General features: G+C 55.4%; 59 protein-coding genes and 2 tRNA genes (2 of these 61 running past the window's edge). 22 read left to right on the top strand and 39 right to left on the bottom strand.

Annotated features, from left to right (window positions below; genetic code table 11):
* Nucleotides 1-2,268, top strand: the 3' portion of a protein-coding gene (ygjK, locus tag EBA31_RS09860; protein WP_122078650.1) for an alpha-glucosidase. Its footprint begins 111 nt before the window's first position; only the last 2,268 of its 2,379 coding nucleotides appear in the window; its start codon lies off the left edge, out of view; its stop codon occupies nt 2,266-2,268.
* Between the two features lie 49 nt (nt 2,269-2,317).
* On the opposite strand, the gene EBA31_RS09855 is transcribed toward ygjK, so the two are convergent.
* Together EBA31_RS09855 and EBA31_RS09850 are read right to left on the bottom strand one after the other, a co-directional pair.
* Entirely contained in the window at nt 2,318-2,743 is a 426-nt protein-coding gene (locus EBA31_RS09855) for a universal stress protein (protein WP_046373839.1), read from the bottom strand.
* 171 nt (nt 2,744-2,914) lie between these two features.
* Nucleotides 2,915-4,312: a cytochrome-c peroxidase gene (locus EBA31_RS09850; protein WP_122078648.1), complete on the bottom strand. Its 1,398-nt coding sequence runs from the start codon at nt 4,310-4,312 to the stop codon at nt 2,915-2,917.
* 480 nt (nt 4,313-4,792) lie between these two features.
* Between EBA31_RS09850 and EBA31_RS09845 the strand changes: the two genes are divergently transcribed.
* A complete protein-coding gene (locus tag EBA31_RS09845; RefSeq protein WP_122078646.1) occupies nt 4,793-5,059 on the top strand; it encodes a DUF2024 family protein in 267 nt (88 codons plus the stop codon).
* Nucleotides 5,056-5,310: a Rho-binding antiterminator gene (locus tag EBA31_RS09840; RefSeq protein ID WP_020826409.1), complete on the top strand. Its 255-nt coding sequence runs from the start codon at nt 5,056-5,058 to the stop codon at nt 5,308-5,310. The genes EBA31_RS09845 and EBA31_RS09840 overlap by 4 nt, the downstream gene beginning before the upstream one ends.
* Before the next feature lie 30 nt (nt 5,311-5,340).
* Here EBA31_RS09840 and EBA31_RS09835 read toward each other — a convergent pair whose 3' ends face one another.
* A complete protein-coding gene (locus tag EBA31_RS09835) occupies nt 5,341-5,859 on the bottom strand; it encodes a hypothetical protein (protein WP_122078644.1) in 519 nt (172 codons plus the stop codon).
* Between the two features lie 117 nt (nt 5,860-5,976).
* Nucleotides 5,977-6,798 (bottom strand): carbon-nitrogen hydrolase family protein, encoded by an 822-nt coding sequence (locus EBA31_RS09830; RefSeq protein ID WP_122078642.1) that lies wholly within the window; start codon nt 6,796-6,798, stop codon nt 5,977-5,979.
* A gap of 86 nt (nt 6,799-6,884) precedes the next feature.
* Here EBA31_RS09830 and EBA31_RS09825 point away from each other — a divergent pair, with 86 nt between their 5' ends.
* The 6 genes from EBA31_RS09825 to lhgO all read left to right on the top strand — a co-directional run bounded on the left by EBA31_RS09825 (nt 6,885) and on the right by lhgO (nt 13,703).
* Nucleotides 6,885-7,664, top strand: coding sequence for a LuxR family transcriptional regulator (locus EBA31_RS09825; RefSeq protein WP_202914200.1), 780 nt, complete (start codon nt 6,885-6,887; stop codon nt 7,662-7,664).
* A 130-nt stretch (nt 7,665-7,794) separates the two neighbouring features.
* On the top strand, nt 7,795-8,610 hold the full coding sequence (metQ, locus tag EBA31_RS09820) for a methionine ABC transporter substrate-binding lipoprotein MetQ (RefSeq protein WP_046373843.1): 816 nt from the start codon (nt 7,795-7,797) through the stop codon (nt 8,608-8,610).
* Between the two features lie 191 nt (nt 8,611-8,801).
* Nucleotides 8,802-9,836, top strand: coding sequence for a TAXI family TRAP transporter solute-binding subunit (locus EBA31_RS09815; RefSeq protein WP_122078637.1), 1,035 nt, complete (start codon nt 8,802-8,804; stop codon nt 9,834-9,836).
* 9 nt (nt 9,837-9,845) lie between these two features.
* Entirely contained in the window at nt 9,846-11,804 is a 1,959-nt protein-coding gene (locus tag EBA31_RS09810) for a TRAP transporter permease (protein WP_122078635.1), read from the top strand.
* Complete coding sequence (locus EBA31_RS09805; RefSeq protein ID WP_122078632.1) at nt 11,794-12,510, top strand: FadR/GntR family transcriptional regulator; 717 nt, start codon at nt 11,794-11,796, stop codon at nt 12,508-12,510. Before EBA31_RS09810 ends, EBA31_RS09805 begins: the two co-directional genes overlap by 11 nt.
* A gap of 2 nt (nt 12,511-12,512) precedes the next feature.
* On the top strand, nt 12,513-13,703 hold the full coding sequence (gene lhgO / locus EBA31_RS09800) for an L-2-hydroxyglutarate oxidase (protein WP_122078630.1): 1,191 nt from the start codon (nt 12,513-12,515) through the stop codon (nt 13,701-13,703).
* A gap of 32 nt (nt 13,704-13,735) precedes the next feature.
* Here the strand turns inward: lhgO and EBA31_RS09795 are convergent, their stop codons facing one another.
* From EBA31_RS09795 to EBA31_RS09780, 4 genes are all read right to left on the bottom strand, one after another.
* Nucleotides 13,736-14,653, bottom strand: a complete 918-nt coding sequence (locus EBA31_RS09795) for a sugar ABC transporter substrate-binding protein (RefSeq protein ID WP_122078628.1) — start codon at nt 14,651-14,653, stop codon at nt 13,736-13,738.
* Nucleotides 14,654-14,715: 62 nt separating this feature from the next.
* Complete coding sequence (locus tag EBA31_RS09790; RefSeq protein ID WP_020826399.1) at nt 14,716-15,744, bottom strand: ABC transporter permease; 1,029 nt, start codon at nt 15,742-15,744, stop codon at nt 14,716-14,718.
* A gap of 17 nt (nt 15,745-15,761) precedes the next feature.
* On the bottom strand, nt 15,762-17,246 hold the full coding sequence (locus EBA31_RS09785) for a sugar ABC transporter ATP-binding protein (protein ID WP_020826398.1): 1,485 nt from the start codon (nt 17,244-17,246) through the stop codon (nt 15,762-15,764).
* A gap of 97 nt (nt 17,247-17,343) precedes the next feature.
* Nucleotides 17,344-18,273 carry a sugar ABC transporter substrate-binding protein gene (locus EBA31_RS09780; RefSeq protein WP_020826397.1) on the bottom strand — a complete coding sequence of 310 codons (930 nt, stop codon included), beginning with the start codon at nt 18,271-18,273 and terminating at the stop codon, nt 17,344-17,346.
* 535 nt (nt 18,274-18,808) lie between these two features.
* On the opposite strand from EBA31_RS09780, the gene EBA31_RS09775 reads away from it, so the two are divergent.
* The 4 genes from EBA31_RS09775 to EBA31_RS09755 all read left to right on the top strand — a co-directional run bounded on the left by EBA31_RS09775 (nt 18,809) and on the right by EBA31_RS09755 (nt 22,493).
* Nucleotides 18,809-19,651 carry a class I fructose-bisphosphate aldolase gene (locus EBA31_RS09775; protein ID WP_020826396.1) on the top strand — a complete coding sequence of 281 codons (843 nt, stop codon included), beginning with the start codon at nt 18,809-18,811 and terminating at the stop codon, nt 19,649-19,651.
* Between the two features lie 122 nt (nt 19,652-19,773).
* Entirely contained in the window at nt 19,774-21,375 is a 1,602-nt protein-coding gene (locus EBA31_RS09770) for a sensor histidine kinase (RefSeq protein ID WP_122078626.1), read from the top strand.
* A 3-nt stretch (nt 21,376-21,378) separates the two neighbouring features.
* Nucleotides 21,379-22,092: a two-component system response regulator DcuR gene (dcuR, locus tag EBA31_RS09765; protein ID WP_048760591.1), complete on the top strand. Its 714-nt coding sequence runs from the start codon at nt 21,379-21,381 to the stop codon at nt 22,090-22,092.
* A gap of 116 nt (nt 22,093-22,208) precedes the next feature.
* A complete protein-coding gene (locus tag EBA31_RS09755) occupies nt 22,209-22,493 on the top strand; it encodes a LysR substrate-binding domain-containing protein (RefSeq protein WP_238387446.1) in 285 nt (94 codons plus the stop codon).
* Here the strand turns inward: EBA31_RS09755 and EBA31_RS09750 are convergent.
* The 7 genes from EBA31_RS09750 to fabV all read right to left on the bottom strand — a co-directional run bounded on the left by EBA31_RS09750 (nt 22,490) and on the right by fabV (nt 26,298).
* The gene (locus tag EBA31_RS09750; RefSeq protein WP_020826392.1) at nt 22,490-22,849 is read right to left on the bottom strand and encodes a hypothetical protein; all 360 of its coding nucleotides are present in this window, start codon (nt 22,847-22,849) and stop codon (nt 22,490-22,492) included. The two genes, EBA31_RS09755 and EBA31_RS09750, sit on opposite strands and share 4 nt — an antisense overlap.
* A 42-nt stretch (nt 22,850-22,891) precedes the next feature.
* Entirely contained in the window at nt 22,892-23,200 is a 309-nt protein-coding gene (locus EBA31_RS09745; RefSeq protein WP_238387445.1) for a hypothetical protein, read from the bottom strand.
* A gap of 27 nt (nt 23,201-23,227) precedes the next feature.
* Entirely contained in the window at nt 23,228-23,548 is a 321-nt protein-coding gene (locus EBA31_RS09740) for a hypothetical protein (RefSeq protein WP_122078622.1), read from the bottom strand.
* A gap of 177 nt (nt 23,549-23,725) precedes the next feature.
* Complete coding sequence (locus EBA31_RS09735) at nt 23,726-23,950, bottom strand: hypothetical protein (RefSeq protein WP_122078620.1); 225 nt, start codon at nt 23,948-23,950, stop codon at nt 23,726-23,728.
* Nucleotides 23,951-24,169: 219 nt separating this feature from the next.
* Entirely contained in the window at nt 24,170-24,385 is a 216-nt protein-coding gene (locus EBA31_RS09730; protein WP_115061046.1) for a helix-turn-helix transcriptional regulator, read from the bottom strand.
* A 7-nt stretch (nt 24,386-24,392) separates the two neighbouring features.
* The gene (locus tag EBA31_RS09725) at nt 24,393-24,956 is read right to left on the bottom strand and encodes a DUF2975 domain-containing protein (protein WP_046373855.1); all 564 of its coding nucleotides are present in this window, start codon (nt 24,954-24,956) and stop codon (nt 24,393-24,395) included.
* A 142-nt stretch (nt 24,957-25,098) separates the two neighbouring features.
* Nucleotides 25,099-26,298, bottom strand: a complete 1,200-nt coding sequence (fabV, locus tag EBA31_RS09720; protein WP_020826387.1) for an enoyl-ACP reductase FabV — start codon at nt 26,296-26,298, stop codon at nt 25,099-25,101.
* Between the two features lie 148 nt (nt 26,299-26,446).
* Between fabV and EBA31_RS09715 the strand changes: the two genes are divergently transcribed.
* The gene (locus EBA31_RS09715) at nt 26,447-27,358 is read left to right on the top strand and encodes an aminoglycoside phosphotransferase family protein (RefSeq protein WP_238387444.1); all 912 of its coding nucleotides are present in this window, start codon (nt 26,447-26,449) and stop codon (nt 27,356-27,358) included.
* A 43-nt stretch (nt 27,359-27,401) separates the two neighbouring features.
* Here EBA31_RS09715 and EBA31_RS09710 read toward each other — a convergent pair whose 3' ends face one another.
* Nucleotides 27,402-27,752: a DUF4377 domain-containing protein gene (locus EBA31_RS09710; protein ID WP_041415315.1), complete on the bottom strand. Its 351-nt coding sequence runs from the start codon at nt 27,750-27,752 to the stop codon at nt 27,402-27,404.
* A 305-nt stretch (nt 27,753-28,057) separates the two neighbouring features.
* Here EBA31_RS09710 and EBA31_RS09705 point away from each other — a divergent pair, with 305 nt between their 5' ends.
* Entirely contained in the window at nt 28,058-28,594 is a 537-nt protein-coding gene (locus tag EBA31_RS09705; protein ID WP_230090231.1) for a DUF4136 domain-containing protein, read from the top strand.
* Between the two features lie 498 nt (nt 28,595-29,092).
* Here the strand turns inward: EBA31_RS09705 and EBA31_RS09700 are convergent, their stop codons facing one another.
* The 4 genes from EBA31_RS09700 to ftnA all read right to left on the bottom strand — a co-directional run bounded on the left by EBA31_RS09700 (nt 29,093) and on the right by ftnA (nt 31,606).
* Nucleotides 29,093-29,434: a YebY family protein gene (locus tag EBA31_RS09700; RefSeq protein WP_020826380.1), complete on the bottom strand. Its 342-nt coding sequence runs from the start codon at nt 29,432-29,434 to the stop codon at nt 29,093-29,095.
* A gap of 69 nt (nt 29,435-29,503) precedes the next feature.
* Entirely contained in the window at nt 29,504-30,385 is an 882-nt protein-coding gene (copD, locus tag EBA31_RS09695; RefSeq protein WP_122078616.1) for a copper homeostasis membrane protein CopD, read from the bottom strand.
* 3 nt (nt 30,386-30,388) lie between these two features.
* Nucleotides 30,389-30,772: a CopC domain-containing protein YobA gene (gene yobA / locus EBA31_RS09690; RefSeq protein ID WP_020826378.1), complete on the bottom strand. Its 384-nt coding sequence runs from the start codon at nt 30,770-30,772 to the stop codon at nt 30,389-30,391.
* Between the two features lie 315 nt (nt 30,773-31,087).
* Nucleotides 31,088-31,606 (bottom strand): non-heme ferritin, encoded by a 519-nt coding sequence (ftnA, locus tag EBA31_RS09685; RefSeq protein WP_020826377.1) that lies wholly within the window; start codon nt 31,604-31,606, stop codon nt 31,088-31,090.
* Nucleotides 31,607-31,977: 371 nt separating this feature from the next.
* Here ftnA and EBA31_RS09680 point away from each other — a divergent pair, with 371 nt between their 5' ends.
* Nucleotides 31,978-32,208 carry a DNA polymerase III subunit theta gene (locus tag EBA31_RS09680; RefSeq protein ID WP_020826376.1) on the top strand — a complete coding sequence of 77 codons (231 nt, stop codon included), beginning with the start codon at nt 31,978-31,980 and terminating at the stop codon, nt 32,206-32,208.
* A gap of 30 nt (nt 32,209-32,238) precedes the next feature.
* Here EBA31_RS09680 and pip read toward each other — a convergent pair whose 3' ends face one another.
* Together pip and dksA are read right to left on the bottom strand one after the other, a co-directional pair.
* Nucleotides 32,239-33,192: a prolyl aminopeptidase gene (gene pip, locus EBA31_RS09675; RefSeq protein ID WP_020826375.1), complete on the bottom strand. Its 954-nt coding sequence runs from the start codon at nt 33,190-33,192 to the stop codon at nt 32,239-32,241.
* Between the two features lie 172 nt (nt 33,193-33,364).
* A complete protein-coding gene (gene dksA, locus EBA31_RS09670) occupies nt 33,365-33,790 on the bottom strand; it encodes an RNA polymerase-binding protein DksA (protein WP_020826374.1) in 426 nt (141 codons plus the stop codon).
* A gap of 438 nt (nt 33,791-34,228) precedes the next feature.
* Between dksA and exoX the strand changes: the two genes are divergently transcribed.
* A complete protein-coding gene (exoX, locus tag EBA31_RS09665; protein ID WP_020826373.1) occupies nt 34,229-34,897 on the top strand; it encodes an exodeoxyribonuclease X in 669 nt (222 codons plus the stop codon).
* A gap of 34 nt (nt 34,898-34,931) precedes the next feature.
* Here exoX and EBA31_RS09660 read toward each other — a convergent pair whose 3' ends face one another.
* The 6 genes from EBA31_RS09660 to EBA31_RS09635 all read right to left on the bottom strand — a co-directional run bounded on the left by EBA31_RS09660 (nt 34,932) and on the right by EBA31_RS09635 (nt 41,882).
* Nucleotides 34,932-36,965 (bottom strand): S9 family peptidase, encoded by a 2,034-nt coding sequence (locus EBA31_RS09660; protein WP_116690740.1) that lies wholly within the window; start codon nt 36,963-36,965, stop codon nt 34,932-34,934.
* Between the two features lie 68 nt (nt 36,966-37,033).
* A complete protein-coding gene (locus EBA31_RS09655) occupies nt 37,034-37,687 on the bottom strand; it encodes a tellurite resistance TerB family protein (RefSeq protein WP_020826371.1) in 654 nt (217 codons plus the stop codon).
* A gap of 183 nt (nt 37,688-37,870) precedes the next feature.
* Nucleotides 37,871-38,458: a molecular chaperone gene (locus EBA31_RS09650; protein ID WP_020826370.1), complete on the bottom strand. Its 588-nt coding sequence runs from the start codon at nt 38,456-38,458 to the stop codon at nt 37,871-37,873.
* 42 nt (nt 38,459-38,500) lie between these two features.
* Nucleotides 38,501-39,238, bottom strand: a complete 738-nt coding sequence (locus EBA31_RS09645; RefSeq protein ID WP_122078614.1) for a phosphatase — start codon at nt 39,236-39,238, stop codon at nt 38,501-38,503.
* A gap of 87 nt (nt 39,239-39,325) precedes the next feature.
* Nucleotides 39,326-40,267: a glyoxylate/hydroxypyruvate reductase GhrA gene (ghrA, locus tag EBA31_RS09640; protein ID WP_122078611.1), complete on the bottom strand. Its 942-nt coding sequence runs from the start codon at nt 40,265-40,267 to the stop codon at nt 39,326-39,328.
* A gap of 130 nt (nt 40,268-40,397) precedes the next feature.
* Nucleotides 40,398-41,882, bottom strand: a complete 1,485-nt coding sequence (locus EBA31_RS09635; protein WP_122078609.1) for a peptide MFS transporter — start codon at nt 41,880-41,882, stop codon at nt 40,398-40,400.
* Nucleotides 41,883-42,313: 431 nt separating this feature from the next.
* On the opposite strand from EBA31_RS09635, the gene EBA31_RS09630 reads away from it, so the two are divergent.
* Nucleotides 42,314-42,403 (top strand) — tRNA-Ser (locus EBA31_RS09630).
* A gap of 224 nt (nt 42,404-42,627) precedes the next feature.
* Nucleotides 42,628-42,717: transfer RNA gene (locus EBA31_RS09625), tRNA-Ser, on the top strand.
* A gap of 157 nt (nt 42,718-42,874) precedes the next feature.
* Here EBA31_RS09625 and EBA31_RS09620 read toward each other — a convergent pair.
* Nucleotides 42,875-43,231 carry a helix-turn-helix domain-containing protein gene (locus EBA31_RS09620; protein WP_122078607.1) on the bottom strand — a complete coding sequence of 119 codons (357 nt, stop codon included), beginning with the start codon at nt 43,229-43,231 and terminating at the stop codon, nt 42,875-42,877.
* Between the two features lie 296 nt (nt 43,232-43,527).
* On the opposite strand from EBA31_RS09620, the gene EBA31_RS09615 reads away from it, so the two are divergent.
* Together EBA31_RS09615 and sdeB are read left to right on the top strand one after the other, a co-directional pair.
* Nucleotides 43,528-44,715, top strand: coding sequence for an efflux RND transporter periplasmic adaptor subunit (locus tag EBA31_RS09615; protein WP_122078605.1), 1,188 nt, complete (start codon nt 43,528-43,530; stop codon nt 44,713-44,715).
* A 22-nt stretch (nt 44,716-44,737) separates the two neighbouring features.
* Complete coding sequence (sdeB, locus tag EBA31_RS09610; RefSeq protein WP_122078603.1) at nt 44,738-47,881, top strand: multidrug efflux RND transporter permease subunit SdeB; 3,144 nt, start codon at nt 44,738-44,740, stop codon at nt 47,879-47,881.
* 229 nt (nt 47,882-48,110) lie between these two features.
* On the opposite strand, the gene EBA31_RS09605 is transcribed toward sdeB, so the two are convergent.
* The 9 genes from EBA31_RS09605 to hinT all read right to left on the bottom strand — a co-directional run bounded on the left by EBA31_RS09605 (nt 48,111) and on the right by hinT (nt 55,424).
* Complete coding sequence (locus EBA31_RS09605) at nt 48,111-48,596, bottom strand: Rrf2 family transcriptional regulator (RefSeq protein ID WP_020826363.1); 486 nt, start codon at nt 48,594-48,596, stop codon at nt 48,111-48,113.
* A gap of 292 nt (nt 48,597-48,888) precedes the next feature.
* Nucleotides 48,889-49,425, bottom strand: coding sequence for a glycine zipper 2TM domain-containing protein (locus EBA31_RS09600; RefSeq protein WP_169534192.1), 537 nt, complete (start codon nt 49,423-49,425; stop codon nt 48,889-48,891).
* 358 nt (nt 49,426-49,783) lie between these two features.
* Entirely contained in the window at nt 49,784-51,088 is a 1,305-nt protein-coding gene (locus EBA31_RS09595; RefSeq protein WP_020826361.1) for an NAD(P)/FAD-dependent oxidoreductase, read from the bottom strand.
* A 332-nt stretch (nt 51,089-51,420) separates the two neighbouring features.
* Nucleotides 51,421-51,963, bottom strand: coding sequence for an alpha/beta hydrolase YcfP (gene ycfP, locus EBA31_RS09590; RefSeq protein ID WP_020826360.1), 543 nt, complete (start codon nt 51,961-51,963; stop codon nt 51,421-51,423).
* A gap of 72 nt (nt 51,964-52,035) precedes the next feature.
* Nucleotides 52,036-53,055 carry a beta-N-acetylhexosaminidase gene (nagZ, locus tag EBA31_RS09585; RefSeq protein WP_046373903.1) on the bottom strand — a complete coding sequence of 340 codons (1,020 nt, stop codon included), beginning with the start codon at nt 53,053-53,055 and terminating at the stop codon, nt 52,036-52,038.
* Between the two features lie 148 nt (nt 53,056-53,203).
* On the bottom strand, nt 53,204-54,079 hold the full coding sequence (gene thiK, locus EBA31_RS09580; protein WP_122078601.1) for a thiamine kinase: 876 nt from the start codon (nt 54,077-54,079) through the stop codon (nt 53,204-53,206).
* On the bottom strand, nt 54,060-54,644 hold the full coding sequence (gene lpoB, locus EBA31_RS09575) for a penicillin-binding protein activator LpoB (protein ID WP_020826357.1): 585 nt from the start codon (nt 54,642-54,644) through the stop codon (nt 54,060-54,062). The genes thiK and lpoB overlap by 20 nt, the downstream gene beginning before the upstream one ends.
* Nucleotides 54,645-54,671: 27 nt before the next feature.
* A complete protein-coding gene (locus EBA31_RS09570) occupies nt 54,672-55,061 on the bottom strand; it encodes a YcfL family protein (protein WP_020826356.1) in 390 nt (129 codons plus the stop codon).
* A 12-nt stretch (nt 55,062-55,073) separates the two neighbouring features.
* Nucleotides 55,074-55,424 carry a purine nucleoside phosphoramidase gene (gene hinT / locus EBA31_RS09565; RefSeq protein WP_122078600.1) on the bottom strand — a complete coding sequence of 117 codons (351 nt, stop codon included), beginning with the start codon at nt 55,422-55,424 and terminating at the stop codon, nt 55,074-55,076.
* A 242-nt stretch (nt 55,425-55,666) separates the two neighbouring features.
* Between hinT and EBA31_RS09560 the strand changes: the two genes are divergently transcribed.
* Nucleotides 55,667-56,572, top strand: a complete 906-nt coding sequence (locus tag EBA31_RS09560) for an ABC transporter substrate-binding protein (RefSeq protein ID WP_122078598.1) — start codon at nt 55,667-55,669, stop codon at nt 56,570-56,572.
* On the opposite strand, the gene EBA31_RS09555 is transcribed toward EBA31_RS09560, so the two are convergent.
* Nucleotides 56,569-56,787 carry the 3' portion of a helix-turn-helix domain-containing protein gene (locus EBA31_RS09555; RefSeq protein WP_075207786.1) on the bottom strand. The gene runs 159 nt beyond the window's last position, so 219 of the gene's 378 nt are visible here — the last part of the coding sequence; its start codon lies off the right edge, out of view; the stop codon is at nt 56,569-56,571. The two genes, EBA31_RS09560 and EBA31_RS09555, sit on opposite strands and share 4 nt — an antisense overlap.

Below are 56,787 nucleotides of genomic sequence, written 5' to 3'. Positions count from 1 at the left end.
TATAAAAACGTGATTAATCGCAGCGGTGCCCCACACTATATGCTCGATTACGATTTCGATGAACACCAACGCTTTAATCCGTTTTTTGATCTTGGCGCCTGGCATGGTCATTTGCTGCCAAACGGCCCGGAAGGCATGGGCGGCTTCCCGGGTCCGGCGTTGCTCACCGAAGAATACATTAACTTTATGGCCAATAACTTCGACCGGCTCAGCCTGTATAAAAACGGGGAGAAAGTCCGCTTCAGCATGACCGCCTACAGCATCCCCGGTGCGCTGATCCAGCGGCTTACCGCCCCAGGGATCACGGTTAAACTGACGCTGCGATTCGCTACTGCCCGCACTTCACTGCTCGAAACCCAAATCACTAGCGGTACGCCGCTGGAACTGGTGTGGGATGGCGAACTGTTGGAAAAATACTATGCCAAACAACAAAAACCGCAGTCCCCGCCAACCATCGAGCAGGCATTCCCCGACTATACGCGGCAGCTGTTGCCGACCAGGGACGGCCTGCGGGTTACCTTCGGCAAGGTGCGCGCGGCTTCACAACTGATGACCTCCGGCGAGTCCGAATACCAAATTCATAAATCGCTGCCGCAGCAAACGACGGTCAATGGCCATAGGTTTATCGCCAAAGCCACGATTTCCGGCTCCACCACCTTCTATACCACCTACTCTCACCTGCTCACCGCCGCCGAAGTCCAGCAGGAACAAAGCAAGATTGCTTCGATCCTCGCCGATCCCCAGCGCTACATGAGCGCATCGGCGCAGCGTTGGGAAAATTATCTCGACCAGGGACTGTCAAATCCGCATGCCACCCAGGCGCAGGAACGCGTGGCGGTTAAAGCGATAGAAACCTTAAACGCCAACTGGCGCGGGGCCGCCGGTGCGATGAAATTTGATTCGGTGACGCCTTCTGTCACCGGGCGTTGGTTCTCCGGCAACCAGACCTGGCCCTGGGATACCTGGAAGCAGGCGTACGCAATGGCGCATTTTAATCCTAACGTCGCCAAGGATAATATCCGTGCGGTGTTCGCTTTCCAGATCCAGCCAGACGACCCGCTGCGCCCGTGGGATGCCGGCTTTATTCCCGATTTGATCGCCTATAACCCCAGCCCGGAACGCGGCGGCGATGGCAGCAACTGGAATGAACGCAATACCAAACCCAGCCTGGCGGCCTGGGCGGTGATGGAGGTGTACAACACCACCGGCGATAAACAGTGGCTGGCCGAGATGTATCCGAAGCTGGTCGCCTATCACGACTGGTGGTTGCGCAACCGGGACCATAACGGCAACGGGGTGCCAGAGTATGGCGCCACGCGCGACAAGGCACACAACACGCCGGACGGTCAGATGCTGTTTACCGTTAAACGCGGGCAGCATCAGCAAAAGCTTGCCGGGTTGAACAACTATAATCGGGTGGTACGTTCCGGGCGTTTCGACAGTATTGAAATCCCGGCTCAGGTCGCCGCGTCCTGGGAGTCGGGCCGTGACGACGCCGCCGCCTTTGGCTTTATCGACCCGGATCAGTTGGCCCGTTACCTGGCGCAGGGCGGTAAACGGCAGGACTGGCAGGTGAAGTTTGCTGAAAATCGTGCGGCGGACGGTACTCTGCTCGGCTATTCGCTGCTGCAGGAATCTGTCGATCAGGCCAGCTACATGTACAGCGACAACAGATACCTGGCCGAGATGGCCGATATTCTGGGCCACAATGCCGAGGCCGCTACCTTCCGCAGCAAGGCCGATAAACTGGCGAATTACATTAATAACTGCATGTTCGATAGCACCAGCGGTTTCTTCTACGACATCCGCATCGAGGATAAACCGCTGCCCAATGGCTGCGCCGGTTACCCCATCGTAGAGCGAGGTAAAGGGCCTGAAGGTTGGTCTCCACTATTTAATGGCGCCGCCAGCCAACAACATGCCGGCGCAGTGGTTAAAGTGATGAAGGATCCGCGTGAATTCAACACCTACGTCCCTCTCGGTACGGCAGCGCTGACCAATCCGGCGTTCGGTGCCGATATTTACTGGCGGGGGCGAGTCTGGGTAGATCAGTTGTATTTCGGGCTGAAAGGCATGGAGAGCTACGGCTATCGCGCCGACGCTGTCGCCATGGCCCAGGCTTTCTTCAACCATGCCGACGGGCTGATGACCGACGGTCCCATCCGCGAGAACTACAACCCGCTGACCGGCATGCAACAGGGCGCGCCGAATTTCTCCTGGAGCGCGGCGCACCTCTACATGTTGTATAACGACTTTTTCACCCGGTAATCTGTCCGTCACCCTGCCAGAGTGAATACTGGCAGGGTTAATCAACTGGCTACTGTTTGATCGGGATGACCAGTACGTCGACATTCAATTGGTTGATGGCATGCTGGGTTGATGAAAACAGCTTGTTCCACAGGTCATGGTGATGGCCAAAAACCACCAGGTCGACACTTTTATCCACCACGGCATTCTTCAACTCTTCGATAAAATCACCGTGGCCGATGATCACCTCATTGATCGGGTAATTCACATTCTGGGTCAGCGGCTCCAGCTCTTTCTTGATCTTCTCTTCAAAAGGTACGCCGTCGTAGCTTCGCTCAGAAAAACCAATCGCCGCATGGTAGGTATCGTAGTGGATATCCACGTAGATCAGAGAGAGCCTGGCCTGCAGCGCCGCGGCCAATCTCGCGCTTTTTTCCACCAGCCGTTTTCCGTCATCACTCAGGTCGGTGGCAATCATAATATGTTGATAGCACATAGCGCCTCCTGTCATTGATTCATAGAGACCCCGGTTTGCACGGCAACATTTCTGTTGTCCCGTTATGGATAATTTTAGTTCAGAAACCGGAGGGACGAACGGGCATCTTGCCGTTGGAACAGCCCCGTTACCGGGGCTGGAGATACCATGATGACGCGGGCCGTCAGCCCGTTATTTCTGGCTTTGGGTGTAAGGGGTATATACGCCCGTCAGGCTTTCGAGGAAGGCAACAATATCATCGACATCCTGCTGCGGCAGTTCGGTACCCACCTGATAGCGCAGCATCAGTTTGACCGCCTCATCCAGCGTGGCGACATCCCCGCGATGGAAGTAAGGCGCCGTCAGTGCCACATTGCGCAGGCCGGGCACCTTCTGCCGTAGCCTGTCGCGCGCTTCGCTGGTGACGTTCATGCGCCCGATATCCGCGGCGGTAATTTCCCCAAAATTGAAGTCGCGTTTCAGCCCCAAAGGCTCGAAGGAACGCCCACCAAGAATGGTTCCCCCGTGACAAGTGGCGCATTTGTTGTCCTTAAACAGTTGATAACCGTGTTTCTGCTGCATCGTCATGGCATTGTCATCGCCGCGCAGCCAGTTATCGAAAGGTGAGTCCGGCGTGATTAAGGTTTTTTCAAATTCGGCGATGGCATCCGTAATGGTCTCGCCGCTAAGGCCCTGCGGGTAGGCGGCGACAAAATCACGGGTTAGTACCGGATCCTTGTCCAGCTTGCCGATGATCTCCTCCCAGGATTTGGAAGCCATTTCGATAGGGTTGAGCGGCGGTCCACCGGCCTGTACCTGCAGCGTTGGCGCACGTCCGTCCCAGAACTGCTCGCTGTTGAACACGGAGTTGAATACCGTTGGCGCATTTATCGGCCCTACCGCGCCGCCAACGCCAATCGACGTTTTTCTGCCGTCTACGCCTCCGGTATTGAGCGAATGGCAGTGGGCACAAGAGAGAGTGCTGTCTCCGGAAAGGCGCGGGTCGTGATACAGTCGGAAACCCAGCGCCACTTTCTGTGCGTCGACAGGCAATGCCTTGGGGATCGGCTGAATCGGCTCATTACGGTGTTCCGCGGCAGCCTCGTTACTGGCGTAGTAACGCGCGCGCTGCTGCGCTATCCAGCCAAGCAAGGTCTCGCGCTCTTGCTCATCCACCTGCCCCGCCCAGTGCAAGGCGACATACCGTGTCGGCGGCATGGTCTTATGCTGCATTACCCATTCAATCTTGTTCAGATCGCTTTGTGATACCGCTTTATCTTCGATCAGGCTGGCACGTACAGGTTCCAGATTAAAAGACTGATACCCAAGGCGGATATCGTATTCCATCAGCTGTTTGGCAATGGGAAATGAGGCATAGAAGGGAAGATCGGCAGAAGGTGTATGGCAATAATCGCAGCCCTTTTCTCTCAGCAATCCGAGAATCTGGTTATTCTTCTCCAGCGCAGATCGCGGTGCCTGACTGTACACCGTACGCTGAGTATCGTGATACCAAACATAGCCCGAAAGCCCCAGATAACATAAGACAATGCCGGTAAGGGACATCGCCGCAATACGGGTGACCTTTTTCATTTTCAATCCTTATAAGGTATTGCCCATCCAATAGACAGTCGCCCGGTAATAGTAGAGAGGAAGATGCGCTGCATAATTGATAACAATCAATGAATAACCCAGCCTGCGCCTATAGCTGTAATAGTGTTTGCCTATCAGCGTGCCGAGATAAAATCGGCGGCTAATTTCTTGAAGCATCCCGGCATTGAAATATCCCCAGGATTTCAAACGCCCCTTTATTTTCCAAACCCGGATAGTGCTTTGATTTTATAAAAAATTAATTCGGTAAACGTGACGACAGAAATAAATCACCGGCTCTGCCCGCTCATTTTCATATTGAAACGCTTCTTTAGGGTTTATGCCCCTTCCCTTGTGCTCTGCTCTCAATCGGTCATTTTGGCTAAAAGCGCCGTTGACAGGATTTTCATCAAATGCGAGGATTATGGTATCGAATCGACACCAATATCACATTCAGATAAACAAGCAAAAGGATAAATAACTATGTATATCAATGTTTTTGACACTCATGTACATACCAGGGATGGTCGCTATCTGCATTTCGACGTGTTCACCGACAGCAACGATCTGGCTCGGGCAAGACACTATGCGCAACAGTTCCTCAAACAGAACAACATTGAGGAGGACAATATCAGCCAAAGCAGCTGTGCATTCTGCCACAGCGAGTCCTCCAGCCCTGAGGTGGAGCAGGCTATTGGCCAAACGGGCTATTACATTTTTAAAATGCAGGGTTGCCAGGGGATGTCATGACAGCTTACCGGCCGATAGACTGCGAATTGCATGATTATTTGGAAATTGCCTGCCTCTACGGTTATCGGCTGAACGTTGAATTGGTTAACGGGCAGTGTTTCCAGGCGACGGCGTTAACCACCCAGACGCTGGAGAATGAGGGAGAGTTTATTTATTTCGATAATCAACGGGTTTGCCGCCTGGATCAGCTTTCGGCCATTACCCCGCAAGGGAGTCATGCCCTCTTCGGTCGCATCGCGCTGACGCAATGAGGGCAGGACAAGATTAGCCGATGGCAGGGGTCACCGCACGCGCTGGGCTTCGAACCACACGTTGCACACCGACAGGATCAGCGTGTTGGCATCTTTTACCAGCACGTTATCCCCCGGTACGCCGTCGGTACCCTGATCGGTAATGCCTTTGATTGTGGTATCGGCATGCTGGATCATCACCCGTTCAACCGCTGGCGTGCTGATGCCCAGCATCGGGAAGTCGATATAAGAACTGCTGCCGGAGTTGTCCTCAACAAACTCCTGTGCTTCCACCGTGCTGAGGGTTGCCCCCTCGCTTTTCAACTCGGTACCGTTCCAGGTGAAACTCCCTGCTTTATAACCGATCTTGCCGCCGATCAGGCCTTTCGCCTGCTGTTCATCCCAGCAACCCACGGTTTGGGTCGGCAGGATCTTGCTGATATGCCAGTTGCCCAATAACGTTTTCGGGATCGGTTCCGTCACGCTCTCCGCCGCCTGAACCTGAGCTGCTGATACGCAAGTCAAAACCACCAATGGCAGCAACGCCTTGCGCCACATGTTAAATCGCATTGTCTTTTCCTTTGGCTATTCGCGCCCCGGTTGGGCTTTCCGTCATCATAATAAGCAGGCGGATCCCCCGTCAAAACAAACTGTATACCAGGGCACAAACAGGATACGCCAGGCCGATTATCCCAGTGGCCACCCCCGACGCCCCTCTTCCCCTTCAACCCACTGCGCTTCTCGCGCTAACGGTAAGCGCCGATCGTCCAGATAACGGTAGTGGCGGCGAGCCTGCTCTAGCAGGGTAAAATCCAATGTGGCCGACAGCGCCCCTGCTTCGCGGCCCAATCCGGCGACTTCGCGCCCCAGCGGATCGACAATCAGGCTTTCGCCGGCAAACTGCAATCCATCACCCTCACCGCAGCGGTTGGTCATGGCGACAAACATCTGGTTATCCTGCGCGCGGGCCAGCGCGGCATTGCGATGCACCGGGCCATAGGGATCCATATTGCCATTCGTCACCAGCAGCAATTGGCAGCCCATAACGGCTAACGCCCGGGCATTTTCCGCGAACTCAAGATCGTAGCAAATCAGCAGCCCGATACGCGTTCCACGCCAAACGCCGCATACCAACGTATCGCCGCGAAGAACGGTATTACGCTCATCCGGCCACAAATGGGTCTTGCGATAGTGCAGATAAATCCCCTGCTCCGGCGTGATCAGCACAGTACTGTTGAACACCCCCTTATCGGTGCGTTCAAGAAAGCCAATCACCAGCGCGACATCGTATTGGCGGCTGGCCTGAACCAGTTGCAGCAACTCCGCGCCGTCGCTTTGCAGGGCATAATCGGTGTCACCCTGCGCCGCAGCGAAACCGGTGAGCTGGGTTTCCGGGAACAGGATAAGGTTGCCGCCCTTGGCGTAACGCTCAATGAATGCCAGGGCCTGCGCCAGGTTGTCGGCAACGCAACCTTCACGACAGGGCAATTGGGCCAGGGTTATTTCCATTTTATCCTCCACGCGGAACACAGTAATAATAATGGTAGTATGCCCGAAACAGCCGTTCTGGCTATTCCATGACAGGGGTAACATCAGTGGGTAACAGCAGCCTTATTTCTCCCGAGACGCTGGCCTGGCATCGGGCATTCGGCCAACTGGTCGATAACCTCGACGGGGCGGATTTCTGGCTGAGCTGTGCGCGCCTGTTGAAGGGGCATATCCCGTTCGAAAACTGGGTGGCGCTGCTGTTTTCTCCACAACATCCACCACAGATCCTGGCTGCCAGCGACGAAAGTGACGGCAGTGACGAAGCGCTGTTTCACGATTACCAGAAAGGCCTCTATCTGCTCGATCCTTTCTACCTGGACGCCTGGGCTCGCCAACGCACCGGGCTGTTGCGCCTGGATGACGTCGCACCCGCCAATTTTGCGGCGACGGAATACTATCAACACTATTTCAACCATAACGTCGGCGGCGATGAGGTGCATTTCAACCTGCTGGTGGAGCCGCAGCGCATGCTTTGCCTGTCGTTGGGCGCCTCGCGGCGCTACAGCGATCGTCACCTCGGCATTCTGGCTCTGGTCGAAAGTTGGCTACTGCCATTGATGCGTCAGCGGATGCGTTTCGAAAACGCCAGCGATGATGGCGACAGCAACTTCTCACTGTCGTCGTTGCCCGGCGGCGCGCAATTGACGGAACGGGAAAACCAGGTCAGCCAACTGATGCTGGCGGGCTGTTCTACCAAGGAGATCGCCCGCCGCCTGCAGATTTCTATCGAGACGGTACGGGCGCATAAAAAGCACCTGTACTCGAAACTGGGCATCAACACGCAGTCCGAACTGTTTGCGCTATTTTGGCGCAGCCGCGGAGCCTGAAATCCCTCATAGCAAATCGCTATTAATCATAGAGAATCAGTATTTTATTTTAGCCAGCCGATTATCTAGAGTCAGTGCCACTCTTCAGCCTGCAATAACCAGCAGGCTATTTTGACAAGGACTCTGGGAAATGACATTTACGCTGAAAAAACTCGCCGCAGCGCTGGCGGTAACAAGCAGCCTGCTGCTGACTGCCTGTGGACCGACCGAACAAGATAACCACCACATCAAAGTCGGCATCAGCTCCGGCATCGATCAGGCGATGTGGGCAACCGTACAGAAAATCGCCAAACAGAAATACGATCTGGATGTGGAAGTGGTGACCTTTAATGATTACGTGTTACCCAACGAAGCGCTGAATAATGGCGATCTCGACATCAACTCCTTCCAGCACAAGCCTTATCTGGAAAAACAGATCCAGGAGCGCGGCTACAAACTGGTGGCGGTAGGCAATACTTTCGTTTATCCCATCGCCGGTTATTCCAAAAAAATCACGTCGCTCAGCCAACTGCCTGACGGTGCCCAGGTTGCGGTGCCCAATGACCCGACCAACCTCGGCCGTTCGCTGCTGCTGTTGCAAAAACAGGGGCTGATTGTGCTGAAAGAGGGCGTCGGGCTGCTGCCTACCTCGTTGGATATCGTCAGTAATCCGAAGAAATTGAAAATCGTCGAGATTGAAGCGCCTCAGTTGCCGCGTGCGTTAGACGACAAACAGATCGCCCTGGCGATCATCAACACCAACTACTCCAGCCAAATTGGTCTGTCGCCCGCCAAGAACGGGCTGTTTGTCGAAGACAAAGATTCGCCTTACGTCAATGTTTTCGCCACTCGGGTGGATAACCAAAACAACGAAAACGTGAAAGATCTGATCAAGGCCTATCAGACCGATGAAGTTGCCGCCAGCGCCGCCGAAATCTACAAGGGCGATGCCGTTAAAGGTTGGTAATCTGCATTTCCCCCGTGGCAACCGTCACGGGGTTATCCCATCCTCCCTCACATTTCCCGCCATTTTTTGAACGCTTTTCACCCACCTTGATCACAAATCAAACAATGCTTGTTAGGTGATAAAAGCTGCAATGTTGTATACAAGTTTGCGTAAATGTTTTCTATTTGTTTCAAAAACCTCGGGTGAAAATAATGAAAAATAGAAAAATCAAGCTGTTGCTGGCTGCGGGTGCTCTGGCTGCCGTCGCGGCGCTGGCGGTCGCCGGCAAGGTGGAGAATGCCGACAAAACCTTCCTTTCCGTAGCCACCGCCTCCACCGGCGGCACCTATTACCCGATGGGCGTCGGGCTGGCCAACGTCTGGAGCAACCGCCTGAAGCAGAACGGCATCCAGGTCAGCGGGCAATCCTCTGCGGGATCGATAGAGAATATCGATCTGCTGCAGAAAAACGAGGCGCAGCTGGCGATCCTGCAAAGCCTGATCGCCGTCGAAGCCTACCAGGGCGTACGCAACTTTGAAGGCCGCGCCTACGGCCATCTGCGTTCCATCTCGATGCTGTGGCCGAACGTAGAACACTTTGTGATGCTGGAAAACAAAGTCAAGGACGGCACCTTGAATGACATCGCCGGCAGCCGTTTCTCAGTTGGCCCACAGGCCAGCGGCACCGAGCAGTCCACGCTGATCATTTTGCAAGGGGTTAACCTGAGCAAGAAATCGCTGACGCCGGAATATCTGGGCTATGGCGACACCGTTTCAGCCATGCGCGACGGGCGACTTGACGGCGGCGCCCTACCCGCCGGGGTACCGGCGGCAGCGGTAACCGACATGTTCGCCAGCGGCGTGCCCTCACGCATCCTCAACGTCACCGATGAACAGTTGGCCAACATCAACGCCATCGCCAATTCCTGGTTCCGTTTTAATATTAAAGCCGATACCTACCCACGGCAGAGTAAGGCGGTTTCCACTATCGCCCAGCCCAATATTTTGGTCGCGCTCAATGGCCTGGATGAAAAGCTGGTGTATGACCTGACCAAAACCCTGTTTGAAAACCTGCCGGAAGTGCATCAGGTCCACAGCGCCGCCAAATACATTTCGCTGGAGAATGCGCTGAAAGGCGTCTCTGTGCCGCTGCATATGGGCGCTTATAAATATTATCTCGAGGCCGGGGTCAGCGTGCCCGACTATCTGATCCCACCGGAAGCGGCAGCGCTTGCCGTCAATCGATAAGGAGGTCGTATGAGCACTAACAACCTGTCGCCGCAAAATGCCGTCGATCTGGACAAAGAAGCCGGGGCCGGTAGTCGCCCGCTGAGCGGTATCTATTTGCAGTTGGCCACGGTGCTGGCCATTGCGATTTCCGCTTACGCCATTTATGCCAATGCACTGTCGAATACCCAGGAGTTTTATCGCAATACCACGTTTCTCAGCGGTATCTTAATCCTGGGCTTCATACTGTTTCCGGTATCACGCCGCCACGCCACCAGCAAATTCAACCGCTGGGACTACCTGTTCATTATCCTGACGCTGGTCAGCTACGGCTATTTCTACGCCAGCTATCTGGACTTGCACGTGGTGCGCAAAAGCATTCCCAATACCACCGACTACGTGATGGCGGTGATCGGTATCGGCGTGCTGTTTGAAGCCGCACGCCGCACCACGGGCTATTTCATTCCCGGGCTGGCGACCTTCGCGATCGTTTATGCCCTGTTCGGCCAGTACTTTATGGGCATTTTCGGCCACGGCGGCTTCTCGTTCGAACGCCTGCTGTACCGGCTGTTTATGACCAGCGAAGGGATCTTCGGCATCACCCTGTCCACCGCCTCCACCGCTATCGTGGTATTTATCCTGTTTGGCGCGTTCCTCAGCGTCAGCGGGGCCACGGCATTGTTCAACGATTTGGCGCTGGCGATGGCCGGTCGGCGTCGCGGCGGCCCGGCGCAGGTCGCGGTGATCTCCTCGGCGCTGACCGGCTCCCTGAGCGGCAGCGCGGTGGCTAACGTCGCCACCACCGGCACCTTCACCATCCCGCTGATGAAAAGCATCGGCCTGTCGTCCCGCTTTGCCGGTGCGGTTGAAGCCACCGCCTCCACCGGCGGAATGATCATGCCGCCGATCATGGGCGCCGCCGCCTTTATCATGGCAGGCTTCCTCGGCATTTCGTATACCACCATCGTGATCGCCGCCATTATTCCCGCATTGCTCTATTACGCGGCGCTGATTATTGCCATCGATCTGGAGGCTAAAAAGCAGGGTCTGAAAGGCATCAGCAAAGAAAATATTCCCAAAGTGAAAGCGGTGCTGAAGGCGCGCGGCCTGCTGCTGCTGCCGTTGATCATCGTTATCGGCACCCTGTTGTTGGGCAAAACGCCGATCTATGCCGGGTTCCTCGGCATTATTTCGATCATCGTCGCCAGTTGGATCACCCCCGATACCACCGTACGCATGACGCCGAAAAAAATCGCCGAGGCGCTGAACGAAGCGGCTCGCGGTTCTATTCAGGTGACGATAGCCTGCGCCGCCATCGGGGTAATCATCTGCGTAGTCACCATGACCGGTATCGGCTCCACGCTGGCGTTTAATATCGTCGCGATGACCAACAATACCCTGTGGATGATCCTGCTGGTGGTGATGCTGGTGTGTATCGTACTGAGTATGGGCCTGCCCTCTACCGCACTGTACATCGTGGTGGCGGTCACCGTTTCGCCGATCCTGATCAAAGCCGGCGTGATGCCGCTGGCGGCGCACTTCTTTGTGTTCTGGTTTGGCGCCTTGTCCAACATCACGCCGCCGGTGGCGCTGGCCAGTTACACCGCCGCCAGCATCGCTCGCGCCGACCCGATGCAGACCTCGTGGGATGCCGTGCGCCTGGCGTTACCGGGCTTTATCATCCCATTCATTCTGGTCTATAACCCGATGTTGCTGATGCAGGGCGACGACCTTAATGCGCTGTCAGTGATCCATATGGTGATCAGCGCATTGGTAGGGATTTATGCGCTGTCGATCGCCAGCGCCAATTTCTGGATGATGAAAACCCACTGGCTGGAGCGGATATTGTTTACCTTTGCGGCTATCCTGCTGATTAAACCGGGGCTGCTGACCGACTTGGGCGGCGCGGCGCTGATTGTTACTGCGGCGTCCATGCATCTGTTGCGTTTCAGGCGGAGTCATCCGCAGAGGGCTGTAAATGATCAATAAGGTTACGCGCCAGAAAGCTTCTCATCAGGTACTGGCGCAGTTGAAGGAAGGCATCAGTAACGGCACCTTCCCCGTCGGGGAAAAACTGCCGTCAGAGAACCTGCTGGCGGAGGCCTTTGGCGTCAGCCGGGTGCCCGTGCGTGAGGCGCTCGGCATTCTGGAGGTCAGCGGCATCATCTCCTCGCGGCAGGGGGGCGGCCATCGGGTGGAACAACATTCCCTGCTGAGCAAATACCAGCCGCTGGTGTTGGAAATAGCCGATCCGGATGAAGTGGAAGCGCTGCTGGAAATGCGTGAGGTGATTGAGCAACAGGCGGCGTGTATGGCCGCCGAACGCCATACCGAGCAGGAACTGCGGGCGATTGAATTGGCCCTTAACGACTTCAAACGCTGCACCCTCGACGAAGGTTTGATTGGTCATCGAGAGGATTACCTGTTCCACCGCGCCATTATGCAGGCCTCGCACAACCCGTTTTTCGTGCAGATCCTGGATAACATGCACGAATTGTATCTCGGCGTGCTGGTGTATTCACTCAGCAAGAACCTGGGCCGTCAGGCCGAACGCCAACGGGTGATCGACGAGCACCAACGGGTATTTATGGCAATCAAGGCTCGCGATCCGGCGGCAGCCACTGCCGCTATGCAAAACCATCTCAGTAACGTACGCGGCAAATTGCGCCGCCTGGACCATGAGGAATTAGGATAACCATGCATGACGTGATCATTATCGGCGCAGGTCTGGTGGGGTTGGGCGTCGCCAATGCGCTGCAGGAAACGAACCCCATGCTGCGCATCCTGATCCTGGAAAAAGAAAATGGCCCGGCGGCCCACCAAAGTGGCCATAACAGTAACGTAGTACATTCCGGCATTTACTACACACCCGGCAGCCTGAAGGCACGGCTGGCCAAGCTGGGCAATCAAAGCATGTTCGCCTTCTGCCGCGAGCATGATCTCTATCAGGATCAGTGTGGCAAAGTGATTGTGGCCACCCAATTGAAGGAGCTGGCTTTACTGGAGAATATCTACCAGCGCGGGCGACAGAACGGGCTGGCGGTCAGCCGATTGTCGCAGGCACAGTTAAAGGAGCGTGAGCCGCACGTCAACGGTATTGAGGCACTGCTGGTGCCCGATGCCGGTATCGTCAACTACAGCCAGGTGGCGGCAAAGCTGGCGGAAGTGATCCAGCAACGCGGCGGCGAGATCCACTATGGACAACAGGTAGAAAGCATTACTGAACGCAGTGACGGCGTCAGCATCGGCACTCAGCACACGGCATATCAGGGCAAGTGGCTGGTTAACTGCGCCGGTCTGTTCAGTGACCGCATCGCCGCACTGGCCGGCTATCAGACCGGCATGAAGATCGTGCCGTTCCGGGGTGAGTATTTTGTGCTGAACGAAGAAAAAAACCATCTGGTGAATCATCTGATCTACCCGGTACCGAACCCGGACTTCCCTTTCCTCGGCGTGCATTTTACCCGCATGTACAACGGCAAACGCGACGTTGGCCCCAATGCGGTGCTGGCATTCAAACGCGAAGGTTACCGCAAGTGCGATTTCAGCCTGCGGGATCTGAGCGAAGTGCTCGGCTATCGAGGATTCTGGAAAATCGCCGGCAATTATCTTGGCGAAGGGCTGGCAGAAGTTCGGCGTTCCCTGTCACGCCGGCGCTTCACCGAGAATGCACGTCAGCTTATCCCCGAACTGCAGCCGGAGGATATCCGGCCCGGGCCGGCCGGGGTTCGTGCCCAGGCGCTGACCGCCGACGGCAAACTGGTGGATGATTTTCATTTTGTGAAGGGCCGCCGCTCGCTGCACGTCTGCAATGCGCCCTCCCCGGCGGCGACCGCCTCACTGGAGATCGGCCGCGAGATCGTGCGACAACATCTTGCTGCGCTGTAATGTTAAAGCCCGCTGCCGCGGGCCTTTCCAGCTTACTTTGCCGCGTATTTTTGCATATTGGCCGGCGTCACCAGTTCAAACGGTATCCAATAATAAGGTTCCAGCTTTTCGCCCTTGATCATCCGCTGAGCCACGTCGACCGAGGCCTTGCCCTGGCCGACGGCGTCCTGGAAGACCGTGACCTGCATCTTGCCGGAAGATAATGCTTTCAGGCCGTCCGGGGTGGCGTCGATTCCGCCGATTAGCACTTTGTTGTCCTTTTTACCGGCCTGTTGCAATGCCATGATCGCGCCAATCGCCATCTCGTCGTTGTTGGCCGCGACGATATCAATGGACTCGCCGTTGGTTACCCAGTTCAGCATCAGATCCATACCCTCGCTGCGTGAGTAGTTGGCACTTTGCTTCTGCACCACTTTCATTTTCGGGTACTTCGCCACCACCTGCTCCACGTCTTTGGTGCGCTGCAGTGCACCGGCGTCGGTCAGGTTACCGATCATGATGGCTACGTTGCCCTGGTAATTCGCCAGGCGCGCCAGCTCTTCCATCTGCAAGGTGCCGGACTGCTTCTCGTCGGAGCCGACAAACACCACGCCGGAAGGCAGCGTGCTGTCACCCGGCGTACGATTCACATACACCAGCGGAATACCCGCCTTGGTCACCAACTTGGTGATCGCAGGCGTGCCCGCCGAGTTGACCGGGTCGACGATAATCGCGTCCACCCCGGCGCTGATAAAGCTCTGCACCTGATCGGTCTGGCGACCAACGTCACCGCGGGCATCTTCGAATTGCACGGTAATACCGCGCGCCTTGGCCTCTTTGTCGATCGAATGGCGGATGATGGTGAGGAAATTCTGGTCAAAATAGGCCATCGACACGCCGATAGTTTCCGCCAGTACCGAGGTGGAACAGCTAAGCGCCGCCACCAGCACGATTTTTTTTAGGTATTTCATGGTGATTCCCCTGAGGTAAAAAAAACCGCCGGGCAAGCCGCACCGGCGGAGATTTACGGCAATCAGTGTTTTTTGCGGTTACGGTGCATGTCGATAGACACCGCGGCGACGATAATCACGCCTTTGATAATGTCCTGAATATAGGAGTCCACGCCGATAAAGGTGAATCCGCTTTTAATCAGCCCGAGGATCACCGCACCGATCAGCGTGCCGGTAATGCGCCCAACGCCACCCATCAGGCTGCTACCGCCAATGACCGCGGCAGCAATCGCATCCAGCTCGTAGGACATCCCCATGCTCGACTGACCGCTGCTGACGCGCGCCGCCAGGACCACGCCCGCCAGTCCGGCCAGGCCGCCGGCGATGGTATAGACCGTCACCAGGTATTTATTGACGTTGATACCGGAAACTCTGGCGGAGGTCATGTTGCCGCCGATGGCGTAGATGTATTTGCCGTAGCGGGTATGCTTCAACGCGATGTGGAAGATCACCGCAATCACCAGGAAGATGATCACCGGCATCGCGCCCTGGCCGATTGAGGTGAAGCCGTCGGACAAGAAGCTGACCGGGTTACCCTGGGTGTAATACTGCGCCAGGCCACGTGCCGACACCATCATGCCCAGAGTGGCGATAAACGGTGGAATGCCGGTACGGGTGATCAGGAAGCCGTTGATAAACCCACAAACAATACCGACCCCGATCCCCGCGCCGATCGGGATCGCCGCGGGCAGATCGAGGAGCGCCGGGTACATCGGCGAAATGCTGTCTGAGGTTTGCGCCAGGCTGGCCGCCACCACCGCCGTCAACGCAATCAGCGAGCCGGAAGAGAGATCGATACCGGTGGTGATAATGACCTGGGTCACGCCCACCGCGATGATGCCGATAATCGCTACCTGCAACACGATCAGCAGCAGCCGGTTAGGGTTCATCAGGAATGACTGATCGCGGATGTACCAGCCGAGGATTTCAAAGACCAGCGCGATGCCGATCATCACGATAAAGATGCCGGTATCTTTCGGCATTTTGCCGCTCAGGCCAGAGAACAGGGGCGCTTTACCCGCAAGCGGCTTCTCAATTTTTACATTACTCATGGTGGTTCACCTTTGCGTTATTCAGAGGCCAGCGCCAGGATTTTTTCCTGATCCGCTTCTTCTTTATCCAAAATGCCGGTAATACGGCCGCCGTGCATCACCATCACCCGGTCGCTCATGCCGAGAATTTCCGGTAATTCCGATGACACCAAAATAATGGCGACGCCGCGGTTCGCCAGCTCGCTGATCAGGCGATAGATCTCCGCCTTGGCCCCGACGTCGATGCCACGCGTTGGCTCATCGAGGATCAATATTTTGGGCTGGGCCAGCAGCCAGCGGGCAATAAGCACCTTCTGCTGATTACCGCCGCTGAGGTTATTGATGATTTGGTCCATGGTCGGGGTTTTGATGTTGAGCTTTTTGATCTGCTCCATGCAGTCTTTGGCCATTTGCACATGGCTGACAAACCCGTTCTTGCCGATGTACTCCGACAGGTTGACGATGCTCATGTTCTCAACCACCGACAGCACCAAAAACAGCCCGGATTTTTTGCGATCTTCGGTGAGGAACGCCAGGCCGAGTTCAATAGCTTTTGAGGGTGAATCGACCTTTGCCGCTTTGCCCTCGATAAAAATGCTGCCACCGTCCGCCGGGTGCATGCCGAACAGGCTTTCCATTACTTCGCTGCGGCCGGCCCCCACCAGCCCGGCGACGCCGAGGATCTCGCCCCGTTTCACGCTGAACGAGACATCGTGGAACCAGTCCGAACGCCGCAGTCCTTCCACCCGCAGCACTTCCTCGCCGATATTGTTGTTGAATTTAGGGAACATCTGGGTCAGTTCGCGCCCTACCATCATGGTGATCAGCGACTGTTTGGTCAGGTTTTCGGTTTTATCGCTGGCAATAAAGGTGCCGTCGCGGAAGATGCTCACCTCGTCGGTGATGGCAAAAATCTCGTCCATCTTGTGGCTGATGTAGATAATGCCTTTGCCCTGCTCACGCAGCTCACGAATGATGGCAAACAGATGCACCACCTCGCCTTCGGTCAGGGCCGAGGTGGGTTCGTCCATGATCAGGACGTCCGCGTTGTAGGACACCGCCTTGGCGATCTCCACCATTTGTTGGCTGGCGATGCTCAGCTCACCCACCAGCGTTTCCGGCTTGAGTTTGATGTTCAGCCGCGCCAGCAGCTCGCGGGTTTTCTTGTTCAGTTGGTCATGGTTTACGAAGCCCAGCTTCGCCGGCTCACGCCCCAGCCAGATATTTTCCGCCACCGTCATATAAGGCACCAGGTTGAGTTCCTGGTGAATCATGGAAATGCCCGAATGCAGCGCCTGCAACGTGTCGCTGAAGGTCACCGGTTGGCCTTTTATTTTAATGGTGCCTTCATCGGGGTGATAAATACCGATTAAACATTTCATCAGCGTGGATTTTCCCGCGCCGTTTTCGCCCATTAAAGCGTGCACGCTGCCTGGTTTGATTTTAATTGAGACCTTATCCAGCGCCTTCACGCCGGGAAACTGCTTACTGATGCCTTCAGCCTCAAGAACATAAGGATACATACTGATAACCTCCGCCGTTCGTCAATGCATCCCTGCCGTATTTACCGTCGAGTGCCGGATAAATACGGCAATGGATATAACCGCGCTGCTTTAACGCTTATTTTCTGTTCTTGTCGGCAAATTCCTGATAATTGGCCTTGGTGATCAGCTGATACGGGATCAGGACGTTGCTTTCCACCTTCTCGCCTTTAACCAGCTGAATGGCAGTTTGCACCGCGCCTTCGCCCTGGCCTTTAGCATCCTGGAATACGCTCAATGCCAGATCGCCCTTCTTGATGAATTCCAGCGCGTCCGGAGTCCCATCCACGCCGGCCACCAGCACGCCGCTCTTCTTCGCCTGTTTCAGCGCCAGGATCGCACCAATGGCCATTTCGTCATTGTTGGAGGCGATGGCATCAATCTGCTGACCGGTCAGCACCCAGTCGGTGGTAATGTCGACGGCTTCTTTGCGGCCCCACTTGGCGGTTTGCTTGTCGAGAATTTTGATGCCGGGATACTTGGCCGCCACCTCTTCCACGCCGCGGGTGCGGTCGCGGGTCGCTTCATTGGACAGTTCGCCCATCAGGATCATCACGTTGCCCTTGCCGTTCATCAGCTTGGCCAACTCTTCCATCTGCAGCTTACCGGCCAGTTTGGAATCTGAGCCTACGTAGGCCATGCCCGCAGGCAGCGTCACTTCCGGACGGCGGTTAACGAACACCAGCGGGATCTTGGCGCTTTCCGCCAGTTTGATCATCGGCTTCACGCCCTGGGTATCGACCGGGTTGAGGATAATGGCGTCGACGCCCTGGCTGACGAAGTTCTCAATCTGTTGGATCTGCTGGGCGATGTCCCCTTTGGCATCTTCAAATTGACCGCTGACGTTGCCGTCCTGTTTCATTTTGCTCTGCATGGACTGGCGTAGGATGGTGAGGAAATTGTCATCGAAATAAGCCATTGAAACGCCGATTTTGATGTCTTTTGCCAATACGCTGGCCGGCAGCATGCACATCAATACCGAGGTGACGATCAGTTTCTTCAGCTTCATGTTCTGTACCCTTTAATCGTTAGAGTGAAGAGGCCTGTTGATTTGACAGCTAATGAAAAATATTTTTTACATTCAAACAACAATCCGGTCGGTGATATCCCTTTGATACGGCAGATTTACCGCTTTTCTTCCGTCTTCTGGCAGTGTGTGAAATTTTGATCAATGTCTCAAAATAGATTAAAAACAATCAATTGAAATAAAACCCTTGCCTAACTCGTTACGTCATATCGTAACTTTCAAATGTTTATTTCAAAATTGAGATTATTGAAACTTTTTAACCCAAACAAGCGAAACATGCGTTTTGGAATAACCAAGTAACAAAAACATGACACGGATCTAACAAATGGCGCAAAAGCCATCAGCGTACGCGTTCCTTTAGTGCGTTCAGCGACGAGAAACGATCTGCCGCGATGAAAAAACGCGAGGGGTTCTCTGAGTAAATATGCGAGCGAGCGCGCAGTTTGTGGATCCACGGTTTCATCCCGCGGTTTACTCGACAATACTGAATGGACATGTGTTTTCAGGAGGATCTGACATGCAGCTCAGCAGTAAGGTACGGATGAACCGGCTATTCAATAACGGCAAGTGCCTCGACGTGGCGATTGATCACGGCATTGCCAATGAACCGGATTTTTTAATCGGTCTGGAAGATATTGAACGGGTCATGAATAGCCTGATCGTCGCCCGCCCCGACGCCATTCAGGTGAACTACGGCCAGGCGGATTTGCTGCAATGCTCGACGCAACGCGATAAACCGGCCCTGGTGATGCGTACCGACGTCGGCAACGCTTATAACGCCGCGCGTCACCGTGAAATGTGGGCGGTGTTGCATAATCCGGAAGCGCCGATCCTCGCCGCGCTGCAGATGGATGCCGCGGCCGTGGTGGTTAATCTGTACCTGATCCCCGATGAACCGGGCATTTTCCGCCAGTGCGTGGAAAACATCGGCCGCCTGCGCCATGCCTGCGATCGCTATGGCATGCCGCTGATGGTCGAACCGCTGGTTATGGCGCCGGCCGGTCAAGGATCGGCTTACGGCTCATTGGGCGACGTCGAAAAAATGGTGCCGCTGGTGCGCTTGGCGCGTGAACTGGGCGCCGACATCATCAAAGCCGACCCTACCGAACGGGTGGAAGATTTCCACCGCATTGTTGAAGCGGCGCGTTGCCCAACGCTGGTCCGCGGCGGCGGTAAAGGTGAACTGGGCGCGGTACTGGAGAAATCTGCGGCGCTGATGGCGCAGGGCGCATCCGGCATGGTGTACGGCCGCAATGTGTATCAACACGATAATCCGTCAAAAGTGGTGCGCGCGCTGATGGCGATCATCCATCAGGGAGCCAGCGGCCAACAAGGGCTGGAAATCTATCATCAACCCTGATCCCGGCTTTTGTAATTAAAATAATCCCTCCCCCGGCGGCAGCATGTTATAACCTGCTGCCGGTCGCTGCCCCGCGCCCCATTCCCCGCTAAAATCCTGATACGCCCATTCGGAGAACCGCCATGCCCAAACAACGGATACCGCTGAAACTCAGTACCACCCTCACGCTGATGGTGTCTGCCATTATTGCTTCGGTGCTGCTGGTGGTGTACGCGCTGTTTTTTGTGCAGATGAGTCACGAGGGGCAAGATCAGCAGCGTCAGAAGGCGATGGCAATTGCCGAAACGGTGGCGCTTTCCGGTAACGTCGTTGACGGCCTGCAGCGGGAAGATCACAGTGGCGCGATCCAGCGCTTCGCCGAGCAGGTGCGACATCAAAACGAGCTGCTGTTCGTCACCGTGGTGGACATGAAAGGCATCCGCTACTCGCACCCTAAACCCTGGCTGATCGGCAAGCATTTTATCGGCGACGATTTAGAACCGGCCCTGCACGGGAAAACCAACAGCGCCATCAACCGTGGCGCGTTGGCGCCTTCACTGCGCGTCTTTGCACCGGTCTACGACAGCGAGCGCCGACAGATAGGGGTAGTGGCACTGGGCATCGCTCTCGATACCGTCCACCGGGTGGTGGCCGAAAGCCGCTGGATTATCTATTTAACCCTCGCGTTCGCCGCACTGGTCGGCACGCTGGGTATCTTCTTCCTGGTGAAAGCGCTTAAGCGCATCATGCTCGGTTTTGAACCCTACGAAATCTCTAACCTGTTTGAACAGCGCAACGCCATGCTGCAGTCGATTAAAGAAGGCGTCATCGCGGTCGATAACCAGTCACGTATCACCATTGTTAACGACGAGGCGAAACGCCTGCTGCGCCAAAGTGGCCCCTTCGAAAATCTGCTGCTGGAGTCCGCCAGTAAGTACTGGCCGGCCCAACTGCATCTGGCGGAAGTTTTGGCCAGCGGCAAACCGCTGCGCGACCAGCAGATCAGTTTTAACGGCAGCGAGCTTTTGACCAATACCGTGCCGGTGATCGTCAAGGGCCAGGTGATTGGCGCCATTGCCACCTTCCGCGACAAAACCGAAATCAGCCAGTTGGTGCAGCGCCTGAGTGGTATGGCCCACTACGCCGACGCATTGCGCGTACAGTCGCACGAGTTTATGAACAAACTGCACGTGATCCTCGGCATGCTGCATATGAAGGCTTACCAGCAGTTGGAAAACTACATCATCAACACTGCCAGTAACTACCAGGAAGAGATCGGCGCGCTGCTACGAAAAATACAGTCGCCAGAGGTCGCCGGCTTCTTTATCGGCAAAATCAGCCGCGCCCATGAGGCCGGCATTGAGCTGACCATCGATGAGACCAGCCTGCTGCCGGAAACCGACGACGCGGAAACCCCCCATGTGCTGATCAGCGTGCTGGGCAACCTGATTGAAAACGCCATTGACGCCATCGACGGCGTTGAGGGACACGAGATCAACCTGAGCTTTCATCACAATGAGAATCACTTACACTGTATAATCAGCGACGACGGCCCCGGCATCGATCCGGCTCTCGGCGCCAGTATCTTTGAGCAGGGTGTGTCCACCAAAGGGCCGGGGCGCGGTATCGGCCTGGCGTTGATCCGCAGCAGCCTGGAAAAACTGGGCGGCAGCATTGATTTTGAATCTGAACCGGGTGTACTGACCCAGTTCTTTGTCCATATTCCCTATCAGGCCAAGGGCTGACCCATGATTAACGTATTGATTATTGATGACGACCCGATGGTAGCGGAGTTGAACAAATACTACCTCAGCCAGGTAAGCGGCTTTCACTGTCAGGCCACCGTCGCCACGCTGGCGCAGGCACGCGAGTTGCTGGCCGATACCGATGTCAGTATCGATCTGGTCCTGCTCGATATCTATATGCAGCAGGAGAATGGCCTGGATCTGCTGCCTGGCCTGCGCGAACTGGGTGAAAAAACCGACGTCATTATTATTTCCTCCGCCAGCGACGTGGACACGGTGCAACGCGCCTTGCACTACGGCGTGGTGGATTATCTGATTAAACCCTTCCAGTTCGGCCGTTTCAAAGAGGCGCTGAGCAACTACCAGCAGCAGTCGCAGATCCTGGCACAGCGCGAATTCTCACAGGCCGATGTCGACAGCCTGCTGCGGCGTCAGCCCAACAGCAGCGAGGGCAAGAAACTGCCGAAAGGGTTAACCAGCATTACGCTAAGTACGGTATGCGAATGGATCGAACAGCAGCACGATGGGGAGTTTTCGACCGACAACCTGGCCAACGCTATCGGCATTTCGCGCGTATCCTGCCGTAAATACCTTATCTATCTGGCGGAAAGTGGCATTCTGGGCACCCGCATCCTGTACGGCACCACCGGCAGACCGGTCTATCTTTACCAGTTAAAGCCGGACGCGGTCGCCATGCTGAAAGAGTATTGCCGCTAGACGATGCCCCCTGGGGGCTCATCACGCATCATTGCGTCCAGGGGCCACTCTTTTAATCTCACTACCTTTACACAAAGGTGCGCAGCGCGGCGACAAAATCCTCTTGGCGCGCCACGTTGGACAGATGCACCACCGGCAACACCAGCAACTCGGCTGCCGGGACGGTACGGGCCAACAACTCACTATGCGACAGCGCCGTGACCGGCCTGATGTGGCTCCCCAACTGGCTGTCGGCCCGTTACCTGCGCAGCGGGGAACTGGTGCCGGTACTCAGCCAAATTCGCCTGCTGCCCAGTGAAATCCACGCTGTCTGGCCTCACAGCCGTTATTTACCGGCCAAAACGCGGGCGGCGATCGACATCCTGCTGGCGCAGATGCCAAGCCAGTTGCCAGGGAACTAAAGGTGGCGTTTGTGCCCGGGAAAATCCGTCATCCCGCGCGGCAGGTTGCACAGTTTGCGGTATTCTTGTTTCCGCTTGCCGCAAGGGTAGTGGTACTCGCCATACAGCGTTTTAAGCTGCTGCCGGTTGGCCTGCTCGGCGGCGGCGCGTTGCCGTTCCAATTCAAGCGCCTTCTCATTGGCCAACGCCACGCCCTCGGCACTCCATACTTTATGTTTTAACCCGCTGCGCTTTTGCTGGTACTCCTCAGAGATTTTGTTATCCAGCGGCTGTGCGGCATGGTATTGCCAGTCAACCGACGCCTGCAATGAGAAGCAAGACCACTGCGCCACGCAGGCAAGAAAAATCCGTTTCACTGATAGACTCCCGATATTAAATTCACCTGTTGACTCACAAAACTATCTTCTGGCTATGGCGCTCTTACCGACTAAAAACAGCGGCACAGGCGTTGCCCGACATACACGCGGCAACATCGCGGACTCCAGCGTTTTGCGCTCAAGGCGTATCACGGCAAGACGCGCCTGTTCCGAACGTATTTGCTCTACGTACCACAGATGTTGCAACAGCCCGTTAAACCGTAATCGGTAATCCACACTACTTTCCCCCGTCTCGAAACCGGCGCGCTGAGCGTGCTTGTCGACAAACGAATAGCAACAAGAAGACGCCAACAGGGCGAGTGCCGCTGTCATTAAAGAGGTTAATTTCAAAAGCAAAAACTCCATTAGTGCATGAGGCTAGCAACCGTTGATAAGCAGCAGTTGTTCTTCGCGCGGCAATGCTGATGGATGCGGTTCACTCGCGGCGGCAGCCTTGCCCCTCTGCCCTTTGCAGGCTTTACGCTGAGCCAGCGTATTGTCTTCACTTTGCGTCGATATCAGAGGTCGCTGTTTCTCGTTGCCCATCTCGTCCCAGAAGTCATGAGCCACCTCTTTGAGTTTCTTGCGAAACAGCACCGAAGAGACGCCTTCATGCTCCCGCTCATAACGCGCGGCGGCAGCCTGCTGGCACCAGGGCAATAATAGACATATGAAAATAACGGGGATGCCTTTTTCCACAATAAACTCCTGTAATAAGGCCCATAATTGCGCTCACTCCCATTAAATAATGAAAAGCACTTATTTCTGTTAAAATAAACAACGCGAGAAGAACAACATATTACCTGGCAAAGCGTAAACCTTAATTAAATGAGTGCCATTGGGTTTATAATTCGCAGGATAAATATATTTAGTGAATTAGCGATCCCACAATGTTGACCAATCGATGGTTCCACCGATACTCGGCCCTCTCTCGTTAAGCACCGCAGAAGCCGACTCTCCTGCGCTGATGCGCTGCCGTTGCTCACGTGTCGCCGGCTTTGGCTGTTCCCAGCCAGGGCTTGAAGACGAAAAGCCGGGTTGAATATTGCTGCAACCGCTTAGCATGATTAACAATACCGGGATCCCTTGGTAAAATTTCATATATCCTCCTTTAAAATAAACGCTATCGTTAGCAACGGTAAATAAAAAATGACTTTTTTTAGTTTAATAACCCCGCTCAAACGCGAGCAACGTCAAAACGACCTTATTGATTTTAAATAAGGTGACTAATGATTTAATTGACAATAAAAAGGCTTACAGTACCGACGATAATAATTAATCAATATATTGACGATATGGCGCGCAAAGCACGCCACCGCGCTAGTCTTGGTTATCCGGTTGCCAGGCCAGAAGATCGCCAGGCTGGCAGTTGAGGATCCGGCAGATTTTATCTAACGTCTCCAGCCTGACGCCCTTCACCTTGCCGTTCTTCAGCAGGGACAGATTTTGTTCGGTGATCCCCACCTGTTCCGCCAGTTCCTTCGAACGCATCTTCCTTTTGGCCAACATGACATCAAGACTTACTATTATCGCCACTCTATTCTCACACGAAAGAAAGCTGTTCTTCATTCAGCCGCAACGCTTCCAGGAACACCCGGCTAAACACCAGGATTGCGCAGCCTACGATCAGCGAGCGTACCGATTCGCTGTTGATACCATAATAAATTATTAGCAGCATTTTTTCATTGGCCGTCAGTATCATCACCTGCAACATCCCGGCCAGCGAGGGGAAAAGCACATCGACAATCAGCAGGATACCGATGATCTGTAGCAGCAGCATATTGTTGCGGTGCCAAACGTTGCCGCGATAGAACTGGTAAAACAGCCCGGCGCCGCACAGTAATGCGCTGTAATAAGGCACGTAGGCGAACATGTCCAACAACAGGGTGGCCACTAAAGCCCAGCGTTGCTGCGGAACGGCATAGGCGTTCAGTTCTGGGTAATAGTCACGGTAGGACGCCACGATACTGTCGAACGCCTCGCCCTGCACCCAACCCTGAACAATCATAAACATCTCCACGCCGGTGCTGACAATCAGCATCGTCATGATCAACAAACACAAGCAACGTACATAAAGCGGAAGGTGGATCCGTGGCGCAGCGCCCATAGCGATTTCATCCTTAAAAACAGCAATAAGTTATCGTAAAACGATAATTTATTGCTGTCAACGATCAACTGGACTGATGAGCGGCTGGGTGACAGGCGTAAAAAAGGCCGGAAACCCGGCCCTTTCTCAATGCTCGATGGATTTAGACCAGCTCAATCACATCAAACTTAACTTCACCGCTGAGATCGGCTTCGTAATCAACGCCTTGCAGACCAAAACCGAACAGACGCAGGAACTCGGCCTTGTAGCCCAGGTAATCGGTCAGTTCGTTGATGTTGCTGTCGTCGATTTGTGCCCAGATTTCACGGCAGGTGTTCTGCACGTCGTCGCGCAGTTCCCAGTCGTCCAGACGCAGACGGTGCTTCTCATCGGTATCCGGTGCGGTGCCGCTGTACAGCTTGGTGGCGAACAGACGTTGGATCTGCTCGATACAGCCTTCGTGGATCCCCTGCGCTTTCATGATTTTGAAAACGATAGAGATATACAGGGGCATTACCGGGATAGCGGAGGAAGCCTGAGTCACTACCGACTTCAGTACGGCAACGTAAGCCGCGCCGCCTTTGGCCTTCAGTTTCTGATCGATGGCCTGCGCCGCGCGATCCAGGTCTTCTTTGGCTTTGCCCAGCGTACCGTGCCAGTAGATTGGCCAGGTCAGATCGGTACCAATGTAGGAGTAAGCGACTGCCTGCACGTTGTCCGCCAGCACGCCAGCTTCTTCCAGTGCGTCCATCCACAACTGCCAGTCCTGGCCGCCCATCACTTTGACGGTATCGGCAATTTCCTGCTCGTTGGCCGGTTCAACCACGGCTTCAACCAGCACGTCTTTATTGGTGTCGAGCGCCACGGATTTGTACGGTTCGCCGATAGGTTTCAGCGCAGAGCGCACCACTTCACCGGTTTCCGGCATTTTACGCACCGGCGAAGCCAGCGAGTAAACCACCATGTCGATCTGGCCCAGATCCTGTTTGATCAGGTCAATGACCGTTTGGCGGCATTCGTTGGAGAACGCATCGCCGTTAACGCTTTTCGCGTACAGGCCTTCTTCTTTAGCTGCCTTGTCAAAACCGGCAGAGTTATACCAACCGGCAGAACCGGTTTTGCCTTCGCTGCCCGGCTTTTCAAAAAATACGCCGATAGTGGCCGCACCGCTGCCGAAGGCGGCATTGATACGTGACGCCAGGCCGTAACCGGTGGAAGCACCGATCACCAGCACTTTTTTCGGCCCGTTTTTCAGTTCGCCACGTGATTTAACGTAGGCGATTTGCTCACGGACATTGGCTTCACAACCTGCCGGGTGAGCGGTAGTGCAGATAAAACCACGAATTTTAGGTTTGATAATCATAGTAATTTTTTCTTGGTAGCTAAAAACCGAAGGACAATATACCTGATTTTATCAATATACTTAAGCTGGGTGCATGGCAGATTTGCAACAAGCCCAGTGAGCAGACCAGTCCCACTCGTTAAATCTCAGCCTTGAAGGAAGTGCGCACGTGAGTTTTATCGCCAAATTACACGCCGACGAAGTGGATATTGATCTCAACCTGGTGACTTCCATGCTCACCGACCAGTTTCCGCAGTGGGCGGCGCTGGCGATAGCGCCGGTCGCTATTGCCGGTACCGATAACGTGATGCTGCGGCTGGGCGACGAGCTCTATATTCGTCTGCCGCGCACGCCGTCTGCAGCGGCGGCGCTTGAGCGGGAAAACCGTTACCCGGCGTTGCTAGCCCGTTATCTGCCGGTCCCGGTTCCCGTTCCGCTGGCGCAAGGTCAGCCGCAAGCAGGCTACCCTTTCAACTGGTGCGTAGGCCGTTGGATCCAGGGGCAAATGCCGGTTTGCGGCGAAGGCAGCCATGGGCTGGCGCAACAGCTGGGGGAATTTGTCCACGCACTGCATACCATCCCTGTTACCGAGCCTGAGCTGCAAAAGAGCCTGACCTCCTATCGTGGCGGCCCGCTTGGCGCCAGAGACACCCTCACCCGCAACGCGATAGCGCAATGTGGTGACTATCTCGATACGGACATTCTGCTGCACGTATGGGAAACCGTTAGCCAGATACAGGAGCACAACGCTACCCCATGCTGGATCCACACCGATATCCAGCCGGGCAACCTGCTGGTCAACGAAGGTAAGTTAGCGGCGGTGATCGACTGGGGCGGTATGGCGATTGGCGATCCGGCGGTGGATTTGATTGTCGCGTGGAATTTATTGAGTCAGGACAACCGCGAGGATTTTAAACGCGCCGTGGATACCGATAAAGCCACCTGGCTGCGTGGCCGGGCCTGGGCATTGTCGATTGGCGTGATTGCGTATGCGTATTACGTTGAAAAAGAGCCTGCGCTTGCGCGGACTTCACGCTATCAGATTGAGCAGGTAGCGGCGGACGTTGGGTTATCGCTTTGAGGTTATCAGGTCAGGACATTCGGCCCTGACCTGCATACGACTATCAGACCTTGTTCTTTTCCAACTGCTCAACCAGCGTATAGCGCAGTGAAGAAGCGTCAGCCGGGACGTTTTCCAGTTCGGTCACTTTAACCTTCAGGCGGTAGCGGTAACCGGGCTCGAAGGTAAAACCTTCGATCTGGCTGTAAAACATTTCCCACTGCCCCTGCACAGAGTGGCGAACCTGCATGCATTTCATTGGGGCAACGCCCATGCAATCTACCAGCGCGCTGTTAACCAGCAACACTTCCGTATGATCTCCGTCTTTATTCACGGGTTGGCTCACTTTCGCTCCCTCCTGGCTGCAGCCGGCGAGGCCGACTAAGGCGATAAATAACAACGCTTTGATTTTCAACGTAATGCACCATTGAGACTTTAGGTGGGCCGATAGTAACAAAGCCACTGCCACCGCGGCCAGCAGCATGTTCTTAATTTTCAGTGAACGAGCCGAAACGCCGGCGTATCGCTACAGGTTTGGGTATCCGCGACCTGAATCGCCTGATGGCACATCCCTACGGAACACACACCCTGCTCTTTCTGGCGAGATCGTTACGGTTTTTCGTTCCCTCGGTCCACCTAACCCGTTCCTGTTGACCAGATTTGCCAAGCTCACCTTCTGGGGCTAAGTTTATGAAACTAATAATCCTACAGGGGTTTTCTATGCGTTCGCTTTCTTGCCTTTTGCTCGCAAGTTCCTTGGCTTTATTGTCGGGCTGCGCCAACCAGCCGCAGGTGACCAGCGACTATGACCACAGCACCAATTTTGGCCAATACCATACCTACGGCTTTGCTACAGAGGCCGAGGGGCAGTACTTAACGCTGACGGGTAAATATATTCATAGCGCCATAGCGCAACAGATGGAGCAGCGCGGCTATAAGCTGAGCGCATCCCCAGACCTGTTGGTTTACAGCAGCGCAATGAAACAAAACAAAGTGCAGGTGAATGACTCCCCCGCGCCGATTGGCCGCTGGGGCTACGCCGGCTGGGGCGGATACAATCAAACACTGTGGACCTACACCGAAGGCACCCTGACGGTGGATCTGGTGGACAGCAAGAAGAAACAGCTGGTCTGGCGCGGAACCGCCAGCGACACGCTCAACTCAGACGCGCAACCTGCCAGCCAGGCGCAGCTTCAACAGGCGGTAGCGGCGCTGTTTGCCGCATATCCCTTCCGGGCGGGAGCTGCAAACCGCTGATGGTTTTGAATCATTAACAGGAAAGTTTAGCCACCCGCGCAAGCCCTATTTCAGCCAATAGGGCTTGATGTATCTGTTGCACTGTTAAGCTGACAGATCACCACGTTACCCCCCAACACCTCTCGTCCCCCTCGTAGCTATCATGCAGAAAAACGATCTTCCTCTGTAGCGCGTTTTATTATCGGAATTTGAGTCTGGGGAAAGCCGGGGTTGCAGCTTATTTTTTCAAATTGCAGAAAATTAACTGATAAATCAAACACAAAAAAAGACCGAATACGATTCCTATATTCGGTCTAGGGAAATGGCTCTTGGGAGAGAGCCGTGCGCTAAAAGTTGGCATTTTGTGCAAGGCTTGTTCAGCCATGCACTTTAAGAGTAGCTTACCGCGCTATTTTTGCCAGCCAGCCGCACGGCCGGTGATAGTTTCATTGCGGAATTAATTTCGTGCAATTTTCCATCACCGGTTAACCTCGCACTAAGCCATTGGGGGATAAGCGATTAGTTCGCGCAGAGCTTCTCGGCGCGTTCGCGGTACGGCTCAACACTCATCTTATGGCCCGGATTGGCGGCGTCATCGAGCAGGATCACGTCCAGCGGTTGAGCGCGTTGCTGCCCTGCTTTCACCTGCGCTTCTGCGGCCGCGTTAAGCGGGTACTGCATTAGCGTGCTGTTGTTGAGCACGAACAACGCACCGCCGCTGCGGCACTGCAGCGTCACTTCTTCTTTGGTGAACGCCCACTGCTTGCCGTATTCCAGCTTGGTGATGTTCACCAGTTGGTCTGCTGCCAAAGCACCGGTCGCGGTTGCCAGCAGCGTCATGCCAAGTAATACCGATTTCATGTTATGGCCTTAGGGTTGCTATTTGATTCAATTTTCCCGCAGTTTGGGGGCATCCGGCAAGCCGGAATGTTATACCGGCGCATAGGTTGCAAATAAACTGACCAACAGCAGCACCACCGCCCCTAACCCCAACTCCGCCCAGCAGGCAAGCACCAGCCCGCGCTGCGCCAGCCGTGGCATGCTGCTCATCGCCGGGACGACGGCGTAGCGGTTGGCTAATGCCACCATAACCATCAGCGCCACCAGCGCGGTTTTAAACAGCAGCAGGCGTTGGTACGGAGAATCTACGTCCAACGGCCAACTGCCGAGAATGATCAAACTGTTGATTACGCCGGTCAGCAGCACCAGTGCCACAGCCAGGTGTCCCCAGCGCGAGAAGCGTATCAATGTGGTCACCGCGTCGCTGCGCCACTGCGTTTGGGCCAGATAGCGCAAACAGACCAGCAGCGGCAACAGACTGCCAAACCAGTACCCTGCCGCCAGCAGGTGCAGCGCGTGATTGAAACGATGCAGTGCGCCAAGCCCCCCACCATGCATCGCCGCATGGCCGATAAACGCCATGCTGACCAACAGCAATGTGGAAAGCAGCGCCAGCAGTTGTGTACGACGTGGCTCGGCGAGCCACAGGCTCAGCAATGCCAGCATTGAAATGCCCAGGTGCCAGCGCCAAACCTCGCCAAAGGTGGTGCCCAGTACCGCCCACCACACGTCCAGCCGCCAGGTATCTGCCCAGCCGTCCCCCATCTGCCCGGCCTGAATAGCCAGCAACGCAATAGCGGAAAGCCCGGCAAGCCAGGTGCAAGAGACCAACAAAGGACGCACATCACGGGTGAGATACGGAGAAAGGCGCTGCGTCGACAATAAGGCGGTGAATAAGCTGGAGCCAAACATCAGCATCACCGCCGCAAAGTGCACAAAGCGACACAGGACAAACAGGGTCGCCAGACTCATGGGTCAGTTTACGGTGAAGCTGTATTGGCCCTTGGTTTTATGACCGTCGACCGACACCACATGCCAGCTGACGTTATATTTGCCTGCCGCCAGATCGCCTTCGATAGGCAGATTGACCTGGGTATTGTTGTTCGCATCGAGCTGCAGCTTGCCGGTTTTCACTTCGGCGTTGTCTGGGCCGGTGATTTTAATGCCGCTGAAGTTGGGCTCAATACCCTCGGAGAAATTGAGCGTCAGCACCTTGGGTGCCGGACTCACGCTGGCATCTGCCGCCGGCGTTTCAACTTTTAAATGGGCATGCGCCAGTGCCTGCTGCGAGGACAGCCCGACAAACAGCACGAAAATGGTGGAAAGCAGGCGATAAGAAGTCCGAATTTTACCGATCACAGTGATATCCCTTAAAGCAATAATCGAGGGTGATAAGGAGCCAGGCTAACCGCCAGGGCGATGTATCAGCAGCCCAACCCACCGCAGATGATTGCGCCACGGGTAAACAGAATTATGGGAGTAACCCCCTGTTTTGACTCTCAACCTTCCCTGTAGCGTATCGCGTCAAATGATAACGAGTGTCATTATGCAAGTCGAGCAGAACGCTGGCATTTTGCGATCCAGTAGCACATATCGCTGTAAAACCGCGATAAATGCAGGGCATAAAAAAACCGCGCACCGGCCAACGCCGACACGCGGTTTTCTACAAAAGGATTAGGCCTGGCCGTTACCGTTTTCGCCGGCCGCACCCATTTTCTTCAGATCTTTATCAATGAAGAACAGGGCATTGCCGCTGTTGCCCACCAGCGCCAGTTTATCCAGTACGGACTTGAACAGCTTCTCTTCTTCGTGCTGCTCGGCAACATACCACTGCAGGAAGTTGAAGGTTGAATAGTCATGAGCGGTCATTGCCGCGTGCGCCAGTTCATTAATCTGGCGGGTGATCAGTTGCTCATGTTCGTACGTCTGTTGGAACACCTCTGCCAGGGAACCAAACTCAACCGGCGGCGCGGCGATGGTGCCCAGCAGCGGCAGTGCACCGGTATCACTGAGGTATTCGAACAGGCGCTGCATGTGCTGCATCTCTTCCTGAGAGTGTTCTTTAAGGAATGCCGCGGCACCTTCAAAGCCTTTATCGCTGCACCAGGCACTCATTTGCAGATACAGGTTGGCAGAGTAGAACTCCAGGTTCAGTTGCTCATTCAGCTTTTTGGTCATTTCAGGCGTCAGCATAATCATTCCTTTATTTTGCAGGTATCAACTTAATTTTTCCGCATTATGCCCTGACGAAAACAAAATAAACACACCTGATTTACATCATCGATGATTTAATTTTAAATTAAAACAAAATCAAATAGTTATAAAAAACACCAATTATTCATTTAAATAATTATGATAACTATTTCCATCTGTAAATTTAATCAAAAAGCGAATCATTCTTATTTAAAATAATAAATGAATTGCATTGCTGAACGAATAATAAATAACCTTTTCCGTTACCGATTATTGGTGACCGTCCCCCCTGCGCGCTTCAGGCTTGCCAAGCGCCGCCGGGTGGATTACCTTCTGCGCTGATCCAATGCGGTAACAGTAAGGAGAATACGGTGGGTTACAATTTGGCAGAGCTTTCCAAAGAAGAGATGGACAAAGTGAACGTTGATCTCGCAGCTTCCGGCGTGGCGTTCAAAGAGCGCTACAACATGCCGGTGATCCCCGAAATGGTTGAGCGTGAACAGCCCGAACACCTGCGTGATTATTTCCGCGAACGCGTGGCGCACTACCGTGCCGAATCGCACAAGTATTCGCGCCTGCCGTACGAACCGAAATCCAAATAATAAAAGCCCGCCGTAGTGGCGGGCTCGGTGTCATTTGCCGGCAAATTTGTCGGTCGCCAGCATTAACTGGTGCAGGATGCCGGGCTCATCGAATGAGTGTCCGGCCCCCTCGACAATATGCAGCTCCGCCTCCGGCCAAGCCTTCGCCAGATCCCAGGCGTTTTGTACCTGGCAAGCCATATCGTAACGGCCATGGATGATCACCGCCGGAATATGACGGATCAGCGGAACGTTGCGCAGCAGTTGATCGTCGCTGTCCAGGAAGCCCAGATGAGTAAAGTAGTGGTTTTCGATACGGGCGAACGCCAGCGCGAAATCGTCCTCACCAAAAGAAGCTGACTCGCTGCTGGGCAGCAAGGTCACCGTCTCCCCTTCCCACACGCTCCACAGTTTGGCCGCTTCCAGCTGCACCTGCGGATCCGTTGAGGTCAGGCGCTGGCGGTAAGAAGCAATCACGTCCTTGCGTTCTTCCTCTGAAAGAATCGACAACACACGTTCCCACTTCTCCGGGAAGAAGCGCGAAGCGCCGTCCTGATAGTACCAATGCAGCTCCTGCTTACGCAGGGTAAAGATGCCGCGCAGCACCATTTCACTGACGCGCTGCGGATGAGTCTGTGCGTAGGCCAACGCCAACGTTGAGCCCCAGGAGCCGCCAAACACCAGCCACTGATCGACACCGGCCATTTCGCGCAGCCGTTCGATGTCCTGCACCAGGTGCCAGGTGGTGTTGTTGTCCAGGCTGGCATGCGGCTTGGAACGGCCACAACCACGCTGATCGAACAGCAATACCTTGTAGCGCTGCGGATCGAACAGTTGGCGATGGTAAGGGGAAATACCGCCCCCCGGCCCACCGTGAATAAAGACTGCCGGTTTACCGTTCGGGTTACCGCTCAGTTCCCAGTAGATCCGGTGGCCATCCCCGGTGTCCAGCCAACCGCTGTCATATGCTGCTAACGGCGGGTACAAACCTCGTAATTGTTCCATGGCGCTTCCGTCTCTCTGTGGGTCATACCCTCATCAAAGCCGAAGCCACTCATTTGGTCAACGGTAAATCCTGAAAACTCCTACGCTCCCCAACAAGTTAAGGTTCGTTTGCTTAAAATGAATACGACTTGCCGGCAAAATACCGGCTGGCCGTTGGGAGCCAGCCGTAGAATCAACCTCGCTTACGCAGATGCGGTTCACGCATTTCCTGCGCGGTTTTGGCCTCAATGCTCAGTTCCGCCGTTGGCCGCAACAGCAAGCGCGCCAGGCCAATAGGCTCTCCGCTTTCACGGCAATAACCATAGTCGCCGTTATACAAACGCGTCAGCGCCGCGCTGATTTTCGGCAGCAAACGGCTTTCGCGATCCAACTGGCGAAACAGCAATCGCAAGTCTTCTTCACGCGCGGCCTTGTCCGCTTCGTCACCTGAAACTTCACCGCTGTCGATATCCCGCTTCAACGCATCGATGTGCTGCAGCAGTTTTTGCTGCTCTTCCAGCAAGCGCTGGCGAAAAAAAGCCCGCTGCGCCGGGTTCATGTAGTCAGACTCCGGCATGGCCAGGAGCTGTTGCTGGTTTAACATGGAAACGACTGTCATGGCGCTCTCCGGTTAGGATTTAATTGTTATATTATAACATATCAAATATTTTCAGCAGCCTTTCCTGAAAAACAAAATTCAACCTATAAACAATCGATTAACTAAAACACCTGCTTTCATGCTTGCATCCGACAGGCGTAAGGGGGTTAATGGCTGAGCAACCCACCCAACCATAGGTAACTGAGAGGCCATCATGAGTAAGGGAATGGATAGCAAAAAAAATGCGAAGAAGAAGCCGTTGAAAACCCCTGCTGAAAAACGCGCAGGCAAACGCGCCAAGAAAGGGCAAACGTCCGGCGAGTAAGCGAACTTCTAACCGTAGAGTTAAACCCGCCAAGGCGGGTTTTTTGTTGCCTGAAATAACGTCCCCGCTTTCAACGGTTGGCATTGGCGTAACGGCCCGTTAAGCTAAACCTGTGCAGCCATCCTGAGGAAACCATGAATTTACGCGTAATAGACACTGAAACCTGCGGGCTGGAAGGCGGCGTGGTCGAAGTGGCCTCTGTCGATCTGATTGACGGGCAAATCACCAATCCCATGAGCGATTTGATCAGCCCTGACAGGCCAATTGGCATTGAAGCCATGGCCATTCACCACATTACCGAGCAGATGGTCGAAGGGAAACCGCGGATCGCGGTGGCGATCGGGCGTTATCTCGGCAGCCCCTACTATGTTGCTCACAATGCGGCTTTCGATCGCGGCGTACTGCCTGAAATGAACGGCGCCTGGATCTGCACCATGAAGCTGGCCCGTAACCTGTACCCGGACATCAAATACGGCAACCAATATCTGCGCTACGCGCTCAATCTGGATGTGCAATTGCCGCAGGACACGACGCTGTATCCGCACCGCGCATTGTATGACTGCTACGTGACCGCCGCGCTGCTGCAACGCATCATCAAGGATTCAGGCTGGACGCCGGAGCAAATGGCGCAAATCACCGAGCAGCCGGTGCTGTTGAAGAAGTTTAAGTTCGGAAAATACCGTGGGCAGGAAATTGATCGCATTGCGCAGGAAGATCCCGGCTATTTGCGCTGGATGCTGAAATCCATTGAAGATCTCAGCCCGGACATGAAACACACGCTGAAATACTATCTGATCGGCTGAATAAAGCGGGCAGCGCCAGCCGCCCGCCAGAAGGTTACTCCGCCAGCGCCAAAATAAAGGCGTACTCCAGCGCGATATCCTCGTAGGCCTTGAAACGCCCGGACTTGCCGCCGTGGCCGGAATCCATATCGGTATACAGCAGCAGTTGGCGGTCGTCAGTTTTCAACTCACGCAATTTTGCTACCCACTTGGCCGGTTCCCAATACTGTACCTGCGAGTCGTGCAGGCCGGTGGTGACCAGCATATGCGGGTAATCCTGCGCCTTGACCTGATCGTACGGGCTGTACTGCAAAATGTAGTCGTAATAAGCTCGTTCGTTCGGGTTGCCCCACTCGTCATATTCACCGGTGGTCAGTGGAATGGACTCGTCAAGCATGGTGGTGACAACGTCGACAAACGGCACTTGCGCCACGATGCCGTTGAACAGCTGAGGTGCCTGGTTAATCACCGCGCCCATCAGCAAGCCGCCGGCGCTGCCACCCATGGCGAATACCCGTTTGGCATCGCCGTAGCCTTGAGCAATCAAGGTTTCCGTCACGTCGATAAAGTCGTTGAAGGTATTTTGCTTGTTGAACAGCTTGCCGTCTTCGTACCACAGCTGCCCCAATTCGCCGCCGCCGCGAATGTGCGCCAGCGCAAAGACAAAACCGCGATCCAACAGGCTCAAGCGGCTGGCGCTAAAGGCCGGATCCATGCTGCTGCCGTAAGAGCCGTAGCCATACACCATCAGCGGGTTGCTGCCGTGCACGAAGCTATCTGGGCGATAAACCAGCGAAACCGGCACCTCGACACCGTCGCGCGCCTTCACCCAGACTCGCTCGCTGCGGTAATTTTCCGGGGTAAAGTTTTTCACTTCCTGCTGTTTGAGCATCACACGTTCGCCGCTGTCGAGATTCAACTCATACAGCGTAGTGGGCGTGGTCATCGAGGAGTAACCATAGCGCAGCAGCTCGGTTTCCGGCTCCGGATTGTATGCCAGCCAGGTGGTGTAGGTCGGATCGTCAAAGGCAATGCGCTTCACTTCACCGCTCTGCCAGTGAATTTGTCGCAGTTGGGTCAACCCCTCGCTGCGTTCCTCTACCACCAGCCAGTCGCGGAACAGGCTAAAGCCTTCCAGCATCACTTCCACGCGGGGAGCAATCAACGTCTGCCACTGCGCTTCGTCCGCCTGCTCGCTCTGATACAGGCCGAAGTTTTTGCCGTCCTTGTTGGAACGGATGTAGAAGTGCTGGTGATAGTGATCGATACCGTATTCATGATCCTTGCGGCGCGGCACAAACATCTGCGGCGTGCTGTCGGCGCGATCGGCATCCAGCAGCAGAATTTCCGAGGTGGTGGTGCTGCTTAGGTGGATCAGAATGAAACGTTCGGAGGTGGTTTTTTCCAACCCGACGTAGAAGGTGTCATCCAGCTCTTCGTAGATCAATTCATCAAGCTGCGGATCGGTACCTACCACATGGCGATAGACCTGATACGGTAACAGCGTTTTAGCGTGTTTACGCACGTAATACACGGTGGCTGAATCATTGGCCCACTCGAAGTTGCCGGAGGTGTTTTCCAGCACTTCGTCGGTCCAGCTGTCGTCGCTGAGGTTTTTGAAACGAATGTCGTATTGGCGACGGGAGAGGAAATCCTCCGCTACCGCCAGCCGTTGGTTGTCGGGGCTGACTTCCAGCCCGCCAAGGGTATAAAACTCTCGCTGCTCGGCGCGCTGGTTGCCGTCGATCAGGGTGTCCCAATGTTCGCTTTCCGTCTGCGGCTGACGCACATAAATCGCGTATTCATTGCCCGGTTCGAAGCGCGTCTGATAGCGGTAGCCGTTTCTGACATAGGGGACTGAATGTTCCTGCTGAGGAATGCGCGCTACCATTTCTTCATACAGCGTTTCGCGCAGGGCCTGCTGCGGTTTCAGCGCCGCATCGGTGAAGGCGTTTTCCGCCTGCAGGTAGTCCAACACCTGCGGGTCTGCGCGATCGTCGTCGCGCAGCCAATAGTAGTCGTCCACACGCGTGTCGCCGTGAACCGTAATGGGATAAGGACGTTTTTCTGCCTTAGGGGGGGTCATCATTGTTAAATCATCCGCTTACCTTGATTAAGGCAAGAGTGACACGATTCCCCCCGGCTTGCCAAGCGGCGCTATGCCAGCTCGCGTTTTTTCTCGTTCACGTCGTTTTCTATGCCCTGCTTGACGTCCGCCGGGATCTTCAACGACTGCGCCAGGGCATCCAGATAACCACGCTCCATAAAGTGATCCACGTCGATCACCATGCAGCTCAGGTAATACACTTCCAGCGCTTCATCTTCATTCTTGACGCTCTGGGCGATCAAATCCGGGTTAAGCGGCTGGTCGATCGCCTCTTGCACCCATTTTTGCGCTTCTTCACCCACCTGCAGCTGTTCCAGGCTGTGGTCGATGGCGAGCTTTTCTTCCGCATCGATATGCCCGTCGCTTTTGGCGGCAAATACCAGCGCCTGCACCAGACGTTTGGCACGCAAGTCCACCGGCGTGGTCTGCAGGCCAAACTGTGGTTCGTTCTGGTGGGTTTCTTTCACCCGTTGTTTGTACTTATTCCACAGCACTGCACCAACCGCTGCGCTGCCGCCGATAATCAACGCATTTTTACCGAATTTGCCGACCAGCTTGCGCGAAGACTTATTCGCCAGCAAAACGCCCACCAGGCCACCCAGCGCAGTCGGGGCCAGCAGCTTGCCGATACCTTCCGAACCGCCGATTGAACCGGCCTTTTGCCCAATCATCGATTGGATCTGCTGCATCCAGTTATTTTTCATGCTCTACCCTTTGCGTGAGGAAACAAGGCGTGCAGGCACAAAAAGGCCAGGCCGCCGGTAAAGCGTCAGATTAGGGGATTTTTTGTCAGTTTACGTATGGGGGATGAAAACCTGTGTAGCGGGGAACATTGATGGCGGGAAAAGGCCGACTTCGCCATCAGGCGCCAGCCGGCCACTCGCGGATTAAGGCTGTTCGCCCTCTTCGCCCGGCTGGTCTTCTTCCTGTTCGTATTCCGCCAGTTCGTCACGCATTGCCTGAATCGACTCGCGAGCCAACAGCGCCAAAGTGCGGTAAAAACCGGTGGTGGCGTGAGCTTCTACTTTGCCGAGGAAACGGCCGCACCATGGCAGCAGATAGTCGTCAAACAGCGTGATTTGCGCCTGCGCTTCGTCTTCCTGAGACTGGTCTTCCAGCCAGGAGGCCGCCAGCAACAAAGAACCGAAATGATCGGCCGGCGCTTCTCCGAGCGGCATGCCGCGCTGTTGCAGGAAAGTACGCACTTCCGCTTCGGTTGCCCCTTCAACATAGGCCGAACGGAAAGGTGACACGCTGCATTCGCTGCCGACGAACATGGCGTTGAAGTCGCTGGACAGCAGGTTCACATCACAACCCTGCTGCAGGCGTACCAAGAGTTCGTCCTGTTCCAGCGGCCAGTGCTGTTGCAGCTTGCCTTCTTTGATCAGCGTAAACAGCGGCACCAGCAACGGATCCTGCGGCTGGCGATAAAACAGCGTACCCAGCACGCGGCAAACAACGGAAAACTCATTCATGATAATGCCTTATACAATACGGAAAAATTTGCCGGGACGATGTCACAAATCGGCCAATTCCGCAATCGCCGGCTTGCCGCGACGCTCGAGAAAATCGAGCAGGCGTCGTGGGCTCACGTTGAGAATACGCTCCTGCGGGAACTCCACCTCGGCAATGATGCGTTCGCAGTGCTCGAAACCGCCGAGCGAGAAAGCAATGTGTGAATCCGAGCCCAGCGCTAACCAGCCACCGGCATCACGCACCGCCGCGGCAATCGCCCGGCAATTATCCTCGCTGCCCTTGCGCGAATGGGTGAACGACGAATTGTTCAGTTCCAATGCCACGTCGTATTTGGCCGCGGCGGCAGCAACCGCCGCAATATCGATCGGATATCTTGGGTTGCCCGGGTGGCTGATTATGTGCACGTCACCTTGCGCCATCGCGGCGATCATCGCTTCGGTATTGGCCGCTTTATCCTGCGGTGCAAATACCGGCTCGTGGAAACCGGCAATAATCACGTCGATTTTATCCAGCATCGGGCCGGTGCAGTCGATATCGCCCTGCAGGTTTTTGATGTTGGCCTCGATGCCGCGCAATATGCCCACGCCGTCCACCAGACGTGGCCACACGTGCATGTTCATAAAGTGCCAATAATGCGGCGCATCGGCCATATCCGGGCCATGGTCGGTGATGGCGAACAGTTTGATGCCCTTTTGCCGAGCTTCGACGATGTAGTCATGCAGCGTACTGTAGGCGTGGGTGCTGGCGACGGTGTGCATATGTAAATCAACGGGGTACATTACTTCTCCTTCTTGGCGGCCTGCCGTAAATACGGCGGCAGGCGCGGTTTATTATTCAATTAGCTTAGCAGGTGCATCACCGAAAGATCAGTAACCCAGTTGCACATCCACCACGCCGGCCGGTGTTTGGCCGGATTCAAGCGCACGGATGTTTGCCGCTATCTGATCCATCGCCGCTTCCGGCAAGGTGATGGCAGCAATATGCGGGGTAATGGTGACACGCGGATGACGCCAGAACGGATGCGCCTGTGGCAGCGGTTCCTCAACGAACACATCCAGCGTAGCGGCGGCGATTTGCCCCTGCTCCAGCGCCTGCAGTAAATCGTCCTCAACCAGATGCGCGCCACGCGCCAGATTGATCAGATAAGCGCCAGGCGCCAGGTGCGTAAACAGTTGCTGATTGAGGATACCGGCGGTTTCCGGCGTATTGGGCAGCAGGTTGATCAGCAATTGCACGCCATCGAGAAATGCGGCGCGTTGCTCTACACCGGCAAAACTCTGCACGCCGGCAATCTGTTTAGGGCTGCGGCTCCAGCAACGCACGTTGAAACCAAACTCCGCCAGTTTCAGCGCCACGCTTTTCCCCAACACCCCCGCCCCCAAAATGCCAATGGTGAAATTCTCCTGCTGATGGGGATCGAGCGGTTGCCACTTCTGCTGCTGTTGCAGTAACTGATATTCATCAAAACGGCGGAAATAACGCAGCACATAGCTAAGCGCATATTCCTGCATCTGTTGCGCCATGCCGGTGTCCTCAAGGCGCACCAGCGGAACGCCTGCCGGCAGAGTGCCGGGATGCTGGCGCTCTTGTTCCAGGATGGCATCAACGCCCGCGCCGAGGGCAAAAACCCCTTTTAATTTGCCGCGATTCGCCAGCATCTCATAGGGCGGCCGCCACACCAGCGCATAATCCGCCGGACGATCGTCGCCAGGTTGCCAGGCACGTACCGTCGCCTGTGGCAGACGCTGCGACAGGCCTGTCAGCCAGTCCTGGGCGTTAAAGAAAGGGTGATAAAAAATGATGTTCATCTGTTGTGCGGCTCCCGTCTGTTTTTATGCATTTGCATCCAGACTTCCGCGATTCGCCAACAGATGCAAGCGCTAAAGCTCAAAATGAAAACAGCCCCGACCAGTGGGGCTGTTTTTAGACCGTGGGATCTCAGGCTGCGGCAGGAGCGTCATGCCGGATAAGCCTGCGCAACAGCGGGATCAAAATCAGCATCACCACGCCAACGCCCGCGGCGCCCCAACCCAGTACGCTGAACACCTCGCTGTAGCCAGGGTTAGTTTGCAACGGGGTACTGCCGCTGTTTTCCGGCATCAGGCCGGAGACATAGCCTGCCAGCACCGAAGCAACGCCGGTGACCATCATCCAGCAGCCCATCATCACGCCCTGATAACGCGGTGGCGCCAGTTTGCCGATCATCGCGTAACCGATAGGGGAAATCATCAGTTCGCCGATGCTCTGCAACACGTAACTGATCGCGATCCATTTGAACGCCACCAGCCCGTCGCCGCCGGCCAGGCTAATGCCCAACGGCAACACCAGCATGCCCAGCCCGATGCAAAACAGCGAACCGGAGAACTGCATCGGAATATCGATATTGCAGCCGCGAGCGCGCAGGCGATTGAACCACCAGGCCATCAGCGGGCCACCCACCACGATCACCAGCGTATTGATGTTCTGGATCCACTGCGGCGCCACCTGAATGCCATAAACGTTCAGATTGATATTGTGCTCGGAGAACAGCATCAGCCCCATTGGGGCCAACTGATACAGCGCCCAAAACACCAGAGAGCCTAACGCCAGGATCAGATAAGCCGTCATCCGGCGACGTTCGTCACGTGGGTGGTGGCGCAGCGTCACCACGCATAACATCAGGAAAATCAGTACTCCGAGGCCAATCACGAAGTGGCCGCTGAATTCGGCATGGGTCAGCATCACGCGGATAATGGGCACCAGCGCCACCAACACTGCCAGCCCGACCAGCATGCGCCAGCGGTATTGCGAACGGCTGGCATCGTGCAGCGGGGTGTTGAGATCGGCCAGAATGCGCCAGCGGCTGACGGCGACGATGATCGCCGCGACATTGCCCAACGTGGCGAACAGGAACAGAGCGCGGTAGTTTTCAGTCAGTTGGAAATAGCCGGCCACGGTGAATCCGACAAAGAACCCCAGGTTCATCCCGGCGTAGTTCCACAAAAAGGCCGATTCGCGCCGATCGTCATCCGGTTTAAAGCGCTGGGTCAGCATCATATTAATGCAGGTGACGTTCAGCCCGCTGCCGGTCAGGAACATCGCCAGCCCCCAATAAAGCCCCCAAACGCCCGCCACGGCGATCAATGCACAACCGATCACCTGCAGCACCATGCCCAGCACGAACAGGTTGCGGTTGCTGAGGAAGCGCCCGCCCAGGTAACCGCCAAACATATGCAAACCGTAGTTGAACGCACCAAATACGCCCATCATGGCGTTGGCGCTGCCTTCGCTGAAGCCCAGGCGCTTGGTGGCGTAGAGCACCAGCGTGGAATACAGCACGGCAAAACCCAGGGTGGCAAAGATTTGGATAAAGAACAGTGCCCCGGCGCCCGGGGGGATGGCATGGCGCTGCGGCGCTGCCGTTGTGGAGTCCGATGGAGTCAAAATGAACCTCTACTGCATTATTATTTAATAGGTCAGTCCCTGTCTGCGTTATCGCCGGCGTCTTGCCCGGCAACCTGCGCGGCGGTGTGATATTCCTTGCCAAAACCGCCGTGCCTGCACCAATCTATTTAGCGACACATATGACTAATAATCCAGTATTAATGCATATAACTGCACCATAGATAATCCCACTGCTGATATATTGAGCTAACCAACACCAAAATGTACAAATATTAGCCTGCAAGGTAATTTAGCCCCATGAGGGTCCAGCGGATGTGTGTTCCGCGGTGGTCGATTGCTCGGGAAATCAGCAAATTGCTGCAAGTTTAGCTAAACAGTCATGGTTATGTCACAAGAGGGTTGACGCTGGGATCAGATTCTCCTACATTAGCGCCCGTCGACAGCGCAACGCGTTGGCGATGAAGTAAAACGGTGAGGTGTCTGAGTGGCTGAAGGAGCACGCCTGGAAAGTGTGTATACGCGAAAGTGTATCGAGGGTTCGAACCCCTCTCTCACCGCCATATTTTAAAGAGAAAGCCTGAACGCAAGTTCAGGCTTTTTTGTTGCCTGCGGCGCAGGAAACGCCCTGGCGAAACTGCCTGTGCGTGCGGTTCGCCGTAGTTTTCGGCAAAGCGAACACAGGTTAACCGGACGCGTCGAAACCAAGAAATTCTGCTTGACCGGATCGCCCTCTCTCCCTATAGTAGCGCCCCGTTGCACCAGTGAGTACGCAACAACAAAATACGGTGAGGTGTCTGAGTGGCTGAAGGAGCACGCCTGGAAAGTGTGTATACGCGAAAGTGTATCGAGGGTTCGAACCCCTCCCTCACCGCCATATTTTAAAGAGAAAGTCTGGATTAACCTCCAGACTTTTTTTTGCATCTCATACCGACCGGGAGGCTGAACGCAGCGAATCAAACCCTCCCTCACCGCCCTATTTGACGAGAAAGCCTGAACGCGAGTTCAGGCTTTTTTGCTGTCTGCAATCCGCCTCAGTGCGGTCGGTTGGCCGTCATGTGCGGCTGCATTCCACCTCGGCGCCAGTCACCCGGGGTTTGGCCGTAATGGCGTTTAAAACTGCGATTGAAGGACTGTTGCGAATCGAAGCCGAGTGAAATCGCCACGCTGACGATCGGCTCGCCGCTGTTGGCCAGGCGCTCGGCTGAAAGCCTCAGCTTCTGCATACGGATATACTCCCCCAGCGCGTAGCCGGTCTGGCGCTTGAACATACGCTGCAGATGCCATTTGGAATACCCCGCGCGCCCCGCCACGGTGTTGATATCCAGCTTCTCTTCCAGATTGTTGTCAATCCACTCAATCAAATCAGTAATAAAGCCCGTGCTATTCATGCTGACGCTCCCATGACGTTGGCAGGTAAATCCGCTGCCCGATGTCATTACGTTGCAGCAGTTTCGCACTAAATGCAATTTTTATTATTGCATTTAACGGAGGGGCACTTCTATAATCCACCCAATTAATGTAACCGATATTGATACATTAATGTGACAACAATGTGTTTCAAAACCTAACCGTTGCGCCGATGACGGTGCAACCGCACTGCCGTCGGCCCCAGGCCAGAGTCGTTACCCGGATAACAGGGCCGGGTGTATGGCCTGATCGTGCTTACCCACTGGAAATAAAAAGAATGCCAAGCCAGCCAAACTCATTGTTCCCCTCTCCAGGCCGTCATAACGCCATCGGTTTCGGCGCACGCCTCTCGGCGATTGCGCTGCTGGTCACGCTGCTGGCCGGGTGTGATAACAGCGCCGCCAAGAATGCGGCCCCCCCGCCGCCTGCCGTCAGCGCCGCCGACGTGGTAATCAAACCCATCAGCCAATGGGATACCTTTAATGGCCGAATCGAAGCGGTGCAAAGCGTGCAGTTGCGTCCGCGGGTTTCCGGCTATATCGACAAGGTGAATTACACCGAAGGCGATGAAGTCAAGAAAGGTCAGGTGCTGTTTACCATAGACGATCGTACCTACCGCGCCGCGCGCGAACAGGCTCAGGCCGAACTGGTGCGGGCGCGCAACCAGGCCGCGCTGGCGCGCAGCGAATCCAGCCGTACCGAGAAGCTGATTGGCAGCCAGGCGATTTCGACCGAGGTATGGGAACAACGTCGCTCCTCCGCCGCACAGGCACAGAGCAACGTTTTAGCGGCCCAGGCCCAGTTCGACATGGCACAGCTGAATCTCGACTTTACCCGAGTGATCGCCCCGATCGACGGTCGCGCCAGCCGCGCCATGATCACTGCCGGTAACCTGGTCACCGCCGGCGACAGCGCCAGCGTGCTCACCACGCTGGTCTCGCTCGATAAGGTGTATGTCTATTTCGACGTCGATGAAGCCACCTTCCTGCGGTACCAAAACGATGGCCGACGCACGGCAAAACTGCCGGTGAAGGTCGGGCTGGTGGGCGAAGACGGCTATCCGCATCAGGGCGTGGTGGATTTCACCGATAACCAACTGAACGCCGGCACCGGCACCATTCGTATGCGCGCCCTGCTGGAAAACGCCGAGCGCCGCTTTACGCCAGGGCTGTTTGCACGGGTGCAGATGCCCGGCAGCGCCGTGTTCAACGCCATGCTGATTGACGACAAGTCGGTAATGACCGATCAGGACCGCAAGTTTGTTTATATCGTCGATAAAGACGGCAAGGCGCAGCGCCGAGACATCGAGGTCGGCCGCGTGGCTGACGGACTGCGCATTGTCCGCAAAGGCCTGTCTGCGGGCGATCGGGTGATCGTCGACGGTATGCAAAAAGTGTTTATGCCGGGCATGCCGGTTGCAGCAAAAACCGTGACGATCAACGCCGATGCTTCCGCGCTTAACTAAGCCCCAGCAGGAATTCTGAGCCATGGACTTTTCCCGTTTTTTCATCGACCGACCGATTTTTGCCGCGGTGCTGTCGATCCTGATTTTTGTCGGCGGCGTGATTGCCATCCCGCTGTTGCCGATCAGCGAGTACCCTGACGTCGTGCCGCCCAGCGTGCAGGTGCGCGCAGAATACCCGGGCGCCAACCCGAAAGAGATTGCCGAAACGGTAGCAACGCCGCTGGAAGAAGCGATCAACGGCGTCGAAAATATGATGTACATGAAGTCGGTAGCCGGTTCCGACGGTGTCCTGGTAACCACCGTCACCTTCCGCCCGGGAACCGATCCTGACCAGGCACAGGTGCAGGTGCAAAACCGCGTGGCGCAGGCCGAAGCGCGCCTGCCGGAGGATGTGCGTCGCCAGGGGGTAACCACCCAGAAACAATCACCGGCCCTGACGCTGGTGGTGCATCTGGTCTCCCCTTCCGGCAAATACGATTCACTGTACCTGCGCAACTACGCCACCCTGAAGGTCAAGGATGAGCTGGCCCGTTTGCCGGGGATCGGTCAGGTACAGATCTTCGGTGCGGGCGAATATGCGATGCGCATCTGGTTGGATCCGAACAAGGTCGCTTCACGCGGGCTGACGGCCTCTGACGTGGTTACCGCCATGCAGGAGCAAAACGTGCAGGTTTCCGCCGGCCAGTTGGGGGCGGAACCTATGCCGACCCGCAGCGATTACCTGCTGTCGATCAACGCGCAGGGCCGCCTGCAGACTGAGGAAGAGTTCGGTAATATCATTCTCAAAAGCGGCGACAACGGCGAGATCGTCCGCCTGCGTGACGTGGCGCGTATTGAAATGGGTTCCGGCAGCTATGCGTTGCGTGCCCAGCTCAATAATAAAGACGCGGTCGGGATTGGTATCTTCCAGGCACCGGGTGCCAATGCCATCGAACTGTCCAATGCGGTGCGGGCCAAAATGGCCGAGCTGTCGACCCGCTTTCCGGACGGCATGAGCTGGGAATCGCCGTACGACCCTACGGTGTTCGTACGCGATTCTATCCGCTCGGTAATAGATACCCTGCTTGAAGCGGTGCTGCTGGTGGTTCTGGTGGTCATCCTGTTCCTGCAGACCTGGCGCGCGTCGATCATCCCGCTGCTGGCGGTTCCGATCTCCATTGTCGGCACCTTTGCTGCGCTCTATCTGTTGGGTTTCTCGCTCAATACGTTGAGTTTGTTCGGGCTGGTGCTGGCCATCGGTATCGTGGTCGACGATGCCATCGTGGTGGTGGAAAACGTCGAGCGTAATATTGAAGAAGGTCTGTCGCCGCTGGCGGCAGCGCATCAGGCAATGCGCGAAGTCTCCGGCCCGATTATCGCCATCGCCGTGGTGCTGTGCGCCGTGTTCGTCCCGATGGCGTTTCTTTCCGGCGTTACCGGCCAGTTTTATAAGCAGTTTGCCGTCACTATCGCCATTTCGACCGTGATTTCCGCCATCAACTCGCTGACCCTGTCACCCGCATTGGCAGCGCTGTTGCTCAAACCGCACGGTGCGCCGAAGGACATGCCGTCACGCCTGATTGATCGGTTATTCGGTTGGCTGTTCCGCCCGTTCAACCGCTTCTTTGCCAACAGTTCGCAACGTTATCAGCGTGGGGTTTCACGTGCGTTAGGCAAGCGTGGCGCGGTATTTGTGGTGTACGTGCTGTTGCTGTGTGCCGCCGGGGTGATGTTTAAAACCGTGCCGGGCGGATTTATCCCGACTCAGGACAAACTTTACCTGATTGGCGGGGTGAAAATGCCGGAAGGTTCGTCACTGGAGCGTACCGATGCGGTGATCCGCAAGATGAGCGCTATCGGCCTGAGCGTCGACGGCGTAACCGATGCAGTCTCCTTCCCCGGTTTGAATGCGTTGCAGTTCACCAATACGCCCAACACCGGTACCGTGTTCTTTGCGCTTGAATCGTTAAGCACCCGCACCCGCAGTGCGGCGCAGATTAACGCCGAAATTAACGCCAAGATTTCACAGATCCAGGAAGGCTTCGCCTTCTCGATCATGCCACCGCCCATTCTCGGCATCGGTCAGGGTTCCGGGTATTCGCTGTATATTCAGGATCGTGCCGGTCTGGGGTATGGCGCGCTGCAGACTGCGATCAATACGATGTCGGGTGCCATCATGCAAACGCCGGGCATGGGCTTCCCTATTTCGTCTTATCAGGCCAACGTGCCGCAGTTGGACGCAAAAATTGACCGTGACAAGGCCAAGGCGCAAGGCGTACCGCTTAACGCATTGTTCAGCACGCTGCAGACCTACCTTGGTTCGTCATACATCAATGACTTCAACCGCTACGGTCGCACCTGGAAAGTGATGGCCCAAGCTGATGGTCAGTTCCGCGACAGCGTGGAGGATATCGCTAACCTGCGCACCCGTAACGATAAGGGTGAAATGGTGCCGATTGGCAGCATGGTCAGCATCAGCACCACCTACGGCCCGGACCCGGTGATCCGCTACAACGGTTTCCCGGCGGCGGACCTGATTGGCGATGCCGATCCACGGGTGTTGTCATCGTCACAGGCAATGAGTGAACTGATGATCATGGCCAATAAGCTGTTACCGAACGGTATGAACATCCAATGGACCGACCTGAGCTACCAACAGTCAACCCAGGGCAATGCGGCGATTATTGTGTTCCCGGTGGCGGTACTGCTGGCCTTCCTGGCATTGGCGGCGCTGTACGAAAGCTGGACGCTGCCGCTGGCGGTGATCCTGATCGTGCCGATGACCATGCTGTCGGCGCTGTTCGGCGTCTGGCTGACCGGCGGCGACAACAACGTGTTCGTCCAGGTAGGGTTAGTGGTATTGATGGGGCTGGCCTGTAAAAACGCCATTTTGATTGTCGAGTTCGCCCGCGAACTTGAGCTGCAGGGCAGAAGCATCATGGAAGCGGCGCTGGAAGCCTGCCGTCTGCGACTGCGGCCGATCGTGATGACCTCTATCGCCTTTATCGCCGGAACCATTCCCCTGATCCTGGGGCACGGTGCCGGGGCCGAAGTGCGCGGCGTCACCGGTATTACGGTGTTTGCCGGCATGCTGGGCGTCACGCTGTTCGGGTTGTTCCTGACCCCGGTGTTCTACGTGACCCTGCGTCGTATGGTCACACGTAAGGCACGTCAGCAAACGGTCTAATCTTCCGTTTGTATCAGCCATAAAAAAGCCCGGTTTAAACACCGGGCTTAGTCTGATGACAAACACCCGAAAAATGGGATTTTCGGATGTTTGAGGTAGTTCAGAAGACATAATTCTTTGTTTTTATTCGTCCCAAGAGCAGATTTTTTAACGGCAAAGGACTTTGTCAGCCATAAAAAAGCCCGGTTTAAACACCGGGCTTTTTCTTTGTTTTAGCGTTTAGCGTGATTTATTTTTCCGCTGTCTCTGCATCCTGACCGGCACGCGCCATATATTCCGCACAGGCACGCTTGTCGCCCCGCTCCAGCTCGGCCAACGCGTCGGCTACCGTATGGCGCGCCAGTACTTCCAGCGACGCTTCTTCCGCTTCGTTTACCACCGACTTGAAATACCAACAGGCATTGGCGCTGACCAGGCAGCGGGCCGGCACTTCCGGCCGGGCGGCCCAGATGCGCTTATCGTCAATCACGGACAGGTAAATATCTCGCAGGGTGATCTGCTCCACCGGGCGCCCCAGGTGAATCGAACCATTACGGCCGAGGGTAGAAACGATGATGCCATTTTTGGTCAAGGGCACCATCAGCTTGCGGATAAAACTGGGATTGGCTTCCAGACCGGCGGCAAGGACCGCGCTGGTCGAACGCACGCCCAGCTTTTCAGCCACGGCTACGCTAAGTACCATTTGCAACGCTGTCGGAAAGCGAAAATCTAACATGTTTTTATCTCTGTCTCCGGGAGACCCAATTCTCAGGTTTGGCCGGGGTGGCATCACGCCACAACACCCGCTCAATTGCACAATAATATAACAAACACTGTTGCACTATTGAAGTTATGCCCGGATAAATCGCACGGATACATTAGTGCGGGAAATAGCGTCAGTACTGGCCTGACGGCAAAACGGCGGGGAGTAAATAGACAGAAACCCGCGCCAATATTAATGCCGCTCGCTTAACTGAGTTAAACGATCAGAACTAACACTGTTCGCGGGTTTAATTCTTATCGGGCGATCAGGCTTTGTTCAGCACCAGCTGGCCGCTTTTATCCAGCGGGATCTGGGTGCCGGGATCGTGATCCATGCGGATCTTGCCCTGCTGATTGCCAATCTTGTAGGTCACGTCGTAACCCAGCATTTTCTGTGATTTGTCGTAGACCGTTTTACAACGCTGCTGCGTGCTGGTGGTGGTGTCGTTATTCTGCATCGCCCCCTGCACCTGGTTACCGGCATAGCCGCCGCCCAATGCGCCGACGACCGTCGCGACGTCACGTCCACGACCCCCACCGAACTGATGACCGATGACGCCGCCGGCGACCGCACCCAGCACGGAGCCGGCAAGACGATTCTCGTCCTGTACTGGCGCACGGTGAGTGACGGTCACATTGCGACATTCCTGACGCGGGGTCTTGATGGTTTCTTTGATCGGCGTGGCAGCGAGTACCTGCGCGTATTGCGGACCGGAAGAGAAAACGTCAAGACTGGCAACCGCAGCAATACCCAGAGCGGCTGCAATACCAATACCCACACCGGCTAACATTGACTTGTTCACAGGAAATCCTCCTGAAAGTGTTACCACGCATTTGTACCGGGGACTTTACCGACATTGCACCGCGCTTATTATTTTGCGCATTGGCGGCACGTGGTATTCCGGTTTACGGCGTGCGCGACGCGCCGTCTGTAAACGAGAGAAAGTCTGCACAATGTTCCAGAACCTCGCAATAAGACAATGTGACCAAAAATGCCGGAAATCCCACTTACCCCCAGTGTTTAGGAGGATTCTTAAGACTTTTACCCATAACGACGGGACATTGTGCTGAATAATCAGCTGCTGCCTCCCCGTTCTTGCGGCTGTAGGCATAAAAAAACCCACGCGGGCGAACCGGCGTGGGTGGTCGATAACGGGGCGGTTAGTGCATTTTCAAACGCGGGCGGATCACCCGGTTAATGCCGCCAACCAGCATCATCAGGCCGGTTTTGATGTAGCCGTGCAAAGCGACCTGGTGCATACGGTACAGCGAGATGTAAACAAAGCGCGCAATGCGGCCTTCCACCATCATCGAGCCGCGCATCAGGTTGCCCATCAGGCTGCCCACGGTGCTGAAGCGGGACAGAGACACCAACGAACCGTGGTCTTTATACACGTACGGCTTCAGCGTCTGACCGTTCATCAGCGCCAGAATGTTGGTAAAGCAGCGTGATGCCATCTGGTGCGCCGACTGGGCGCGCGGCGGTACAAAACCACCGCCTTCTTTCGGGCAGGAAGCGCAGTCGCCGATGGCGAAAATGTTCGGATCGCGCGTAGTTTGCAACGTTGGCTCTACCACCAGCTGGTTGATGCGGTTGGTTTCCAGCCCGCCGATGTCCTTCATAAAGTCCGGCGCCTTGATACCGGCCGCCCACACCATCAGATCGGCATCAATAAATTCGCCACCTTTGGTATTCAGGCCGTTGGCATCCGCGCTGGTGACCATGGTGTTGGTCAGCACGCGCACGCCCAATTTGTTCAGTTCCTGATGTGCAGCAGCCGAAATACGCGGCGGCAGCGCAGGCAGAATACGCTCGCCCGCTTCGACCAGCGTCACGTTCAGTGCACTGTTGTCCAGGCCTTCAAAACCATAGCTGTGCAGCTGTTTCACAGCATTATGCAGCTCGGCGGACAGCTCAACGCCAGTGGCACCGCCCCCAACGATAGCGATATTCACCCGCTCTTTTTGCCCCGGCTGCGCCGAGAACTTGAGGAACAGGTTCAGCATCTCGTTGTGAAAACGTCGCGCCTGGTGCGGGTTATCCAGGAAGATACAGTGATCTTTTACGCCAGGAGTGCCAAAGTCGTTCGAGGTACTGCCCAGCGCCATCACCAGAATGTCGTAAGACAACTCGCGCTCAGGCACCAATTCGCCACCCTGCTCGTCGCAGATTTGCGCTAGGTGCAGCGTTTTGGTTTCACGATTGATGTTGGTCAGCGAACCCAGTTGGAAGCTGAAAGAGTGATTGCGCGCATGCGCCAGGTAGCTCAGCGCGTCAACGCCATCATCAAGGGAACCGGTTGCGACTTCATGCAGCAAAGGTTTCCACAGATGGCTGTGGTTACGGTCCACCAGCGTGATTTCAGCTTTATGCTTACGACCGAGTTTATGGCCCAGGCTGGTCGCCAGTTCCAGACCACCGGCGCCACCACCCACGATGACGATTTTTTTCTTTGGCGTTGTCAAAATAACCCCCTAAATGTGAACCAATTGTTGCCCAAGGGTAAAGAAATAATATCCTTAGAATACATAGGGTTCGCGTAAATTAAACCTGCTATCTAAAGCCAGAATAGCATGGGGGGTTATTTGGTAATACCAAAATTGATGTACATCAAACTTTTTTGGTTAAAGGCTGGACGAAGGGAAATTTTGAGGATTGTGATTCAAATAGTTAGCGCTGGGTCACAGTTTCAAATTTTACCGTCCAACGGGCCAAACGGCGCTTTTTGACCGCGAAATACCGCAATGTCTGCCTGTAAAAAGCAAGCATTGCGGCGACATCGCGCGTTATAAAACTGTTAAAGCAGGGTCTTGAATGCCTTGATACGTTGCAGGTGAGGCGAGATATTTTTGAACTTGTGCGTCTGCTGTTCATCCCAGACGATTTCATAGTATTTGTGCAGCAGTTCCGCACTGCGCTGGCTGTCCAACACCTCGTCGTGGCGGGAAAGCACCGCCAGGCAGCGATCGCGATTTTTCTCGCGGAAGTCTTCGACACACTTGGTGGCGATGTCACGGTACTCTTCCGGCCGGTCGATTTTGCCCTGCATATGTTCTTCAGGATACAGATTGGGGTTGAAGATCACCTGTCGGATGCCGCACAGAAAGCCAATACGTTCGGCCCAAAAGCCCCCCAAACCCACCCCACAGATCAGCGGATGTTTATCCCCTTCCTGCTGAACCGCCTTGTCCACCTCTTTCAACAAATGCTGCATGTCATGGCGTGGATGCAAGGTGCTGTAGCTGATAAAGCGCACGTCCGGATCGATAAACTGGAGCTGTAACACCTTTTCATGATTGCCGGGACTGGTTGAATCGAAGCCATGTAGATAGATAATCATGTGGATCCTCGCAACAAGCTGAGGGCCGCGCCGCAGCCCTCATCGTTTACGCCGCATTACGACGCCCTGGGTTCACCCCGCATTACGCTGTTTGTGCTCCTCCCAGCGTTCGCTGAGCGCATTCAATTCCTTATGCGCTTGCTGCCAGCGCGCAGAATCACGCAGCGCCTGACGGGTGAACTGACCGCGATGATATAACTGCTTCACCCTATCTGCTTTGACCGGGGACAGGTTATCCAGCACGCTGACCGCCCCTGCGCGGTTATTGCACACCAGGATCATGTCACAGCCGGCATCCAGCGCCGCCTGGCCACGTTCGGCATAACTGCCCATGATCGCCGCCCCTTCCATTGACAGGTCGTCCGAGAAAATGACGCCGTCAAAGCCCAACTCCTGACGCAGGATCTGCTTTAACCAATAAGGGGAGCCGCTGGCCGGACGCGGGTCTGCTTCAGTATAGATGACGTGCGCCGGCATTACGGCGTCCAGCAGTTGACGGTTAATCAATTCGCGGAAGATCGCCATATCATGTTCGCGGATCTGCGCCAGTGGACGTGGATCGCGCGGCGTTTCTTTGTGCGAATCAGCGCTGACGGCACCGTGCCCCGGGAAATGCTTGCCGGTGGTTTTCATACCGGCGCTGTGCATGCCCAAAATGAACTGCTCAGCCATCACCAACGCCTGCGTTGGATCGCTGTGGAACGAGCGTTCACCAATCGCGGCGCTGACATGGCCAATATCCAGCACCGGCGCGAAGCTGATGTCGATATCCTGCGCGATCATTTCCGCTGCCATCAGCCAACCGGCCTCCTGCGCCAGACGCTTGCCCTCATGGGCAGAATTCAGGGCGGCAAATGACTGTGCCGCCGGCAGGCGGGTAAAACCTTCGCGGAAACGCTGAACGCGGCCGCCTTCCTGATCCACCGCCACCACCAGCCGATCGTGGGAAGCCTCGCGGATCTGCCGCACCAGCTCACGCAGCTGCTGTGCATCGTGGAAATTGCGGGTGAAGAGGATCAGGCCGCCCACCAGCGGGTGTTTTAAGATCTCACGTTCTTCTGCGTCCAGCTCATAGCTGGCGACATCTAACATTACTGGGCCCACGGCCACCTCACTTCATTATTCATTTATACCTGTCTACTTGAAGCTGCCTCTTTGTTGGCTGCGCCTGCACGCCCCAGTCACATAGTTATCTATGCTCCTGGGGACTTACAGACTGGCCGCCTCAATGCAACTCCAATTATTTTAGGTATAGAACATGGGATGTTAAACAAAAACGCCGGTGCAACACTGCGCCCCAGCGCAAAAATTCAGGATCGCCGGTCTGTTGCCAGCGCACTTCAAACCAGAGCAGCATCAGGTAATCCACCCACGGGAGCCAGCGCTGAACCTGCCTGCGCAGCAAGGGCAAATCAAGGTAACCGATGCGAGCATAATGCTGCAAAAATTGCTGTCGGCGCGCGGGTGACCAGGCGTTACTGCAAAACAGCGCGGCGATGTCTAACGCAATATCGCCGTCTGCCGCATACTCCCAGTCAATCAGCCGCAGATTTTCGCCCTGAACGATCAGATTACCCGGATGAACATCCATATGCAGCGGCGCCAGTTTCAACGGCGTTGGTGTGCGGCGGTGCTGAAAGTGTTGATGCAACCGCAGCCAGGCCGGCGTCAAACGCCGACCATCCAATTGCTGCCAATAACGGGCAAATTGCCAAGGCAGGTTCAACGGGTAGCCGCTGGGAGGTTGCCGATGCAAACCGGCCAGCAACGCCGCCAAATCGCCCTGCTCATTGAAGCGAGAAAAACCCGCACCTGTGACAACGTCACCATCAAGCCACTGCAGGATAATCCACTGATTATTTTGCACTAAAACCTGTGGCCCGATGTCCTTCCCACGGCGATGCAGCACTCGCGCCTCGCGCCGACGGCTGACGCCCAGCGCACTTTTCTCTGGGCTTTGCTGACGCGCCAACAGATGTACACCTTCGCCTTCAATACGCCAACTTTCACCGGTCAGGCCCTGCACCGGGCTGAAACGACAACCGGCGGTTTTCACCGCCGGCAGTTCGTTCTCAATCAGTGCTCGCAACGTGGCTTCAGTGTTTGACGGTGCCATTGCCTGACCAGACGATTTCACCGGTTTGCACCAGCATCAGTTGCATATCTAACGTTGGGGACTTCACGTCGCCACTGACGTCGCTGTACAACACGTACTGTGCACTGACGATCCGCGCCAGACCGATGGCTTTGCTGCGTGAACCCAGGCTGTCATCCGCCGACAGGCCCAGCGTCTGTTTGGCACTGACCAACTGCGCTTCCGGCACGATGGAGAAGGTTTGATTGGATGCCAACGCCTTGTGCAGTGCCGAGGTCGCTTTCGCCGTCTGCAATGCACCGTTGGTGTTGTTCTTCACGCTGTCGAGCAACAGCACGCTGCCTGGATTGACGCCATCGGCTTTCAGCATCTGGTTCACCAGCGGCTGTACGCTGCCAAGCCAATCGAGCTGCTGAATTTTCGGCGGTTGCGGTACCGGCTCGCTAACCGGCGGTTGTGGCTGCTCGATCGGCGGCGTTACCGGCTCAACCGTCACCGGCGGCTGCGGTTGCTCCGGTTCCGGCGGACGCGATAAACAGCCGGTTAACGTCAACGCGGCCAGCGCCACAAATAGATACTTTTTCATTAATCCCTCTCCCACTGAACCAAGAGTTTACAAGAATAGATACAGACGCACGCGTTTGGCATCGAGGTTGCCGTTAAGCGAGTAAATAGTGGCGTCTGAATTTGGCGCAATAGTGATGGTGCGCGGCGCCTCAAAAGGCCGGATATCCAGCCCCTGATCGTCATACCAGTAAAAACGATAGTGTACCGTTACCGGTGTGGATTGGCTGTTACTGAGTTCCGAGGTAGCCATCACGCGCCCGGAAGCGTCCGAAATCGACGGATTGTCGGCCAGAATGCCCGCGGTCAGCACCGGCGAATCCATCACTACCGTCTGTCGGTCGTTGACCGCGATGCCTTTCGGGCTGCTGCAGCCCATTAAAATAACGGCGGGTAACGCCAGCGCCATCAGACAACGCAGGGATTTGCTATAGCGCATGATTGACCTCGGTTAGCGTGACAGCAGCGGCCCCAATGAACGGCCACCGACCAGATGCAGATGAATATGATAGACCTCTTGGCCGGCATGGCGATTGCAATTGACTATCAGACGGTAGCCATCTTCGGCAATGCCTTCCTGCTCGGCAATTTTTGCCGCGGCGGTGATCATGCGGCCGAGAGCCGCTTCGTGCTCGACAGTCACGTCGTTAATCGTAGGGATCAGCACATTCGGGACGATCAAAATATGGGTCGGAGCCTGAGGTGAAATGTCGCGAAAAGCGGTGACCAGTTCATCCTGGTAGACCACATCAGCAGGGATTTCGCGGCGGATAATTTTACTGAAAATCGTTTCTTCGGCCATCTGGCGTTCCTTGTAGAGGGAAAAAAGCTGTACGCAGTATGAGTGACAAATTCTACTGCTTTCAACCTGATTGCGCACTTTCCGCGTTGAGTGATGCAGAATCAGGCAACCAGCCAGAATAATTACGCCGTTCCGGGCAGCGCATATCCGATTTTTTCACTTTGGTTATTCACTATTGTTGCTTTACTTGGCCGCGGCCGCCGCCAATAGTAACCCTATGATTAGCAACGGATAGAAATAACATGCAATTCAAAACACTGGCGCTGGGGGCGCTGTTGCTGTGCGGCCATGCCGTGGCTGAACCCCAAAGCATTATCGATCTGCAAGCCAACCAACAACATGTGCGAGCGGCGAAGAACCCGTCTGCCATCGCCTTGATCCCAGCCAATTACCCTTTTGCCGTGCCGGGCAAGTTAACCGTCGCGGTGGCGTCTGAAAATTCCCCGCCGCTGGCGCTGTTTGCCGAAGACAATAAAACGCTGATTGGCAGCGACCCGGATATTGCACAACTGGTGGCAGACAGCTTGGGGCTGGAATTAAATCTGGTGCCCACTTCCTGGGAGGATTGGCCACTCGGGATCAGTTCCGGCAAGTATGACGCCGCAATTTTCAATATTGCCGTGACCAAACTGCGCAAAACCAAGTTTGATTTCGCTACCTATCGGGTGGATACGCTGGGTTTTTACGTAAAATCCACCAGTAAAATCAATTCAATCAATCAACCCGCAGACGTTGCCGGGCTGCGAATCATTGTCGGTTCCGGCACCAATCAGGAAAACATCCTGCTCGGCTGGGACAAGCAGAACCGCGCCAACGGCCTGCCGCCGGTGCAACCGATTTATGTCACCGACGACGCTGCCGCCAACCTGAGCATTCAGTCCGGGCGCGTCGACGCCTACTTCGGCCCCCATTCCACCGGAGCCTACAAGGCGGCGCTGACCGGCAAAACCAAAATGGTTGGCATTGGCCCTAACGTGGCCTATGTGGCGGTCACCACTAAAAAAGACAATGGACTGGTGGCGGCCATCAACGCCGCCATCAATGGGGTGATCGTCAGCGGCGAATACGCCCAGGTGCTGGATCGTTGGGGTGAGCACGATGAAAAGGTCCCGCGCTCAGCCATCAATCCGCCGGGTATCGGCGACTAATCCTCAATTAACTGAGGTGCGTGTGTCCGCATCCAGTTAGCCAAAGAGTCGAGCGTCGGGCGCAGCGTTTTGCCCAGCGACGTAATTTGATATTCAACACGCGGCGGGACCTCCGGAAACACCTGCCGCGTGACCAGACCGCGCTGCTCAAACTGTCGCAGTTGGCGCGTCAACTCTTTCTGAGCAATCGGCGCTACCGCACGTTGCAGTTCACT

Origin of the sequence: Serratia sp. P2ACOL2, assembly GCF_003691565.1 — a bacterium.
Lineage (GTDB): Bacteria > Pseudomonadota > Gammaproteobacteria > Enterobacterales > Enterobacteriaceae > Serratia > Serratia liquefaciens.
The sequence above is the reverse complement of the archived record's forward strand: the minus strand, read 5'-3'. Positions and strand labels throughout refer to the sequence as shown.

Excerpts from the sequence above, each read along its gene's own strand:
- EBA31_RS09855 (WP_046373839.1), bottom strand. The coding sequence starts at position 2,743 with ATGTGCTATCAACATATTATGATTGCCACCGACCTGAGTGATGACGGA.
- EBA31_RS09850 (WP_122078648.1), bottom strand. The coding sequence starts at position 4,312 with ATGAAAAAGGTCACCCGTATTGCGGCGATGTCCCTTACCGGCATTGTC.
- EBA31_RS09845 (WP_122078646.1), top strand. The coding sequence starts at position 4,793 with ATGTATATCAATGTTTTTGACACTCATGTACATACCAGGGATGGTCGC.
- EBA31_RS09840 (WP_020826409.1), top strand. The coding sequence starts at position 5,056 with ATGACAGCTTACCGGCCGATAGACTGCGAATTGCATGATTATTTGGAA.
- EBA31_RS09835 (WP_122078644.1), bottom strand. The coding sequence starts at position 5,859 with ATGCGATTTAACATGTGGCGCAAGGCGTTGCTGCCATTGGTGGTTTTG.
- EBA31_RS09830 (WP_122078642.1), bottom strand. The coding sequence starts at position 6,798 with ATGGAAATAACCCTGGCCCAATTGCCCTGTCGTGAAGGTTGCGTTGCC.
- metQ (WP_046373843.1), top strand. The coding sequence starts at position 7,795 with ATGACATTTACGCTGAAAAAACTCGCCGCAGCGCTGGCGGTAACAAGC.
- EBA31_RS09815 (WP_122078637.1), top strand. The coding sequence starts at position 8,802 with ATGAAAAATAGAAAAATCAAGCTGTTGCTGGCTGCGGGTGCTCTGGCT.
- EBA31_RS09810 (WP_122078635.1), top strand. The coding sequence starts at position 9,846 with ATGAGCACTAACAACCTGTCGCCGCAAAATGCCGTCGATCTGGACAAA.
- EBA31_RS09805 (WP_122078632.1), top strand. The coding sequence starts at position 11,794 with ATGATCAATAAGGTTACGCGCCAGAAAGCTTCTCATCAGGTACTGGCG.
- lhgO (WP_122078630.1), top strand. The coding sequence starts at position 12,513 with ATGCATGACGTGATCATTATCGGCGCAGGTCTGGTGGGGTTGGGCGTC.
- EBA31_RS09795 (WP_122078628.1), bottom strand. The coding sequence starts at position 14,653 with ATGAAATACCTAAAAAAAATCGTGCTGGTGGCGGCGCTTAGCTGTTCC.
- EBA31_RS09790 (WP_020826399.1), bottom strand. The coding sequence starts at position 15,744 with ATGAGTAATGTAAAAATTGAGAAGCCGCTTGCGGGTAAAGCGCCCCTG.
- EBA31_RS09785 (WP_020826398.1), bottom strand. The coding sequence starts at position 17,246 with ATGTATCCTTATGTTCTTGAGGCTGAAGGCATCAGTAAGCAGTTTCCC.
- EBA31_RS09780 (WP_020826397.1), bottom strand. The coding sequence starts at position 18,273 with ATGAAGCTGAAGAAACTGATCGTCACCTCGGTATTGATGTGCATGCTG.
- EBA31_RS09775 (WP_020826396.1), top strand. The coding sequence starts at position 18,809 with ATGCAGCTCAGCAGTAAGGTACGGATGAACCGGCTATTCAATAACGGC.
- EBA31_RS09770 (WP_122078626.1), top strand. The coding sequence starts at position 19,774 with ATGCCCAAACAACGGATACCGCTGAAACTCAGTACCACCCTCACGCTG.
- dcuR (WP_048760591.1), top strand. The coding sequence starts at position 21,379 with ATGATTAACGTATTGATTATTGATGACGACCCGATGGTAGCGGAGTTG.
- EBA31_RS09735 (WP_122078620.1), bottom strand. The coding sequence starts at position 23,950 with ATGAAATTTTACCAAGGGATCCCGGTATTGTTAATCATGCTAAGCGGT.
- EBA31_RS09725 (WP_046373855.1), bottom strand. The coding sequence starts at position 24,956 with ATGGGCGCTGCGCCACGGATCCACCTTCCGCTTTATGTACGTTGCTTG.
- fabV (WP_020826387.1), bottom strand. The coding sequence starts at position 26,298 with ATGATTATCAAACCTAAAATTCGTGGTTTTATCTGCACTACCGCTCAC.
- EBA31_RS09705 (WP_230090231.1), top strand. The coding sequence starts at position 28,058 with ATGCGTTCGCTTTCTTGCCTTTTGCTCGCAAGTTCCTTGGCTTTATTG.
- EBA31_RS09700 (WP_020826380.1), bottom strand. The coding sequence starts at position 29,434 with ATGAAATCGGTATTACTTGGCATGACGCTGCTGGCAACCGCGACCGGT.
- copD (WP_122078616.1), bottom strand. The coding sequence starts at position 30,385 with ATGAGTCTGGCGACCCTGTTTGTCCTGTGTCGCTTTGTGCACTTTGCG.
- ftnA (WP_020826377.1), bottom strand. The coding sequence starts at position 31,606 with ATGCTGACGCCTGAAATGACCAAAAAGCTGAATGAGCAACTGAACCTG.
- pip (WP_020826375.1), bottom strand. The coding sequence starts at position 33,192 with ATGGAACAATTACGAGGTTTGTACCCGCCGTTAGCAGCATATGACAGC.
- dksA (WP_020826374.1), bottom strand. The coding sequence starts at position 33,790 with ATGACAGTCGTTTCCATGTTAAACCAGCAACAGCTCCTGGCCATGCCG.
- exoX (WP_020826373.1), top strand. The coding sequence starts at position 34,229 with ATGAATTTACGCGTAATAGACACTGAAACCTGCGGGCTGGAAGGCGGC.
- EBA31_RS09660 (WP_116690740.1), bottom strand. The coding sequence starts at position 36,965 with ATGATGACCCCCCCTAAGGCAGAAAAACGTCCTTATCCCATTACGGTT.
- EBA31_RS09655 (WP_020826371.1), bottom strand. The coding sequence starts at position 37,687 with ATGAAAAATAACTGGATGCAGCAGATCCAATCGATGATTGGGCAAAAG.
- EBA31_RS09650 (WP_020826370.1), bottom strand. The coding sequence starts at position 38,458 with ATGAATGAGTTTTCCGTTGTTTGCCGCGTGCTGGGTACGCTGTTTTAT.
- EBA31_RS09645 (WP_122078614.1), bottom strand. The coding sequence starts at position 39,238 with ATGTACCCCGTTGATTTACATATGCACACCGTCGCCAGCACCCACGCC.
- ghrA (WP_122078611.1), bottom strand. The coding sequence starts at position 40,267 with ATGAACATCATTTTTTATCACCCTTTCTTTAACGCCCAGGACTGGCTG.
- EBA31_RS09620 (WP_122078607.1), bottom strand. The coding sequence starts at position 43,231 with ATGAATAGCACGGGCTTTATTACTGATTTGATTGAGTGGATTGACAAC.
- EBA31_RS09615 (WP_122078605.1), top strand. The coding sequence starts at position 43,528 with ATGCCAAGCCAGCCAAACTCATTGTTCCCCTCTCCAGGCCGTCATAAC.
- sdeB (WP_122078603.1), top strand. The coding sequence starts at position 44,738 with ATGGACTTTTCCCGTTTTTTCATCGACCGACCGATTTTTGCCGCGGTG.
- EBA31_RS09605 (WP_020826363.1), bottom strand. The coding sequence starts at position 48,596 with ATGTTAGATTTTCGCTTTCCGACAGCGTTGCAAATGGTACTTAGCGTA.
- ycfP (WP_020826360.1), bottom strand. The coding sequence starts at position 51,963 with ATGATTATCTATCTACATGGCTTCGATTCAACCAGTCCCGGCAATCAT.
- nagZ (WP_046373903.1), bottom strand. The coding sequence starts at position 53,055 with ATGTTAGATGTCGCCAGCTATGAGCTGGACGCAGAAGAACGTGAGATC.
- thiK (WP_122078601.1), bottom strand. The coding sequence starts at position 54,079 with ATGGCACCGTCAAACACTGAAGCCACGTTGCGAGCACTGATTGAGAAC.
- lpoB (WP_020826357.1), bottom strand. The coding sequence starts at position 54,644 with ATGAAAAAGTATCTATTTGTGGCGCTGGCCGCGTTGACGTTAACCGGC.
- EBA31_RS09570 (WP_020826356.1), bottom strand. The coding sequence starts at position 55,061 with ATGCGCTATAGCAAATCCCTGCGTTGTCTGATGGCGCTGGCGTTACCC.
- hinT (WP_122078600.1), bottom strand. The coding sequence starts at position 55,424 with ATGGCCGAAGAAACGATTTTCAGTAAAATTATCCGCCGCGAAATCCCT.
- EBA31_RS09560 (WP_122078598.1), top strand. The coding sequence starts at position 55,667 with ATGCAATTCAAAACACTGGCGCTGGGGGCGCTGTTGCTGTGCGGCCAT.